The sequence below is a fragment of the Streptomyces sp. BI87 genome (genome assembly GCF_025957665.1).
In the GTDB taxonomy this organism is placed as follows: Bacteria; Actinomycetota; Actinomycetes; order Streptomycetales; family Streptomycetaceae; genus Streptomyces; species Streptomyces albidoflavus.
Genome location: NZ_CP110079.1, coordinates 995,001 through 1,052,214, shown reverse-complemented (window position 1 = coordinate 1,052,214; position 57,214 = coordinate 995,001). Strand labels below are relative to the sequence as shown.

Below are 57,214 nucleotides of genomic sequence, written 5' to 3'. Positions count from 1 at the left end.
TCACCCGCCCTGACGCCTTTCCGGCGGGGCCGCCGGGTGGAGAACCCTCAGGCCGCCCGGCTGGCCCGATCCGGCCGCCGCTTGTTGCGTGGGAGGGGCCGGGGGCGGCACCCTGCTGGCAGCCACGCGCGGGGGAGAGGGCGGCCGATGCACCTGCTGTTCAGCAGCGACGAGGTGGCGCCGGGGGAGGGCCTGGCGGTCCTGGACGAGCTGTACACGACCAGCGAGCACCCGATGCGCATGCTCGCCCCGGCCCCCGAGAAGTTCCGGGCCACCGTGCGCTCCCTGGACCTCGCCGCGGTGAACGTGGTGGAACTGACCGCCTCCCCCTCCGAAGTGGTCCGTACGCCGCGGCTCGTCCGGCAGGCCGACCCCGAACTCTCCAGCGTCCTGGTGCCCCTGCGCGGCCGTGTCGGGCTCGGCCAGGCGGGCCGGGAGGCCGTGCTCGGGCCGCGCGAACTGGCGCTCTACGACAGTTCCCGGCCTTTCGAGCTGCGGCTCGCCCCCGGCGGGGAAGGCGCGGCTCTCCTCCGCGCTCACGTGCCCCGGGCCCTGCTGGACCTGCCCGCCGGCCGCCTCGACAGGCTGCTCGGCACCGCCCTCGACGGGCGGGCCGGGGTCGGCGGGCTGCTGACCCAGTTCCTGACCGGGACGGCCGCCGGCTCCGCCGCGTACTCCACGGCCGACCTGGCGCGCCTCGGTACCGTCGCCCTCGACCTGCTGCGCGCGGTCCTCGCCCACCACCTCGACGCCGAGGACGCCGTACCGGACGACTCGCGCCGGCGCACGCTGCTGCTGCGCATCGAGGCGTTCGTCCAGCGGAACCTGCACGAGCCGCAGTTGTCACCCGCGGCCATCGCCGCCGCCCACCACATCTCCGTCAGCCACCTGCACCGCCTCTTCGAGGGCCGCGACACCACCGTGGCCGCCTGGGTCCGCCGCCAGCGCCTGCAACGGGCCCGCCGCGACCTGGCCGACCCCGCGCTCGGCACGGTCCCCGTGCACCACATCGCGGCCCGCTGGGGCTTCAACGACCACTCCACCTTCACCCGCGCCTTCCGTGGCGCCTACGGGATGCCGCCCAGGGAGTACCGCCGCAGCTCCGCCCTCCGGTGACCCGCGCGCGCCCCCGGCGTGCGAGGGTGGGGGAGAGGGGCCCCGCCGGCCCGGCCCGCAGAGCCGAACGGAGACGCCATGGACGAGACATCCCCCTTCGACGCCCAGTCCCTCCTGGTGGAGAGCGAGACCCTCGACGCCTTCCTCGCCGAACTGGCCGCCGAGGCCAGGCGCCGCATGCCGGGCGCCAACGGCTGCGGCGTCACCCTGGAACGCGACGGGCGCCCCTACACCGTCGCCAGCGCCGGCAGCACCGCCCCGCCGCTCGACGAGATGCAGTACACCATCGACGACGGCCCCTGCCTGGAGGCGCTGCGCCACGACAAGGAGGTGTACGTCACGGACATGGCGAAGGAGACGCGGTGGATGCCCTACCCGCCGTTCGCCGTCGACCGCGGCACCCGCTCCTCCCTCTCCCTCCCGCTGAAGGAGCGGAACGGCATGGCGGGCGCCCTCAACCTCTACGCCGAGCAGCCCGGCGCCTTCGCCCCGGCCGACCAGGAGCGGCTGCGGCTCGTCGCGGCCCAGGCGTCCGGCGCCCTCGTCCTCGCCGTCCGCATCGCCGACGCCCAGCAGTCCGCCGCCGACCTCCAGGCCACGCTGCGCTCCCGGACCGTCATCGACCAGGCGATGGGCGTGATCATGGGGCAGCAGCGGTGCGGCGCCGACGACGCCTTCGCCTTCCTCCGTGCCGCCTCGCAGAACCGCAACATCAAGCTCCGGGACCTGTGCGTGCAGCTCATCCAGAACGTCACCGGCGAGCCGCCGCAGGAGGGCAGCTTCCAGCCGCGGAAGTGAGGAGGGCCACCGGCGCCCGCCCCCACCTGGCACACGCGACCCCGGGTGATCCTCTAGGGTGGAGCCGGGTCCAGCAGCGTGGCCCGTCGCTTCGCGCTGCTCAGGAGATCTTCCGTGGCCCCCACTCCCTTCACGCTGTCCAGTACCACGCGGTCGTGGCCGTCCGCCCAGGTGACGACGGTGCGCCTGACGGGGCACGTGGACGCGGAGACCTGGCCCCGGCTCGCCGCCTGCCTCGAACAGGCCCTCGCCATCTCGGCCGGCCCCTACGTCGCGGTCGAACTCGGCCCCGGCGCCGAACTCTCCGACGCCGCCGCCCGCCGGCTGATCCGCCTCGTCCTCGACGGCGCGGGCAACACGCCGCGCCTCGTCCTCACCGGCGGGTGGAGCTCCGCCGAGGAGGCGGCCCCGGGCCCGGAGCGGACGCCGGCCGGCGGCGGGAGCCAGAGCGAGGCCGAGGTGCACGACCTGCGCGCCAGCCTCCGCACCCGCCCGCTCATCGCCCAGGCCCAGGGCATCCTCCAGGAGCGCTACGGACTGCGCGACGCGGAGGCCGCCTTCGACCTGCTGCGCGACAGCTCCCAGCAGCACAACGTCAAACTCCGCACCCTCGCCTCCGTCTTCCTCAGCGCCCCGCGCCCCGCCGACGGCCCCCAGTGGTTCCCCGGCCGCACCCGCGCCCCCGCCCCCGAGCTGAACTTCGCCCCCTGGCTGAGCCGCAGCCGGGTGCCCCGGAGCGCCTTCGCCGAGGCGGTCCTGAGCACCGCCCTGCGCTGCGTACGAAGTGCGCGCGGGCTGCTGCACGTCGCCGACCCGCTCATCGGCCCGCAGCTGGAGGCCCACCAGGGCATCCCCGACGCCCTCCTCGACCACCTGACCCGCGGCCCGGACGGCGCGGGCCGGGGCCCCGCCACCGACGCCATGCGCGAAGGCAGACGCGGCGCCCTCACCGACGGGCTCGCCGACGCCCGGCTCACCGAGGAGACCCGCCAGGCGCTGCGCGCGGCGGGCATCGGCCACGCCTGGTACGCCCCGCTGCGCTCCGCCTCCGGCGAGAGCTCGGGCGTCATCACCCTGTACGGCCCGCCGCCGGGCCCCGCCCCGACCGAGACCGAGTGGAAGGCCCTGGACCTGGTCGTGGCCCAGGCGGGGGAGTGGCTCGACTGGCACCGCCGTACCGTCATGCTCGACGCCCTGGAGCAACTGCACGCGCAGGGCCGTGCCCTGGCCGGGAAGGGCCGCGGCTGACCGGGCACCAGGCCCGGCACGGAAGACGGCCGTTCCATCCCGCATGGTCCGCGGGGTCCGGGGCAGGTGTCGACCTGAGGTCAGGCAGCGGCCCACCAGGAGACCACCCGTATCCGGAGGGTTCCATGAGGGATTCCGCCATGTCCGCCGAACACACCCCCGTGACGGTCGTCCCGCTCGACGTCATCGTCGACCCCGAGAACGAGGAGACCGTCGAGGCGGAACTCCGCGCGCTCCAGGCCGGCGCCGGAGCCAGCGTCGTGGTGGTGCACGTGCGGGCGCGGGTGGTGACACCCCGGGCGCTGCACCTCCTGCTGCGCGCCAGGGAGCGGGCCGCCGCCGCGGGCGGAATCCTCTGCGTGGCCGCGCCGGGCCCTGCGGCCCGGCGCGTCTTCCACCTCACCGGGCTCAGTCGCGTGCTGCGCGTGGCGGCGACCGTCGCGGGTGCGGTCCGCCGCAACGCCGGCGCCGGCTGCGGCCATCCGGGCAGCGCCTCGCCCCGGAGCCGGGCCATCCCCTCGCCGCGCCGCCCCGGCCCGCCGCGCCCGGCCCGTTCGCTGGGCCGGCTCGCCCGGCCGGACCGTACGCGCCGTCCCTGAGGGCCGGCGCCGGAGGACCACCACCACACACCACCCGGAGGAATGATCGATTCCGGTTGAGTTGGGTAGCCATACCTCACCGCTCAACCTCCGGAACGGGTCATGCCCCCTGCCTTCCTCACCACCCCCACGCCGCGCCGCACCCTCCTGCGTGGACTCGGCGCCGGAGCCGCCGGGTTCACCATTACCGACCAGCGCGGCCGGGAGATCCGGTTCGACGGGCCGGTCGAGCGGATCGCCACCGCGATCATCCCCTCGCCCTGGATGATCGCCGCCGTCGACGGCTCCCACTCCCGCATCGTCGGCGTCAACGAGTCCACGCTCCAGGCCAACGAGGAGGGCGTCTTCGGCACCCTCCTCGGCAAGGAGAAGCGCGCGAGCGGACTGGTCGACTGGATGCACGAGGAGGACGCGGCCGTACGCAAGCTCGTCGCCTCCCAGGACCGCGCCGGCGACCCCGTCTCCGTCCTCTACCTGCGCACCGCCGCCGACGGCTGGACCACCGCCAACAAGACCCGGTGCATGAACCACTGGACCGAGCCGGTCGGCGCGTCAACGTCGCCCGCGACGAGGCCACCGGCACCCCGCAGGTCTCCGTGGAGCAGATACTCGCCTGAAACCCGGAGGTCGTCCTGCTCCCCGGCTTCGACACCGCCACCCCGGCAGCCTTCTACGCCGACAAGCGCCTCGCCGGTCTCCGCGCCGTCCGCGAACGCCGCGTCTACGAGATCCCGCTCGGCGGCTACCGCTGGGACCCGCCCTGCTGCGAGTCGCCTCTGATGTGGCGCCGGCCGCGCAGATCCTCCACCCCGCCCTGGCCCGTCGCATCGGCCCGCGCACCCAGCTCGCCGAGACCTTCCAGAAGCTGTACGGCCACCGCCTCACCCGCGCCGAGGCCGACGCCGTTCTCCACCTCGGTCTCAACGCCGGGAGCAGCGGCTATGACGGCCTCCGCGCCTGAGGCCCCGTCACCCGCGGGCCAGGCCGGACCGGAGGAGCGGCGGGCGGGGCGCCTTCCCGGCCGCCTGCGCCTGCCGCTTCTCGCCGTCCTCACCCTGCTGGTCGCCCTTGCCGCGCGGCGCTGGGCCGCTACGTCGTCCCGCCCAACGAGATCGTCCGTCTCCTCGCCGGACAGTTCCTCCCCGTCGACCGCACCTGGACCGGCAACGAAGAGAGCGTCGCCCTCAACGTCCGCCTGCCCCGCGTCCTGCTCTCCCTGCTGGGCGGCGCCGCCCTCCAGGGCGTCTTCCGCAACCCGCTGGTCAGCCCGGACGTCATCGGGGTCGCCTCCGGTGCCTCCTTCGGCGGGGTCCTCGCCATGCTGCTCGGCGTCGGTTCCCTCGGTGCGGTCACCGACGCCTTCGGCTTCCGACGAGGACCGCGTCTCCACCCCCGGCCGCCTCCTCGTCACCACGATGGACCCCGGTGTACCACCACGGCTCCCGCTTCATGCCGGGCGCGGCCCAGCTCCTGCTGGGCCTGTTGCGCTGGACCGCCGTCAAGAGTTGAAGGAATGACCGGGCTCAACTCCCTCTCTCGCGCGATGTATTGACAACAGATTTCCGAGGTTTTACCTTTCCGTCACCTGAGAGCGCTCTCAGGCTGGGCTCTTGCACCCTCTGTCCGGTTCCGCGGCGCGCCCCCCACCCTGTTCCCCCCGGCTGTCCGCGGCTGCCTCCGCCGAGCCCGTCCCCACGACGACACGAGGTGCCCCATGCCAACCCCCCGATCGCGGCCTGCCGCCGCGGTGGTCCTCGCCGCCGCGCTCGCCGCCGTGAGCCTCGGCCCGGCCGCGACCCCGGCGTCGGCCGCCACGGTGCCCGTGGGCGCCGGGAGTTACTCCGACACCCGGCCGCCCGGCACCACCGGCCCCACGACCAACACCGGCGCGCCGGTCACCCCGAAGGTCACCGAGGCCGCCAAGGACAAGCCGGTGCCCACCAACGACTGGTGGTCCTCGCTCGCCTTCCAGCGGTACGACGACAACCCGTACTCCACCCCCATGTACGGCCACCCCCTCACCTACCAGGCCGTCTCCGGCGGCCTGGAGGTCGGCTACCCGACCAGCCCCACGGTCGTGGGCGAGGGCCGCCAGTACGAGTACGCGCACAAGGCCGACCTGACCCTCGGCCTGAGCGGGCTCAACTCGCCCGACACCAAGGCCGACGACTGGTCCGACTGGACGGTCACCCCCTACTGGTCCGACGGTGACCGCACCCTGCGGACCACCATCGGCCACGGCATGCCCTTCGTCTACGCCGAGGGCGAGGGCGGCGACGCCCGCATCACCACCGCCGGGACCCCCGACGTCTTCGCCGACGACGGCAACGTCCTCGGCATCACGGTCGCCGGCCACCACTACGCCCTCTTCGCCCCGACCGGCAGCGACTGGAACGTCTCCGGCACCGACATCACCGCCGGCCTCGGCGACAAGGACTACTTCTCGCTCGCCGTCCTGCCCTCCACCGACGCCCTGGAGACCTACCGCGCGTACGCCTTCAGCTTCGTCACCGGTTCACAGGTCGACTGGAACTCCTCCGACGGCACGGTCGGCGCCACCTACGAGCTGACCACCGAGGCCAAGGAGGGCACCGAACGCGGCACCCTCCAGGCGCTCTACCGGCACCAGTGGATGCACACCACCGACGCCCTCACGCCGTACACCTACGTCTCCCCCCGCGGCACCATGAAGGTCCGGGAGGGCACCTCCTTCACCACCAGCCAGAAGGCCGCCCCGGTCCTGCCCGGGCTGCCGAAGAACGACGCGGTCGACACCGACCGGCTCCGCGGCTACCTGGCCGAGGTCGCCGACTCCTCCGACCCGTTCTCCGGCGCCTCGGACACCTACTGGACCGGCAAGGCACTCGGCAAGCTCGCCCAACTGGTGCCGCTCGCCGACCAGATCGGCGAGACCGCCACCCGCGACAAGCTCGTCGGCCTCCTCCAGGACCGCCTGGAGGAATGGTTCACCGCGGGCGGGGCGAGCGAGTTCTCCTACGACACGGAGTGGAAGACCCTCACCGGCTACCCGGCCTCCTACGGCAGCGACAGCGAACTCAACGACCACCATTTCCACTACGGCTACTACGTCTACGCCGCCGCGATCGTCGCCCAGTACGACGCCGGCTGGGCCGCCGACTCCGCCTGGGGCGGCATGGTCGAGACCCTGATCCGCGACACGGCCAACCCGAGCCGCACCGACACCGCCTTCCCGTTCCTGCGCGGCTTCGACGTCTACGCCGGGCACAGCTGGGCCTCGGGCCATCAGGGCTTCGCCGCAGGCAACAACCAGGAGTCCTCCTCGGAGTCGACCAACCTCAGCGCCGCCCTGGTGCTCTGGGGCTCGGCCACCGGCGACTCCGAACTGCGCGACCTCGGCAGCTACCTGCTCGCCACCGAGGGCGAGTCGATCGCCCAGTACTGGTTCGACGCCGACGAGGAGGTCTTCCCCGGCGACTTCGGCCACGACACGGTCGGCATGGTGTGGGGCAGCGGCGGCGCGTATTCCACCTGGTGGACCGCCAACCCCGAGGAGATCCACGGCATCAACGTCCTGCCCGTGACCGCGGGCGGCTCCCTGCACCTGGGCGGCCACAAGGACGCGATCCGGCGCAACATCGCCGAGATGGAGCGCGAGAACGGCGGCCCCGCCGAGGAATGGCGCGACATCCTCTGGGAGTTCGAGTCCCTGGCCGACCCCGGCGCCGCAAAGGCCAAGTGGGACGCGGGCAACGCCGGATACACCCCGGAAGCGGGTGAGTCCAAGGCCCACACCTACCACTGGCTCACCACCCTGGACACCCTGGGCGCCCCCGACCCCTCGGTCACCGCCGACCTGCCCACGGCCGCCGTGTTCGCCAAGGGCGACACCCGCACCTACGCCGCCCACAACCACGGCTCCGACCCGGTGACCGTCACCTTCTCGGACGGCCACGAACTCACGGTGCCGGCCCGGTCGACGGCGACCGGGAGGGGCTGAGCCCCCGGCCGACGCATGACGAGACGCCGCCCATGTCCCCCTGGAGGGAGGGACGTGGGCGGCGTCGTCCGTGCGCACGGTGCGGCCACGCGGACCGGAGGCCCGGATGCCGTCGCTTAGATGTCCCGGAACGTCTCGATCTGCGCCCCCACCGAGTTGAGGCGTTCGGCCAGGTCCTCGTAGCCGCGGTTGATGACGTACACGTTGCGCAGGACCGAGGTGCCCTCGGCGGCCATCATGGCGAGGAGGACGACGACGGCGGGGCGCAGGGCGGGCGGGCACATCATCTCGGCGGCGCGCCAGCGGGTCGGGCCCTCCACCAGGACGCGGTGGGGGTCGAGGAGCTGGAGGCGGCCGCCGAGGCGGTTGAGGTCGGTGAGGTAGATGGCGCGGTTGTCGTAGACCCAGTCGTGGATGAGGGTCTGGCCCGAGGCGGCGGCGGTGATGGCCGCGAAGAACGGGACGTTGTCGATGTTCAGGCCGGGGAACGGCATGGGGTGGATCTTGTCGATCGGCGCCTCCAGCTTGGAGGGGCGCACGGTGAGGTCGACCAGCCGGGTGCGGCCGTTGTCGGCGGCGTACTCCGGCGTGCGGTCGTGGTCCAGGCCCATCTCCTCCAGGACCGCCAACTCGATCTCCAGGAACTCGATCGGCACCCGGCGCACCGTCAGCTCCGACTCGGTGACCACGGCGGCGGCCAGCAGGCTCATCGCCTCGACCGGGTCCTCCGAGGGGGAGTAGTCCACATCGACGTCGATGACGGGGACGCCGTGGACGGTGAGCGTGGTGGTGCCGATGCCCTCGACGCGGACGCCCAGCGCCTCCAGGAAGAAGCAGAGGTCCTGGACCATGTAGTTGGAGGAGGCGTTGCGGATGACGGTGACGCCGTCCTTGCGGGCGGCGGCCAGCAGCGCGTTCTCGGTCACCGTGTCGCCGCGCTCGGTCAGCACGATCGGCTTGTCCGAGGGCTCGGGCGTCTCCACCTCGGCGTGGTACAGCCCCTCGGTGGCGGTGATGGCCAGGCCGAAGCGGCGCAGCGCGATCATGTGCGGCTCGATGGTGCGCGTACCGAGGTCGCAGCCGCCGGCGTACGGCAGCTTGAAGCGGTCCATGCGGTGCAGCAGCGGGCCGAGGAACATGATGATGGAGCGGGTGCGGCGGGCCGCCGTCTGGTCCATGCCGGCCATGTCCAGGTCGGCGGGCGGGACGATCTCCAGGTCGTGCCCGTCGTTGATCCAGCGGGCGCGGACGCCGATGGAGTTGAGCACCTCCAGCAGGCGGTAGACCTCCTCGATGCGGGCGACCCGGCGCAGCGTGGTGCGCCCCCGGTTCAGCAGCGAGGCGCAGAGCAGCGCGACACAGGCGTTCTTGCTCGTCTTGACGTCGATCGCGCCGGACAGACGCCGCCCGCCGACCACCCGCAGATGCATCGGCCCGGCGTAGCCCAGAGAGACGATTTCACTGTCCAGGGCTTCACCAATTCGAGCGATCATCTCAAGGCTGATGTTTTGGTTGCCGCGTTCGATGCGGTTGACCGCGCTCTGGCTGGTGCCGAGCGCCTCGGCGAGCTGCGCCTGTGTCCAGCCGCGATGCTGACGGGCGTCACGGATGAGCTTGCCGATGCGTACCAGGTAGTCGTCTGCCATGCCCGCAGGCTATCTCAGATATGAGATGCTAGCCTGTTGGGGGGTCCGTTCGGGGGAGGCGCCCGTACGGGGGCCTGGCGCCAGGGGGTCTGACGGCGAGTCGGACGTTCCGCCGCCCGCGTGGCCGCACCGCTGGCAGACTCCGCCGCATGACCACACAGGGGGAGACGACGGGACGGTTCGACGCGGGGGGCGAGGGGGAAGCGGCGGTGCCGGCCTGGGTGACGCTCGGCCTTCTCGGGGCCTGGGCGCTGCACGACGTGGAGGAACTGCTGGCGATGCGGCACTGGCCGGCGCGGGTGCCCGAGCTACGTGAGCGATTCCCGCAGGTGCCGGACCGGCTCTGGCGGGAGATGGCGGAGGTGGACGTACGCCGCTTCGGCCTCGCCATGGCGGGCGTCGGCCTCGTCGTCGGCGCGGCGGCCGTCGAGGGGCGTCGCACGGGCGGCCGTTCGGCGGCCTACCAGTCCGTCCTCGACGGCTTCGGCCTGCACGGCCTGGTCCATCTGGCCCAGTCCGCCCTTGTACGCGGCTACACCCCCGGCGTCGCCACCACCCCGCTCCTGGTCCTCCCGTTCACCCTGGCGGCCCGCACCCGCCTACGCCGCGCCGGACTCCTGCGCCCCGCCGGCGCCGGGGGCGCGGCGCTCGGCCTGGGGCTCGCCGGGGTGGTGACGGCCGGGGCCCATGTGGTGGCGCGACGGCTGGACGGCGGGCAGCGGAAACGCGCCGGCTGACGGCCGGCCCCTACACCCCCACCCGCGCCCCCACCCCACCGTCCGCCGACGCCATCCCCAGCCACGTGTGCGGGTTGCCCTCCCAGCACCAGCCGAGTTTCGGGGCGCCCTCGCTGATCCAGAGGGCCGGGACGCGGCGGTCGCCGCAGCGGGTGGCGCCGAGGGAGAAGCACTTGTTCTTGGCGAGGGCCGCCGGGTACTGGGTGACCAGGGCGAGGCCCTCCTCCATCGTCAGGGTGGTCCGCCCGCGCCCGGCGATCTCCGCCATGGCGTCGGCGGGGACCGCGCCGCAGAACTCCTCCCCGCGCTCCACGCCGAACAGCAGGTGGGCGGCGGGTTCGCCGGCCGGCCGCAGTTCCTCCAGGGTGGTGAACCGCTCCAACTCGCCCGGCTTGTAGTGCCGGTCGACGATTCCGGGCTTGCTCTTCCCGGCGAGGGTGGTCCGCGCCACCGCCTCCTCGACGGGGACCAGGGCGCGGGAGACCACCAGCAGGAACGGCACCCGGCCGTTCTCCGGCTCCGGTGCGGAGAGTTCCGCCGCCCGGTCCACGACCACCTGGCGCAGCGGCGCCACCCGTGCCGCGAACTCCTCCTCCGGCACCCCGGCCACTGCCGGGTACCCCGCCTCCAGCAGCCTCGCCACCTGCCGGTCGAACTCCCCGCCCGCGTCGAACTCCGCCGTGCCGCCCGCCTGGACCTGGACCACCTGGGACTCCCTCCCCGTACCGGAACCGTGTGCGGCCTGTCCAAGGACACCGCCCGCGTGGATATTCCCGTTCAGGCGCGCGCCTTCCGGTGGGCGGCCACCCGTTCCCGCGTCGCGCACCGGCGTGAGCAGTAGCGGCGGGTGGGGCCGGAGCCCTGGGTGAGGAAGACGTCCTGACAGCTCGCCGAGGCGCAGACGGCGCCCGGTGGCAGCTGGCGGTCCCAGAGCAGCACCGCCAGCACCATGCAGGAGGAGGCCAGCAGCCACTCGCCCCAGGCCGCGTCGTCGTCGCGGTCGAGGTGCGGGTGCCAGGGCGCGGTCCCGGCGTGGGAGGTGAGGCGGAGGGGGCCCGTGCCGGCGGCCAGCAGGCGGTTGAGGGCGCGGGCGGCCGTGTCCGTGTCCGTGGCGGCGAGGACCTCGCGGAGCTGGAGCGCCGCCGATCGCATCGGGGCGACGTCGGCCTCGGTGAGGGTGAGCGGGCCGCGCTCCCCGTGGCGGAGCAGCAGCCCGGCGACGGCAGCCGGGTCGGGGTGCTCGGGGGCCAGCGCGTTGACCAGGGCCACGGTGCGCTCCGCCACCGCCCGCACCGAGTGCCGCGTGGACCAGTCGTCAAAAGTCTTCGAGCGCGCGGAGGGGCCCGAGGGAGGGGAGGGGGCAGCCATCGGGGGAGTGTAACGCTTCTTGTGCGGTTTTCCGTTACCTGGGTAACGTCCGGCGGATGACGAAGCGTTACGCGGTGCGGTGGTTCCTGGCCGGAGGTGCTCTGGCCAGGACCGGGGACGAGCTGGCGGGCCCGGCGCTGCTCCTGGCCGGGTTCGCGGTGACCGGCTCGCCCGCCACCGGCGCCCTGCTGCTCGCCGCCCTCACCGTTCCGGCGGTCCTGGGCGGCCCGCTGGTGGGCGTCCTGCTCGACCGCGCCCCGCGCCCCGGCCGCCTGCTCGCCGCCGCCCTTCTGCTGTACGCGCTCGGCCTCGGGCTGGCGGCCTTCGGTGCGGGCCGGGCGCCGGTAGCGGTGACACTGGCCTGCGCGGCCGCCGCCGGGCTCTTCGCCCCCGCGCTCGCCGGGGGCTGGAGCGCCCAACTGCCGCACGTGGCCGCCCCGGGCGGCCTGCCCGCCGCCACCGCCCGCGACGCCGCCACCTTCCACCTCGCGAGCCTGGCCGGACCCGCCCTCGCCGCGTCCCTCGCCGCCTGGACGCTCCCCTCGGCCCCCGCCACGCTCGCCGTCACTCTGCTCCTGCTCGCCGTCCCGGTTGCCTGGCGGCTGCCGGGTCCGGCCGGGCGGGCCCGCACCAGCGCCCCCCTCGCCCGCACCGGCGCCCCCGCCGCCCGCTCCGGCGTGGCAGCCCTCCGGGCGGGGCTGCGCCTGACGGCCCGTAACCCGGCCCTGCGGGGCGCCACCGTGACCTCGGTGCTCTCCTGCGCCGCCCAGGGGATGCTGGCGGCCTGCGCGGTGCCGCTGGGGGAGCGGGTTCTCGGGGGCGCCGCCCGGGGGGTCGCCCTGCTGGCCGTCGTGGCCGGCGCCGCACTTCTCGCCAACGCCGTACTCGCCCGGTACCCCCTGCGCGCCACGTCGGGCGCGCTCCTGCGGTGGACGGCGTTCCTCCAGGGTGCGGCCCTGCTCCTGGCGGCCACGTGCCACCCGGTCCTCGTCCTCGTCGCCGCCCTGCTCGCCGGCGCCGGGGAAGGCCCGCAGCTCACCGCCCTGTTCGCGGTGCGCCACCGGGAGGCGCCCGCCCGGCTGCGGGCCCAGCTCTTCACCACCGGGGCCAGCCTGAAGACGACCGGGTACGCCGCCGGGGCCGCCCTCGCCGGGCAGCTGTCCGGCGTCGCGCTCCCGGCCGCGCTGCTGGCGGCGGCCGGGCTGCACCTGCTGGCCGGAGCCGTCCCCGGGGAACGGGAGCGGGTCAGCCGTCCTGGGGCAGGAGCGGGGCGAGTGCCGGACGCACCCGGCCGGGGGCGGGGGTGGTGATGACGTACCCCGCCACGCCGTGGGCGGCGAACGGGTCCTCGGCGGCGATCCGCTCGATCCGGCGCGCCACTCATCAACCCCGGGGCATGCCTCGTACGCGGTCATGTACTAGAGTTATCTCGACATCGAGATATCTACCCAGGGCGAGACCGCGACCGCCGCCGGTAAGGCTTACCTAACTTAGCCCTACCTTAGCTGACTGGTGCGAGTGCGGGGCGGCAGAATTGCGGTAGAACGCGCACATTGATGAAGGAGACTGTCGTGTCGGCGAACAGCTTCGACGCCCGCAGCACGCTGCGCGTGGGCGACGAGTCGTACGAGATCTTCCGGCTGGACAAGGTCGAGGGCTCCGCGCGCCTCCCTTACAGCCTGAAGGTGCTGCTGGAGAACCTGCTCCGCACGGAGGACGGCGCGAACATCACCGCCGACCACATCCGCGCGGTGGGCGGCTGGGACTCGCAGGCCCAGCCCAGCCAGGAGATCCAGTTCACCCCCGCCCGCGTGATCATGCAGGACTTCACCGGTGTGCCGTGTGTGGTCGACCTCGCCACCATGCGTGAGGCCGTGAAGGAGCTCGGCGGCGACCCGGCGAAGATCAACCCGCTGGCCCCCGCCGAGCTGGTCATCGACCACTCGGTCATCGCCGACAAGTTCGGCACCGACCAGGCGTTCGCGCAGAACGTCGAGCTGGAGTACGGCCGCAACCGCGAGCGCTACCAGTTCCTGCGCTGGGGCCAGACCGCCTTCGACGAGTTCAAGGTCGTCCCTCCGGGCACCGGCATCGTCCACCAGGTCAACATCGAGCACCTGGCCCGCACGGTCATGGTGCGAGGCGGCCAGGCGTACCCCGACACGCTGGTCGGCACCGACTCGCACACCACCATGGTCAACGGCCTCGGTGTGCTCGGCTGGGGCGTCGGCGGCATCGAGGCCGAGGCCGCCATGCTCGGCCAGCCGGTCTCCATGCTCATCCCGCGCGTCGTCGGCTTCAAGCTGACCGGTGAGCTCAAGCCCGGCACCACCGCCACCGACCTGGTCCTCACGATCACCGAGATGCTGCGCAAGCACGGCGTCGTCGGCAAGTTCGTCGAGTTCTACGGCGAGGGCGTCGCCGCCACCTCGCTCGCCAACCGCGCCACCATCGGCAACATGTCGCCGGAGTTCGGCTCCACCGCCGCGATCTTCCCGATCGACGACGAGACGCTGAACTACCTGCGCCTGACCGGCCGCAGCAAGCAGCAGGTCGACCTGGTCGAGGCGTACGCCAAGGAGCAGGGCCTGTGGCTGGACCCGGCCGCCGAGCCGGACTTCTCCGAGAAGCTGGAGCTCGACCTCTCCACGGTCGTCCCCTCCATCGCCGGCCCCAAGCGCCCGCAGGACCGCATCGTCCTCGCCGAGGCCGCCGCCCAGTTCGGCCAGGACGTGCGCAACTACGTCTCCGAGGCCGACGTGGACGAGGCCGGCAAGGAGTCCTTCCCGGCCTCCGACTCCCCGGCGGTCTCCAACGGCACCCCGTCGAAGCCGGTCACCGTGACCGCCCCCGACGGCTCGACCTACGAGATCGACCACGGCGCCGTCACCGTCGCCGCCATCACCTCCTGCACCAACACGTCCAACCCGTACGTGATGGTCGCCGCCGCCCTCGTCGCCAAGAAGGCCGTGGAGAAGGGCCTGACCCGCAAGCCGTGGGTCAAGACCACCCTCGCCCCGGGCTCGAAGGTCGTCACCGACTACTTCGACAAGGCGGGCCTGACCCCGTACCTCGACAAGGTCGGCTTCAACCTCGTCGGCTACGGCTGCACCACCTGCATCGGCAACTCCGGCCCGCTGCCGGACGAGGTCTCCAAGGCCGTCAACGACAACGACCTGGCCGTCACCTCGGTGCTCTCCGGCAACCGCAACTTCGAGGGCCGGATCAACCCCGACGTCAAGATGAACTACCTGGCCTCCCCGCCGCTGGTCGTCGCGTACGCCATCGCGGGCTCCATGAAGGTGGACATCACCAAGGACGCGCTCGGCGTGGACCAGGACGGCAACGCCGTCCACCTCTCCGACATCTGGCCGACCGAGGCCGAGGTCAACGACGTCGTCGCCAACGCCATCGGCGAGGACATGTTCAACAAGTCCTACCAGGACGTCTTCGCGGGCGACGCCCAGTGGCAGGCGCTGCCGATCCCGACCGGCAACACCTTCGAGTGGGACACCGAGTCCACCTACGTCCGCAAGCCCCCGTACTTCGAGGGCATGGAGATGGAGCCGGCCCCGGTCGAGAACATCACCGGCGCCCGGGTCCTCGCCAAGCTCGGTGACTCGGTCACCACCGACCACATCTCCCCGGCCGGTGCCATCAAGGCCGACACCCCGGCCGGCAAGTACCTCACGGAGCACGGCGTCGAGCGCCGCGACTTCAACTCCTACGGCTCGCGCCGCGGCAACCACGAGGTCATGATCCGCGGCACCTTCGCCAACATCCGCCTGCGCAACCAGATCGCGCCGGGCACCGAGGGCGGCTTCACCCGCGACTTCACCCAGGCCGAGAAGGCCGCCGACGCGCCGGTGTCCTTCATCTACGACGCCTCGCGCAACTACATCGACCAGGGCATCCCGCTGGTCGTCCTGGCGGGCAAGGAGTACGGCTCCGGCTCCTCCCGCGACTGGGCCGCCAAGGGCACCGCGCTCCTGGGCGTCAAGGCCGTCATCGCCGAGTCCTACGAGCGCATCCACCGCTCCAACCTCATCGGCATGGGCGTCCTCCCGCTCCAGTACCCCGAGGGCCACTCCGCCCAGACGCTCGGCCTGACCGGTGAGGAGACCTTCTCCTTCAGCGGCGTCGACGAGCTGAACAACGGCTCCACCCCGTCCACGGTCAAGGTCACCACCGACACCGGTGTGGAGTTCGACGCGGTCGTCCGCATCGACACCCCCGGCGAGGCCGACTACTACCGCAACGGCGGCATCATGCAGTACGTGCTGCGCAACCTGATCCGCAAGTAGCGGCGCCGCGCCCCACCCGGGGCGCGACCCGCGCGGACCAGCCGCACAGCGGCCGAGGGCCGCACCCCCGCTCCGGCGGAGGTGCGGCCCTCGTCGCGTCTGCCGGGCCGCCGGGCCCCGCACCGCCCGCCCCCGCTGACCAGAATGCCCGACTCCGTTACGCCCGGGGCGTGTTGAGCCGACGACCGGCCGGAGGTCTCAACTCGGGAAAGAGTGCCGGTCAATACTGTGTTCGATCTTGCCGCCCGCGCGAAGAGTGGACTATACCTGTCGGCGTCCGCCCGGAGTCTTCGCCCCGGGCCGGACGGGTCAGGGGGAGCCCCGGGGGACCCGGGGAGCACAGTGTCTCCCCCGGCCCCCCTTCGCGTCCCGTGAACCCAGCACCGTCGCACATCCAGCACGACCCCAGCTTCACATCACCAGCGGTGCCGGGGAGGTTCCGGTTCACCGCCTGAGTCCTGGAGAAAGCGAGGACTTGAGCATGGGTTCCACCTCAGGAATCGACCGGCGCTCTCTGATCAAGCGGTCGGCCGCCATCGGGCTGATCTCCGTCCCCACGATGAGCTTCCTCTCGGCCTGCGCCAGCGGCGACTCGGCCGACAACAAGGTCGAGAAGGGCGAGAAGAGCACCGACAACCCGCTCGGCGTCAACGCCTCGGCCCCGCTCGACTTCGTCCTGTTCGACGGCGGCTTCGGCGTCGAGTACGCCGAGGACGCGGTCAAGGTGTACGAGAAGACGTACCCGAAGGCCAAGGTCAAGTTCGGCTCGACGCAGAAGATCCAGTCGGAGCTGCAGCCGCGCTTCAACGGCGGCACCCCTCCGGACCTCATCGACAACTCCGGTGCCGAGCAGATGGACATGGGCGTCCTGGTCGGCAAGGACCAGCTGACCGACCTCACCCCGCTGCTCGACGCCCCCTCGATCGACGACCCCTCGAAGAAGGTCCGCGACATCCTGCGGCCCGGCATCATCGAGATGGGCCAGTACGACGGCGACGCCTGCTACATCCTCAACTACGCCTACACGGTCTACGGCGTCTGGTACTCGCAGACCGCGCTCGACAAGCTCGACGCGGAGTACCCCGAGGACTGGGACGCCATGCTGGCGCTCTGCGCCAAGGCGAAGAAGAAGGGCATCGCGGGCTGGACGTACGCGGGCAAGTACCCGTACTACATCCCCTTCTCGCTCTACCCGTTCATCGGGAAGATCGGCGGCCGCGAGGTCCTGGACGCCATCGACAACCTGGAGCCGAACGCCTGGAAGCACCCGGCGGTCAAGGCCGGTTTCGAGGCGTACTACGAGCTGTTCAAGAAGGGGTACGTCCTCAAGGGCACCCCCGGCATCGACCACGTCGAGTCGCAGACCGCCTGGACGCAGGGCAAGGCGCTGTTCCTGCCCAACGGCTCCTGGGTGGAGAACGAGGCGGCCGGCACCACGCCGGACGACTTCGAGATGAAGGTCGCCGCCCCCTCCAGCCTGGACAGCTCCGACAAGCTGCCCTTCGGCACCCTGTGGGCCTCGGGCGGTGAGCCGTTCATCGTCCCGAAGAAGGCGAAGAACCCCGACGGCGGCATGGAGCAGCTGCGCATCATGCTCAGCGAGAACTCCTCGAAGAACTTCACCGGCAAGGTGAAGTCGCTGACCGCCCTCGACGGCGGCACCGACGGCCTGGAGCTGACCTCCGCCCTCAAGTCGGCCGTCGCCGCCCTGGAGAAGGCCGGGGAGAACATCCTCAACCCGCGTCTCCAGGACTGGTACGTCGAGCTCCAGAAGCAGAAGATCGGCGTCGGCGCGATCGGCGAGATGATGGCGGGCCGCATGACCCCCGCCGAGGCGATGAAGAAGTGCCAGGAGTTCGCCGACGCGGCGGCCAAGGACGACTCCATCAAGCACTACCGGCACAAGTGAGACAGGCGGTCGCGGGCCCGCCGAGTGCGGGCCCGCGACCGCGGCAGCGCGGCGGCACCCGCCGGGGATTCGGGGTCGACACCACATGCAGCACGGCAAATACCGCTTCATCGCGGGCTTTCTGATCGTCCCTCTGACGATCTACGCACTCTTCGTCATCTGGCCGTTCGTCCAGTCCATCTTCTACTCGTTCACGGACTGGACCGGGCTCAGCCCGGAGTTCTCACTGGTCGGGTTCGACAACTACGCGCGGATGTTCGGCGACGGCACCTTCTGGAAGGCGCTCCAGCACAGCGTGACCTTCGTGCTGCTGCTGCCCGTGGTGACGCTCGGGCTCGCCCTCTTCTTCGCCTTCATGATCAATGTCGGCGGGCGGCGCCGGAAGGGCGCGGCCATCGCGGGCGTCCGCGGCTCGTCCTTCTACAAGATCGTCTACTTCTTCCCGCAGGTGCTGTCGATCGCCATCGTCGCCCTGCTCTTCCGCTTCGCCTACAACCCCAACAGCGGCGCCCTCAACTCGGCGCTCGGCATCCTGGGGCTGGACGGACTCCAGAGCAACTGGCTCGGTGACCCGAACCTCGCCCTCTGGTGCGTCATGGCGGTCATCGTCTGGTCCACCACCGGCTTCTTCGTGGTCCTCTTCTCCGCCGGGATGGCCTCCATCCCCAAGGACTACTACGAGGCCGCGCTGCTCGACGGGGCCGGGCGCTTCACCACCTTCTTCCGCATCACCCTGCCGCTGCTCTGGGACACCGTGCAGTCCGGCTGGATCTACATGGGCATCCTCGCCCTCGGCGCGGAGTCCTTCGCCATCGTCCACATCATGACCGTCGGCCCGGGCGGGCCGGCCGATTCCACCACCGTCCTGCCGCTGCTCGTCTACCAGAAGGCGTTCGTGGGCGGCCAGGCGGCCTACGCGACCACCATCGGCGTCGCCCTGCTGATCGTCACCCTGGCCTTCGCGGCCCTGGTGTCGCGGGTCGGCCGGCGCGAACGGCTGGAGTTCTGAGATGAAGACCACCGATTCCGACCTCGTGCGGAAGAGCGACGGGCCGGGCGGCCCCGGTCTCCCGGCCCAGCGCACGGCGCCCGGCACCCCGCCCCCGTCCTCCGACGGGCCGTCCAAGACCGGCGGCACGCTCAACGTCTTCTCCCACGGTGTGCTGGTCATCTGGGCGTTCCTGGTGGCGATGCCGCTGCTGTGGGCCGTCATGACCTCGTTCAAGGACGACAAGTCGATCTTCGACTCGCCCTGGTCGCTGCCGGACCGGCTGCACTTCGAGAACTGGTCGCGCGCCTGGACCCAGGCGCACATGAGCGAGTACTTCCTCACCACCATCGTCGTGGTGGCGGGCTCGCTGATCGGCACCCTGCTGCTCGGCTCGATGGCCGCCTACGTGCTGGCGCGGTTCGACTTCCCCGGCAACCGGTTCCTCTACTTCCTGTTCATCGGCGGTCTGAGCTTCCCGGTGATCCTGGCGCTGGTCCCGCTCTTCTTCGTGATGAACAACCTGGGGCTGCTCAACACCACGCACGGCCTGATCCTGGTGTACATCGCCTACTCGCTGCCGTTCACGGTGTTCTTCCTGACCGCCTTCTTCCGCACCCTGCCGACCTCGGTGGCGGAGGCGGCGCTCATCGACGGGGCCTCGCACAGCCGGACCTTCTTCCAGGTCATGCTGCCGATGGCCAAGCCCGGCCTGATCAGTGTCGGCATCTTCAACTTCCTCGGCCAGTGGAACCAGTACCTGCTGCCGACCGTGCTCAACACCGACCCCGACCGCAAGGTCCTCTCCCAGGGCCTGGTCCAGCTCGCCGTCAGCCAGGGGTACAAGGGCGACTGGTCCGGCCTCTTCGCCGGGCTGGTGATGGCGATGCTGCCGGTGCTCGGCGCGTACATCATCTTCCAGCGGCAGGTGGTCGCCGGGCTCACCGCCGGGGCGCTGAAGTAACGGCGCGCCACCTCCTGCGGCCTCGCGGGCCCGCCTCCGGGAACTCCCGGAGGCGGGCCCGCGCCCGTGCGCCAGTCCCTTCTCCCCGTCCGTGTCGAGCCCTTGACGGATTCCGCGCCGCAAGCTGTGCTTGAGTTTCAGAACTTGTACACAGTGCGGACCGCTCCGCCGGGGCTGGTCGGCCGGCGGGTGGCCGCGGGGCCGCCCGGCACCGGGCAGGAGTGGATAGGCCGATGGAGACACCGGGGTCGCAGTCGTCGCTGCACAGGGCCAATCTGGAGCGGGTGGTGCGGGCCGTACGGCTCTCCGGGTCGCTGACCCAGGCGGAGATCGCCCGGACCACCGGCCTCTCCGCGGCCACCGTCTCCAACATCGTCCGGGAGCTGAAGGAGAGCGGCACCGTCGAGGTGACCCCCACCTCGGCCGGCGGCCGGCGCGCCCGCAGCGTCTCGCTGAGCGGGGACGCCGGCATCGTCATCGGCGTCGACTTCGGCCACACCCACCTGCGCGTCGCCGTCGGCAACCTCGCCCACCAGATCCTCGCCGAGGAGGCCGAGCCGCTCGACGTGGACGCCTCCGCCGAGCAGGGCTTCGACCGCGCCGAACTGCTGGTCGGCCGCCTCCTCGACGCCACCGGCGTGGACCGCGCCAAAGTCGCCGGGGTCGGCCTCGGCGTGCCGGGCCCCATCGACGTCGCCTCCGGCATGCTCGGCTCCACCTCGATACTGCCGGGCTGGTCCGGCACCCAGCCCGCCCTCGCCCTCGGCGAGCGGATCGGCGTGCCCGTCGCCGTCGACAACGACGCCAATCTCGGCGCCCTCGGCGAGCTGGTCTGGGGGAGCGGGCGCGGCGTGCGCGACCTGGCGTACATCAAGGTGGCCGGGGGAGTGGGCGCCGGGCTCGTCATCGACGGGCAGATCTACCGCGGCCCCGGCGGCACGGCCGGCGAGATCGGCCACATCACCCTCGACGAGTCCGGCCCGGTCTGCCGCTGCGGCAACCGCGGCTGCCTGGAGACCTTCACCGCCGCCCGGTACGTGCTGCCGCTGCTGGAGCCGACCCACGGTACCGGGCTGACCATGGAGAAGGTCGTCGCCCTGGCGAAGGAGGGCGACCCGGGGTGCCGCCGGGTCGTCGCCGACGTCGGCCGGTACATCGGCAGCGGCGTGGCGAGCCTGTGCAACCTGCTCAACCCGAGCCGGGTGGTGCTCGGCGGCGACCTGGCCGAGGCCGGCGAACTGGTGCTGGGCCCCATCCGCACCTCGGTGGGCCGCTACGCCATCCCGAGCGCCGCCCGCCAGCTGGAACTGGTGCCGGGCTCGCTGGGCGGCAGGGCCGAGGTGCTGGGCGCGCTCGCCCTGGCGCTGCGCGAGATGGGCGATTCGACCCTTCTGGACGGGGCGGCTCCGCAGCCCACTCCTGCCTTCATTTAGATAACGCATGGCACCGTTGTCATCTCGTTAAGGATTTACTCCTTGACGCCGCTGTGCGGGCCGAGTTGACTTCCAGCCACCTCGGTCGCATCGGCGCGGCCATGTCAGGGAGGTTGGAAGATGAACACCCAGCTGCGCAGGGCCGCGACCGCCGCCACCGCTCTCACCATGGCGGTGTCCCTCGCCGCGTGCGGTGAGGCAGGAAGCGGCAAGGAAGACAAGGCCGACAACAAGACCATCGGCCTGCTCCTGCCCGAGAGCCGCACCACCCGCTACGAGGCCTTCGACTACCCGCTGATCAAGGCGAAGGTCCAGGAACTCTGCGACGACTGCAAGATCAACTACAAGAACGCCGCCGAGAACGTCTCGACGCAGAAGCAGCAGTTCGACGACCTGGTCTCGTCCGGCGTCAAGGTGATCATCCTGGACGCCGTCGACTCCGGCGCCACCAAGTCCTGGGTCGACGGCGCCGAGAAGAAGGGCGTGAAGGTCGTCGCGTACGACCGCCTCGCCGAGGGCAACGTCGCCGCCTACGTCTCGTTCGACAACGAGAAGATCGGCAAGCTCCAGGGCGAGGGCATCGTCCAGGCGCTGGGCGACAAGGCCGCCGACGCCCGCGTCGTGATGATCAACGGCAAGGAGTCGGACCCCAACGCCGCCATGTTCAAGAAGGGCGCCCACTCCGTCCTGGACAAGCAGGTCAAGGAGATCGTCTACGAGCAGACCGGTGAGTGGAGCGCCGAGATCGCGGGCCAGAAGATGGGCGCCGCCATCACCTCGCTCGGCAAGGACGGCTTCGACGCGGTCTACTCCGCCAACGACGGCATGGCCGGCGGCATCATCGCCGCCCTGGACTCCGCCAAGGTCAAGGACATCCCGGTGGGTGGCCAGGACGCCGAACTCGCGGGCATCCAGCGCATCCTGAAGGGCACCCAGAGCTTCACCATCTACAAGCCGTACAAGCCGGAGGCCGAGCCCACCGCCGAGATAGCCGTCCGGCTGCTCCAGGGCAAGTCCATCGACGACATCGCCACCACCAAGATCGACAGCCCCTCGACCAAGGGCGTCCCCGCGGCCCTGGTCGACGCCTTCGTGGTGACCGAGGACAACATCAAGGACACGGTCATCAAGGACGAGCTCTACAAGGTGAGCGAGATCTGCAAGGGCGAGTTCGAGAAGGCCTGCGCGGACGCCGGCATCGAGTAGCAGCCCTCCGCCCCGGAACGCCGGGGCGACGGCCCACCCTCCTCGGGCCGCCGCCCCGGTCCGAAGACCCGTACGGCGCCCCGCCGCTCCCATGTCCAGGCCCCGCAGCCCGGAGCACGGGGCGCCGTACGCACCACCCCGCCGGACGGCCCGGCCGCCCGGCCGCCCGGCGCTCTCCCCGAGTCGCCCGGGCCCTTGATCCGACCTGCCCGCCGGGCCCCGAGCCCGGCCCACCCCCCGCCCGTCCCCGCCCTGCCCGCGCCCCGGCGCGCCGAGGGGCCCGGGGCGGCGAAGGAGATGGTTCTCATGTCCGCTGCGCCCGTGCTGGCGCTGCGCGGAATCTCCAAGCGCTTCGGTGCCGTTCAGGCGCTCACCGAGGTCGACCTGGAAGTCCGCGCGGGCTCCGTCCTCGCCCTCGTCGGCGACAACGGCGCCGGCAAGTCCACCCTCGTCAAGACGATCGCCGGGGTCCACCCCATCGACGACGGCACCCTGGAGTGGGAGGGCCGCCCCGTCACCGTGGCCCGCCCCCAGGACGCCCAGCACCTCGGTGTCGCCACCGTCTACCAGGACCTCGCGCTCTGCGACAACCTCGACGTCGTCGCCAACCTCTTCCTCGGCCGCGAGGCGACCCGTGGCAAGGTCCTGGACGAGGTCGCGATGGAGAAGCGCGCCCAGGAGCTCCTGGACTCCCTCTCCATCCGCATCCCCAGCGTCCGCATCCCGATCGCCTCGCTCTCCGGCGGCCAGCGCCAGGTGGTGGCCATCGCCCGCGCGCTGGTCGGCGACCCGAAGCTGGTCATCCTCGACGAGCCGACCGCCGCCCTCGGCGTGGAGCAGACCGCGCAGGTCCTCGACCTGGTCGAGCGGCTGCGCGAGCGCGGCCTCGCCGTCATCCTCATCAGCCACAACATGGCCGACGTCCTCGCCGTCGCCGACCAGGTGGCCGTCCTGCGGCTCGGCCGCAACAACGGCGTCTTCGACGTGGCCGACACCAGCCACGAGGAGATCATCTCCGCGATCACCGGCGCCACCGAGAACGCGGTGACCCGGCGCAAGGCCCGCACCACGGAGGCAGCACAGTGAGCGACACCCAGCCGGGCAAGCAGCCCGGGCAGAGCCCCGAGGCCGCGGCCCAGGCCCCCGCCGAGGCCGAGGGCACCACGAAGACCACCGTGCCCGCCCCCGCCGAGCCGGTCGACGCGGGCGCGCCCGCCGCCGACGCGCTGACCCCGGTCGACCCGCGGCTGCTCGTCCGCGAGCAGGGCTTCGCCGGATACCTCACCGACTTCAAGCGGCGGATCAAGGGCGGCGAACTGGGCTCGATCCCGGTCCTCGTCGGCCTCGTCGTCATCTGGGCGATCTTCGAGACCACCACCGGCCGGTTCCTCGACCCGTCCAACCTCACCAACATCGCGCAGTACATCGTCGGCCCCGGCCTCATCGCCACCGGCATCGTCTTCGTCCTGCTGCTCGGCGAGATCGACCTCTCGGTCGGCTCGGTGGCGGGGCTGACGGCCGCGCTGACCTCGGTCCTCGCGGTCAAGCAGGACCTGAACGAAGGGCTCGCGGTCCTCCTGGGCCTGCTGGCGGCCGGCGCGATCGGCGCCCTGCACGGCTTCTTCTTCGCCCGGATCGGCGTCCCGGCCTTCGTGGTCACCCTCGCCGGATTCCTCGGCTGGAGCGGCCTCCAGCTCTACGTCATGGGCAACACGCTCAGCATCAACAACATCTCCGGCGGCGTCGTCCAGGGGCTGAACAACACCTACTTCAGCGACATCGCCGCCGCCTACGGCCTCGCCCTGGTCGCGGTCGCCGCCCACCTCGGCAGCCAGCTCCTGGACCGCAAGCGGCGCCGCGCGGTCGACCTGCCGCACCGCCCGCTCAGCGAGGTGCTGCTGCGCTCCGGCGTGGTCGCGGTCCTCGCCTTCGCCACCGCCTGGATGCTCAACCAGGAGAGCGGCCTGCCGCTCGGCCTGACCGTCTTCGTCGGCGTCGTCGTGCTGGCCGCCTTCGTCCTGAAGCGGACCAGCTACGGCCGCCAGGTCTTCGCGGTCGGCGGCGGCGTCGAGGCGGCCCGACGGGCCGGCATCAACGTCGTCTGGGTCCGGATCTCCGTCTTCACCATCTCCGGGTTCCTCGGCGGCCTCGGCGGCCTCTTCATCGCCTCCCAGGCCGGCGTCGCCGACTCCAACCTCGGCGGCGGCGACACCCTGATGCTCGCCATCGCGGCGGCCGTGATCGGCGGCACCAGCCTCTTCGGCGGCCGGGGCACCCCCTGGTCGGCGCTGATCGGCATCCTGGTCATCCAGTCGATCATGACCGGCCTCTACATGTCCGGCAGCTCCAGCGACGCCGTCCAGTCCATGATCACCGGTGTGGTCCTGCTGGCCGCCGTCGTCATCGACTCGGTCTCCCGCCGCACCCAGAAGACCGCGGGCCGCGCCTGACCAGGTCCTGACCCGCTGCCGCCGCCGGACCGGGGCCACCCCCAGAGGCCCCGTCCCGGCCGCCGCGCACCGCACCGCCGACGCGCCCGGCCCCTCCCGGGGAGGCCGGGCGCCGTCGCGCGCCCCCCAGCCGGCTCAGGGGCGCCCGCAGAGGCCCGCACACCCGTCCGGCCCCCCGGGCATACCCGTCCGCCCCCGGACAGGACTAGCATCGCGGCGAGTCGCGTGACGCAGATCCCGGCCGCCCGGTGCGGGGCGCGGGGAGCGGAACATTAGACTCGACAGACCCGGCAAAGCTCGAAAACGCTCTACTGCAAGGAGGCACGGGTGCCGCTGCTGACCCGCATCACGGGACCGCGCGATCTGGACCGTCTCAGCCCGGAGCAGCTTGACGAGCTGGCCGCAGAGATCCGGACCTTCCTCGTCGACGCCGTCTCCAAGACCGGCGGCCACCTCGGCCCGAACCTCGGCGTCGTGGAGCTGACGATCGCCCTGCACCGGGTGTTCGACTCGCCGAAGGACAAGGTCCTCTTCGACACCGGCCACCAGGCCTACGTCCACAAGCTGCTCACCGGCCGGCAGGACTTCACCGGCCTGCGCACCAAGGGCGGCCTCTCCGGCTACCCCTCGCGCGCCGAGTCCGAGCACGACGTCATCGAGAACAGCCACGCCTCCACGGTGCTCGGCTGGGCCGACGGCTTCGCCAAGGCCAACGAGGTCCGCGGCAAGGACGACCACGTCGTCGCCGTCATCGGCGACGGCGCCCTCACCGGCGGCATGGCCTGGGAGGCGCTCAACAACATCGCCGCCGCCAAGGACCGCCCGCTGGTCATCGTCGTCAACGACAACGAGCGCTCCTACGCGCCCACCATCGGCGGCCTCGCCAACCACCTGGCGACCCTGCGCACCACAGACGGCTACGAGCGCTTCCTCGCCCGCGGCAAGGACTTCCTGGAGCGCACCCCGGTCGTCGGCCGCCCGCTCTACGAGACGCTGCACGGCGCCAAGAAGGGCCTCAAGGACTTCATCGCCCCGCAGGGCATGTTCGAGGACCTCGGCCTGAAGTACGTCGGCCCGATCGACGGCCACGACATCGAGGCGCTGGAGTCGGCGCTGGCCCGCGCCAAGCGGTTCGGCGGCCCGGTCATCGTGCACTGCCTCACCGAGAAGGGCCGCGGCTACCAGCCGGCCGTCCAGGACGAGGCCGACCGCTTCCACGCGGTGGGCGTCATCCACCCCGACACCGGCCTGCCCGTCTCCGCCTCCGGCGCCGACTGGACCTCGGTCTTCGGCGAGGAGATGGTCCGGCTCGGCAAGGAGCGCGAGGACATCGTGGCGATCACCGCCGCCATGCTCCAGCCCGTCGGCCTCCAGAAGTTCGCCGACGCCTTCCCCGAGCGGGTCTACGACGTCGGCATCGCCGAGCAGCACGGCGCGGTCTCCGCGGCGGGCCTGGCCAGCGGCGGCGTCCACCCCGTCTTCGCCGTCTACGCGACCTTCCTCAACCGCGCCTTCGACCAGCTCCTGATGGACGTGGCCCTGCACCGCTGCGGCGTCACCTTCGTCCTGGACCGGGCCGGGGTCACCGGCACCGACGGCGCCTCGCACAACGGCATGTGGGACATGTCCATCCTCCAGGTCGTCCCGGGCCTCAGGATCGCCGCCCCGCGCGACGCCGACCAGCTCCGCGCCCAGCTGCGCGAGGCCGTCGCCGTCGAGGACGCCCCGACCGTCGTCCGCTACTCCAAGGGCGCCGTCGGCCCCGCCGTCCCCGCCCTCGGCACCGTCGGCGGCATGGACGTACTGCGCGAGCCGGGCACCTCCCGCCCCGACGTGCTGCTGGTCTCGGTCGGCGCGCTCGCCCCGATGTGCCTGGAGATCGCCGGTCTCCTCGACAAGCAGGGCATCTCCACCACCGTGGTCGACCCGCGCTGGGTCAAGCCGGTCGACGAGGCGCTCGCCCCGCTGGCCGAGCAGCACCGGGTGGTCGTCACCGTCGAGGACAACAGCCGCGTCGGCGGCGTCGGCTCGGCCGTCGCCCAGGCGCTGCGCGACGCCGGTGTGGACGTACCGCTCCGCGACTTCGGCATCCCGCCGCGCTTCCTCGACCACGCCACCCGCAAGGAGGTGCTGGCCGAGATCGGCCTGACCGCCCCGGACATCGCCCGGCAGGTCACCGGCCTCGTCGCCAAGCTCGACGGACGGTACGAGCACGGCACCCCGGCCCAGGCCGTCGAGCCGGCCCGCGACTGACCCCTCTGCCCCCGGGCAGGCCACGGGCCGGGCCCACCACCCCGCACGGGTGGTGGGCCCGGCCCATTCGCGTGAAGCGGGCCGCGTCGGGGCATGCGCCGCGCACCGCCCTCCGATCATGGCGGGGACCACCAGCGCGGGAGGTACACCCTTGAGCAGCCTCTTCAGGACGAAGAGTGTCGAGCAGTCGATCCGGGACACCGAGGAACCGGAGACGGCTCTCAAGAAGTCGCTGTCCGCCCTCGACCTCACCGTCTTCGGCGTCGGCGTCATCATCGGTACCGGCATCTTCGTCCTCACCGGCAAGATCGCCAAGGAGACCGCGGGCCCCAGCGTCGCCATCGCCTTCGTGGTGGCCGGCCTGGTCTGCGCCCTCGCGGCCCTCTGTTACGCCGAGTTCGCCTCCACGGTGCCGGTGGCCGGCTCGGCCTACACCTTCTCCTACGCCTCGCTGGGCGAGTTCCCCGCCTGGATCATCGGCTGGGACCTCATCCTGGAGCTGGCGCTCGGCTGCGCCGTGGTCGCCGTCGGCTGGTCGGGGTACATGCGCTCGCTGCTGGACACCGCCGGGCTCCACCTGCCGCAGTGGCTCTCCGGCACCCACAACGGCGACTTCGGCTTCGACCTGCTCGCCGCCCTGCTGGTGGTGGCGCTCACCCTGGTCCTGGTGGCCGGGATGAAGCTCTCCTCCCGGGTCACCGGGATCGTCGTCGCCGTGAAGGTGACCGTCGTCCTGATCGTCGTCATCGTCGGCGCCTTCTTCATCACCGGCTCCCACTACGACCCGTTCGTGCCGCCCAGCCAGGAGGTCGAGGGCGGCGGCGGCATCCACGCCCCTCTCATCCAGCTCATGACCGGCTTCACCCCGGCCAACTTCGGTGTGATGGGCATCTTCACCGCGGCCGCCGTGGTCTTCTTCGCCTTCATCGGCTTCGACATCGTCGCCACCGCCGCCGAGGAGACCCACAACCCGCAGCGGGACGTGCCGCGCGGCATCCTCGGCTCGCTCTTCATCTGCACCCTGCTGTACGTCGCCGTCTCCATCGTCGTCACCGGCATGCAGAAGTACACCGAGCTGTCCACGGACGCGCCACTCGCCGACGCGTTCAAGTCGGTCGGCCACCCCTTCTGGGCCGGCCTGATCAGCTTCGGCGCCGCCGTCGGCCTCACCTCGGTCTCGATGATCCTGCTGCTCGGCCAGACCCGGGTCTTCTTCGCCATGAGCCGCGACGGCCTGCTGCCCCGCGCCTTCTCCCGGGTCCATCCGCGCTTCGGCACGCCCTACCGCTCCACCCTGCTCCTGGGCGGCGTGGTCGCGCTGCTCGCCGGGTTCACCTCCATCGACGAACTCGCCGAACTGGTCAACATCGGCACCCTCTTCGCCTTCGTCGTGGTCGCCCTCGGCGTGATCCTGCTCCGCCGCAGCCGCCCCGACCTGCCGCGCGCCTTCCGCACCCCGCTGGTCCCGCTGGTCCCGATCGTCTCGGTGCTGGCCTCCTTCTGGCTGATGCTCAACCTGCCCGCCGAGACCTGGCTGCGGTTCGCCGTCTGGATGCTCCTCGGCGTCCTCGTCTACTTCGTCTACGGCCGCACCCACAGCCGCCTCGGCCGCGGCACCCAGGCCGGCGAGAACTGACAGCCTTCCCCCTTCCCCCCTGGCCCCGTATGTCCTGCCACATCCGGACATACGGGGCCACTAGGGTGCCGCCACGGGGGCGGACGCTCCCCGCGACCACCCGGGCCCGAAGGCAGGCATGCGCGACCAGCACCCCCCGGCGGCCGACGCCCCGGCCGCCCCCACGCTCACCCCCGAACGCCCGGCCCGCACCGGACCGCCCGCCGCCCCGCCGGCCCTGCTGCCCCCACCGCGCACCGCCCCCTCCCCGGCGCCCCACCGGCCCGCTCCGGCCGCCCCAGCGCCCCGCGCCCGCCCCCTCGCCCCCTGGCTGCGCCTCCTCCCCGGCCTCGCCCTCGTCGCCTGCGCCACCCGGTTGCCCTCCTTCCGGCTGCCGCTCTGGAACCCGGACGAAGGCTTTCTCGCGACCCAGGCCCGGCTGCTCGCCCACGGCGGCACGCTCTACCTCGACGTCGTCGACCGCAAACCCCCGCTCATGCCCTGGCTCTACGAAGGGGCGTTCACTCTTTGGGGCGACACCTCGCTCACCCCGGTCCGCCTCGCCGCCGTCCTCGCCCAGCTCGTCACCGCCCTGCTGATCGCCTCCCTGGCCCGCCGCCGCTGGGGGAGCGCGGCCGGGCGCACCGCGGGCCTGCTGCACCTGCTGCTCTCCGTCGGCCTCAACCCGGAGGACACCCAGGCCGCCGCCTTCGCCGTCTTCCTGCTCCCGGCCACCGTCGCCGCCCTCTGGTGCGCCGACCGCCGCCACTGGGGCACGGCGGGCGCCGCCGTCGCCGCCGCCTTCCTCGTCAAGCAGACCGGCGCCGTCGTCCTGCTGCCCGTCCTGCTCCTCTGGTGGCGCGCGGGCGGCGGCGGCCGCGACCTGGCCCGCCTCGCCCTCGGCGGAGCCCTGCCGGTCCTGGCCACCGCCCTCGCCACCGACCCGGCCGGCTTCCTCTTCTGGACCGTGACCGGCTCCGGCGCGTACGCCTCGTTCTCCGGCTCCGTCCCGCACGTGCTGGCCCGCGCCCTGGTCAACGCCGCCCTGCTGGCCGCCGCCTCGGCCGCCCTGCTGCTGCCGCTGGCCCGGGCCGGCCGTGCCCCCGCCGAACTGCGGCTCTGGCTCGGCGCCTCCGCCCTCGCCGTCGTCACCGGGCTGCACTTCTTCGGCCACTACTACCTGCAACTGGTGCCGCCGCTGGCCCTGCTGGCCGCCCGCGCCCTGCACCGCCGCCCCGCCGCCACACGGACCCGCGCGCTGCGCGCCACCGCGGGACTCGCCGCCCTCTTCGTCCTGTGGGGCCTGCTGGCGCCCCGCCCCGACACGGACCACGCCGTGCGGCTGGCCCACGCGGTACGCGCTCGCACCGCCCCCGGTGAACGGGTCCTGGTGTGGAGCATGCACCCCGAGACGTACTGGCTCGCCGGGCGCCCGCCCGCCAGCCGCTACCTGACGGCCGGTCTGCTCACCAACCACAGCGGCGGCCGCTCCGGTGCCCGCACCGGCGAGCCGTACGCCGTCCCGGGCGCCTGGCACGTCTTCCGCGCGGAGACCGCCGCCGACCCGCCGCACCTGCTCGTCGACGACTCACGCGGCGGCCACTGGGCCCCGCGCCACCTGCCCACCCTGCGCACCCTGCTCGCCGAGCGCTACCGCCCGGCGGGCACCGTCGACGGGGCCCGGCTGTACGTCCTGCGGGACCGCTGACGGCGTAAATCCCGTGCCGCGCCCGCGGGCACCGGGCAGACTTCCCGGCATGGCGGAGACGAGCGCGTTCCGGAAAGCCGTCGGCGGCTGGGCGAACGGCGGTCCGGGTGAGCGGGCACGGGAACTGGCAGGACGGCACGGCGTGCGCACGGCGGTGCTGCTGGAGGGGCTGAGCGACCTCGCGGCCGTCGAGGCGCTGGCCGCACGGCAGGGCCGCGACCTGGCCGCCGAGGGCGTCTGCGTGGTGCAGATGGCCGGGGCGACGAACGTCGGCCGGTACGCGGTCACCCTCGGCCCTCCCGGCCTCGGCCTGCGCCTGGCGGGCCTCTGCGACATCCGCGAACGCCCCTTCTACGACCGGGGGTTCGCCCGCGCCGGCGCCCCGGCCGACGCGGTCTTCGCCTGCTCCGCCGACCTGGAGGACGAACTGATCCGCGCGCTGGGCACCGCCCGCGTCGAGGAGATCGTCCGCGCCGAGGGCGACCTCCGCGCCTGGCAGACCTTCCTCCGCCAGCCCGCCCAGCTCGGCCGCCCCCGCCCGCAGCAACTCCGCCGCTTCCTCGGCACGAAGAAGGGCCGCAAGATCCGTTACGGCCACCTCCTGGTCGAGGCCCTCGGCCCCGGCCAGGTCCCGGCACCCCTGGCGGACCTCTTCGCGAGCCTGTAGCCCCCGCCCTCCGGGCCGAGCCGTCATGCGGCGGGGCCGCTCACCCCGTCCCGCGCACCGCCCTCGGCCCCACCGACCGCGCCCCGTGCGCCGCGACCCGCTCGCGCAGCTCGCGGTCGGCGGTCACCACCACGCACTCCTGGCCCGGGGCGGCCGAGGCGGCCACCGCCACGATGTGGTCGTCCCCGCTGCCCGGCGCCGACTCCACCCGCACCCCCGGCACCGGCTCCACCCCGCGCGCCGCCCCCTCCACCACCAGCACCACCTCGACCGGCCCGGCCACCTCGGCCATCCCCTCCTCGGCCACCCGCACCAGCCGGTCCCGCAACCGCTCGGCCGCACCCCGCCGGTCCCGCCACCACCCGTCGGGCACCGACCCGACGACATTGGCCCCGTCGACGACGAGGAGGGGGCGGGGGGCCTGGGCGGGGTGGGTGTCCATGTCCATGGCCCCATCCTCCCTCCCCGGCCCACCACACACCGAAGGGGCCGTGCCCGGGAATCCCTCCCCGGCCACGGCCCCTTCCGCTCACCCCGTCACCGGGGCGCGCGGCGCTGCCCGTGCCTTACGCGGGCACGCTCGCCACGCCCGGCGCCAGGAACGGCTTGCCGTTGACGCGCTCGGCGACGCCGGCCCGGTCCAGGTACGGTGTGATGCCGCCCAGGTGGAAGGGCCAGCCGGCGCCGGTGATCAGGCACAGGTCGATGTCCTGCGCCTCGGCGACGACACCCTCGTCCAGCATGAGGCCGATCTCCTCGGCGACCGCGCCGGTGACCCGCTCCAGGACCTGCTCCTCGGTGAGGACGGTGTCGCCCTGCTTCAGCAGCGCGGCGACCTCGGGGTCCAGCTCGGGCTTGCCCGAGTCGTAGACGTAGAAGCCGCGCTTGCCGGCCTCGACGACCGCCTTGAGGTTCGGCGAGACGGTGAAGCGGTCCGGGAAGGCGCCGTGCAGCGTCTCGGAGACGTGCAGCCCGATCGCGGGGCCCACCAGCTCCAGCAGGACCAGCGGGGACATCGGCAGGCCGAGGGGCTCGACGGCCTTCTCGGCGGTGGCCACCGGGGTGCCCTCGTCGATGATGTTCTGAATCTCGCCCATGAAGCGGGTGAGGATGCGGTTGACCACGAACGCCGGGGCGTCCTTGACCAGCACCGCGGTCTTCTTCAGCTTCTTCGCCACGCCGAAGGCGGTGGCGAGCGAGGCGTCGTCGGTCTGCTCGCCGCGGACGATCTCCAGCAGCGGCAGCACGGCGACCGGGTTGAAGAAGTGGAAGCCGACGACCCGCTCGGGGTGCTTCAGCTTCGACGCCATCTCGCTCACCGAGAGCGAGGAGGTGTTGGTCGCGAGGATCGCGTGGGCCGGGGCGACCGCCTCGACCTCGGCGAAGACCTGCTGCTTGACGCCCATCTCCTCGAAGACGGCCTCGATGACGAAGTCGGCGTCCGCGAAGCCCTCGGCCTTGTCGAGCACACCGGAGACCAGGCCCTTGAGGCGGTTGGCCTTGTCCTGGTTGATGCGGCCCTTGCCGAGCAGCTTGTCGATCTCGGCGTGGACGTAGCCCACGCCCTTGTCGATCCGCGCCTGGTCGATGTCGGTGAGGACCACCGGCACCTCCAGACGGCGCAGGAAGAGGAGCGCCAGCTGCGAGGCCATCAGGCCCGCGCCGACCACGCCGACCTTGGAGACCGGGCGGGCCAGGCTCTTGTCGGGGGCACCGGCGGGACGCTTGGCGCGCTTGTTCACCAGGTTGAAGGCGTACAGGCCCGAGCGCAGCTCACCGCTCATGATGAGGTCGGCGAGCGCGGTGTCCTCGGCGTCGTAACCGGCCTGGAGGTCACCGTCCTTGGCGGCGGCGATGATGTCCAGCGCGCGGTAGGCGGCCGGGGCCGCGCCGTGCACCTTGGAGTCGGCGATCGCGCGTCCGCGGGCCACGGCCTCGTCCCAGGCGGCACCCCGGTCGACCTCGGGGCGGGAGACCTCGGTGTCGCCGTTGAGGACGGAGGCCGTCCAGGCCAGCGACTGCTCCAGGAAGTCGGCGCCCTCGAACAGGGCGTCGGCGATGCCCAGTTCGAGGACCTGCTTGGCCTTGAGCTGACGGTTCTGGTTGAGCGAGTTCTCGATGATGACCGAGACCGCACGGTCGGCGCCGATCAGGTTCGGCAGCAGCGTGCAGCCGCCCCAGCCGGGCACCAGGCCGAGGAAGACCTCGGGCAGCGAGAAGGCCGGGACAGCCTTGGAGACGGTGCGGTACGAGCAGTGCAGACCGACCTCGACGCCGCCGCCCATGGCCGCGCCGTTGTAGTACGCGAAGGTCGGCACGGCCAGCGCGGAGAGACGCTTGAAGACGTCGTGGCCGCCCTTGCCGATGGCGACGGCGTCCGCGTGCTGCTTCAGCAGCTCGACGCCCTTGAGGTCGGCGCCGACGGCGAAGATGAAGGGCTTGCCGGTGACACCGACACCCACGATGGAGCCCTCGGCGGCCTCCTTCTCGACCTGGTCGATCGCCTTGTCGAGGTTGGCGAGCGACTGCGGGCCGAAGGTGGTCGGCTTGGTGTGGTCCAGCCCGTTGTCGAGCGTGATGAGCGCGAAGCGCCCGGCGCCGGCCGGCAGGTCCAGGTGGCGTACGTGCGCCTGGGTGACGACCTCGTCCGGGAACAGCTCGGCCGCGCCCTTCAGGAGTTCGGCGGTAGAGGTGCTCACTTGTTGCCTCCGGTGAAGTGCGGGTTCTCCCAGATGACCGTGGCGCCCATGCCGAAGCCGACGCACATGGTGGTCAGGCCGTAGCGGACCTCCGGCTGCTCCTCGAACTGCCGGGCCAGCTGCGTCATCAGGCGGACGCCCGAGGAGGCCAGCGGGTGGCCGTACGCGATGGCGCCGCCGTACTGGTTGACGCGGGCGTCGTCGTCGGCGATGCCGTAGTGCTCCAGGAAGGCGAGCACCTGCACGGCGAACGCCTCGTTGATCTCGAAGAGACCGATGTCGTCGATGGTCAGACCGGCCTGCTTCAGCGCCTTCTCGGTGGCCGGGATCGGGCCGTAGCCCATGACCTCCGGCTCGACACCCGCGAAGGAGTACGAGACGAGACGCATCTTGACCGGCAGGCCCAGCTCGTTCGCCACGTCCTCGGCGGCGAGCAGCGAGGCGGTGGCACCGTCGTTGAGACCGGCGGCGTTGCCCGCGGTGACCCGGCCGTGGGTACGGAACGGGGTCTTCAGCCCGGCCAGCGACTCCAGGGTGGTACCCGGGCGCATCGGCTCGTCGGCGGTGGCCAGGCCCCAGCCGGTCTCGCCGGCCTCGGCGTTGGTACGGCGGACCGACACCGGCACCAGGTCCTGCTGGATCTTGCCGTTGGCGTACGCCTTGGCGGCCTTCTCCTGCGAGCGGACGGCGTACTCGTCGGCGCGCTGCTTGGTGATGGTGGGGTAGCGGTCGTGGAGGTTCTCCGCGGTCATGCCCATGAACAGGGCCGACTCGTCGACGAGCTTCTCGGAGACGAACCGCGGGTTGGGGTCGACGCCCTCACCCATCGGGTGGCGGCCCATGTGCTCGACACCGCCGGCCACGACCACGTCGTAGGCACCGAAGGCGATGGAGCCGGCCGTCGTGGTGACGGCCGTCATGGCACCGGCGCACATCCGGTCGATGGAGTAGCCCGGTACCGACTGCGGCAGCCCGGCGAGGATGCCCGCCGTGCGGCCCAGCGTGAGGCCCTGGTCGCCGATCTGCGTGGTGGCGGCGATGGCCACCTCGTCGATCTTCTTGGGGTCCAGGTCCGGGTTGCGGCGCAGCAGCTCCCGGATCGCCTTCACGATCAGATCGTCGGCACGGGTCTCGTGGTAGATGCCCTTGGGGCCCGCCTTGCCGAACGGGGTGCGGACGCCGTCGACGAAGACGACGTCCCGGATGGTACGAGGCACGATGGCTCTCCTCCAGGGTGCGGGGTGGCACTGCTGCGCGGCGCGCCGGAACGCGCCTGCGATACCGCCATGCTACTTGCGGGTAACCAAGCTGCCCAGTCCCCCCGGCCACAGCGGCGAAGCTCACACGCGAACGGCCCCCCGGCGCGGGACGCCAAGGGGCCGTACGACGGTCACGCGGGGCTACGCCGCGGGCGCGTCCAGCGCCTCGACCAGCAGGGGGGTCACCTGCTCGATCTGCCAGGGCCGCGCCCCGTACCCGGCGAGCGCGGCCGAGACCGCCTCGGGCCCGTGGTCCGCCGGGGGCTCCCAGCACAGCCGCCGCACCGTGTCGGGGGTGATCAGGTTCTCCTGCGGCAGCCGCAGCTCCTCGGCGCGCGCCGAGATGTCCGCGCGGGCCTTCGACAGCCGGGCGGCGGCGGCCGGGTCCCGGTCGGCCCAGGCGCGCGGCGGCGGCGGGCCCGACGGGGCGGCGCCGGGCTGCGGCAGCTCCGCCTCGGTCAGTGCCCGCGCCCGGTCCACGGCGCTCTGCCACTGGTCGAGCTGGCGCCGGCCGGCCCGCCCGCTGAAGCCGCGCAGCCGCCCGAGCGCCTGCACGTCCACCGGCAGCGCGAGCGCGGCCTCCACGATCGCGGCGTCGGGGAGCACCTTGCCCGGCGAGATGTCGCGCCGCTGGGCGATCTTGTCCCGGGCGTTCCACAGCTCCCGCACCACCGCGAGCTGCCGGCGGCGGCGCACCTTGTGCATGCCGGAGGTCCGCCGCCAGGGGTCCTTGCGGGGCGGCGCCGGGGGAGCGGAGGCGATGGCGTCGAACTCCTGGTGCGCCCAGTCGAGCTTGCCCTGCCCGGCCAGCTCCTCCTCCAGCGCGTCGCGCAGGTCGGCGAGGAGCTCCACGTCGAGCGCGGCGTACCGCAGCCACGGCTCGGGCAGCGGGCGGGTCGACCAGTCGACGGCGGAGTGGCCCTTCTCCAGCGAGTAGCCGAGGACGTTCTCCACCATCGCGCCGAGTCCCACCCGGGCGAAGCCGGCGAGCCGCCCGGCCAGCTCGGTGTCGAAGAGGCGCTGCGGGACCATGCCTATGTCGCGCAGGCACGGCAGGTCCTGGGTGGCGGCGTGCAGCAGCCACTCGGTGTCCTCGACGACCTGCCCGAGGCCGGAGAGGTCGGGGCAGGCCACCGGGTCGATCAAGGCCGTACCGGCGCCCTCACGGCGCAGCTGCACGAGGTACGCGCGCTGCCCGTAGCGGTAGCCCGAGGCCCGCTCGGCGTCGACCGCCAGCGGACCGCTGCCGGCCGCGTACCGCGCCACCGTCTCCGCGAGGGCCTCCTCGGAGGCGACCACCTCGGGCACCCCCTCGCGCGGGGCCAGCAGCGGGACCGGAGCCGGGAGGGCGGCCGGTGGGCCGTCCGCGTCGGACGGGCTCGGCGGCTGGGACGGGGCGAGCGGCGAAGGGTCGGCTGCGGTCTCTTGGGCGTCGGTCACCGGTCAAGGGTATCGGTGTACACGCCACGTCCGCCGACGGAACGTTCCCTCGGCGGACGGGTGCGCACGGCGCGGGTCAGTGGATGATGCCGGTACGCAGGGCCACCGCGACCATCCCGGCGCGGTCCCCGGTGCCCAGCTTGCGGGCGATCCGGGCGAGGTGGCTCTTGACGGTGAGCGCGGACAGGCCCATCGAGACGCCGATGGCCTTGTTGGACTGGCCCTCCGCCACCAGCCGCAGCACCTCGACCTCACGGCCGGAGAGTTCGCGGTAGCCGCCCGGGTGGCTCGGGGCACCCGGGGGGCGGCGGTGCATACGGGCGGCGGCGGAGCCGATCGGGGCGGCGCCGGGCCGGGTGGGGAGCCCGATGTTGGTACGCGTACCGGTGACGACGTACCCCTTTACGCCCCCGGCGAGGGCGTTGCGCACCGCGCCGATGTCGTCGGCGGCGGAGAGGGCGAGGCCGTTGGGCCAGCCCGCCGCGCGGGTTTCGGAGAGCAGGGTCAGTCCCGAACCGTCGGGAAGGTGGACGTCGGCGACGCAGATGTCGCGCGGGTTGCCGACGCGGGGGCGGGCCTCCGCAATGGACGATGCCTCGATGACATCGCGAACGCCGAGCGCCCACAGGTGGCGGGTGACCGTGGAACGGACACGCTGGTCGGCGACGACGACCATGGCCGTCGGCTTGTTCGGGCGGTAGGCGACCAGGCTTGCGGGCTGCTCGAGAAGAACGGACACCAGGCCTCCTGAAGGGGATGGCGGGACGGGGCCGGCTCGGGGAAGAAGCCGGGGCGATCCGTGCTGACTAGGTCAATAGGGTCTTCGGCAGCATTGGACGCGTCCTTTAGGGAATGATCACGATTTGGTGACCCGCGAGCGCCCGTAGGCGAACATCCGTACGGCCTTCCGACGGACGACCCTGGACGCCCGGCCACGCGTACGAGTCCTCTTCGGCCCCGCCCGCGCCCCTCATTCCTGCGGCCGCGGCCCCCGGCGCTGGGGGAGCGAGACCACCGAGGCGTCCGTGGCCGTCACCGGCGGCAGCCCGGCGATGCGGGCCAGCAGGTCGGACCAGGCCGTGAGGTGGCCGGCGGTGTCCGGGGCGCCGCCCGGGCCCTCCTGGGGCGTCCAGGAGGCGCGGATCTCGATCTGGGAGGCCGGGCGACGGGCGGAGAGGCCGCCGAAGTGGTGCGAGGAGGCGCGGGTCACCGTGCCGCTCGCCTCCCCGTGCACCAGACCGCGGGCCTGGAAGGCGCCGGTCAGCCAGGACCAGCAGACCTCCGGCAGCAGCGGGTCGGCCGCCATCTCCGGCTCCAGCTCCGCCCGCACCAGCGTGACCAGACGGAACGCGCCCTTCCAGGCGTCGTGCCCCGCCGGGTCGTGGAGCAGCACGAGACGGCCGTCGGAGAGATCCTCGCCGTCCTGGACCACCGCGGCCTCCAGGGCGTACGCGAACGGCGCCAGCCGCCGGGGCGCGGGCGTCGCCTCGACCTCGATCTCCGGCCGGAGCCTGGCCTCCTCCAGGGCCCGTACCGCCGCGCGGAAACCCGGTGGCGCGTCGTCCGCGCCGGGTCCGCGCCCGCCCTCCGTGCCGTCCGTACCGCCAGTGCCGTCCGATAGGTGTCCCTGAGCCGCAGCCATGCCGGGAAGGTTAAGGGGAACGGGGCCCGTGCGCAGGGAGGACACCCGGCCGGGTGGTCTCGCGCGCCGTGGTGTCCGCAACGCGCGCGCCGTGGTGTCCACAACCTGTCGGTAAGCGCGTTCCGGGCTCGTGCGAGACTTCAAGGGTGAGCGCCAACGACCGCCCGACGGGCCAGCCGACCGCACCCCACGACTCCGCCTTCCTCAAGGCGTGCCGGCGTGAGCCGGTGCCGCACACTCCGGTGTGGTTCATGCGCCAGGCGGGCCGCTCACTGCCCGAGTACCGCAAGGTCCGCGAGGGCATCGCGATGCTCGACTCCTGCATGCGCCCCGAGCTGGTCACCGAGATCACGATGCAGCCCGTCCGCCGCCACGGCGTCGACGCCGCCATCTACTTCAGCGACATCGTGGTCCCGCTCAAGGCCATCGGCATCGACCTCGACATCAAGCCGGGCGTCGGACCCGTCGTCGAGCAGCCCATCCGCACCCGCGCCGACCTGGCCCGGCTGCGCGACCTGACCCCCGAGGACGTCTGGTACGTCACCGAGGCCATCGGGCTGCTCACCGCCGAACTCGGCGCCACCCCGCTCATCGGCTTCGCCGGCGCCCCGTTCACCCTCGCGAGCTACCTCGTCGAGGGCGGCCCCAGCCGCAACCACGAGCACACCAAGGCGCTCATGTACGGCGACCCGGAGCTCTGGGCCGACCTGCTCGACCGCCTCGCCGACATCACCGCCGGCTTCCTCAAGGTGCAGATCGAGGCCGGCGCCTCCGCCGTCCAGCTCTTCGACTCCTGGGTCGGCGCGCTGGCCCCCGCCGACTACCGCCGCTCCGTCATGCCCGCCTCCCGCAAGGTCTTCGAGGCCGTCGCCGGGTACGGCGTGCCGCGCATCCACTTCGGCGTCGGCACCGGCGAACTCCTCGGCCTGATGGGCGAGGCCGGGGCCGACGTGGTCGGCGCCGACTGGCGGATTCCGCTGGACGAGGCGTCCCGCCGGATCGGACCGGGCAAGGCCGTCCAGGGCAACCTCGACCCGGCCGTCCTCTTCGCGCCCACCGAGGCCGTCCGCGCCAAGACCGGCGAGGTGCTCCAGGCCGCCGAAGGGCTGGAGGGCCACATCTTCAACCTCGGCCACGGCGTCCTGCCCGACACCGACCCCGACGCCCTGACCCGCCTGGTCGAGGACGTCCACACCCGCACCGCGCGCTGAGCCGCGCCCAGGTGCCGGCCGCCCCGCTGCGGGACCGGCCGGCACCTGAGACTCAGCCCGCGCCGTGGGCCCGTACCGCCTGGGTCGCCTTGCGGGCCGCGACCAGGACCGGGTCCCACACCGGGGAGAACGGCGGGGCGTAACCGAGGTCGAGGGCGGTCATCTGCTCGACCGTCATGCCGGCCGTCAGCGCCACCGCCGCCACGTCCACCCGCTTGCCCGCGCCCTCGCGGCCCACGATCTGGGTGCCCAGCAGCCGCCCGGTGCGCCGCTCGGCCAGCATCTTCACCGTCATCGAGGCGGCCCCGGGGAAGTACCCGGCGCGGCTGGTCGCCTCCACGGTCGCCGTGACGAGCTGGAAGCCCGCCTCGCGCGCCTCCGCCTCCAGGAGTCCGGTCCGGGCGATCTCCAGGTCGCAGACCTTGCTGACGGCCGTGCCGACGATGCCGGGGAAGGTCGCGTAACCGCCGCCCACGTTGGTGCCGATGACCTGGCCCTGCTTGTTGGCGTGGGTGCCGAGCGGGATGTGCCGCTGGCGGCCGGCGACCAGGTCCAGCACCTCCACGCAGTCGCCGCCGGCCCAGATGGCGCTCTGGCCGCGCACCCGCATCGCCTGGTCGGTGAGGATGCCGCCGAAGTCGCCCACCGGCAGCCCGGCCGCCTCGGCCAGCTCCGCCTCCGGGCGGACGCCGATCCCCAGCACCACCACGTCCGCCGGGTACTCGGCCTCCGAGGTGACCACGGCGCGGGCCCGGCCCTGCCCGTCGGTACGGATCTCGGTCACCTCGGCCTCGTTGACCAGCTCGATGCCGAGGCCGGTGACCGCCTCGTGCACCAGCTTCCCCATGTCGGGGTCGAGGGTGGTCATCGGTTCCGGGGCCCGGTTGAGCAGCGTCACCTCGTAGTCGCGCCGCAGCAGCGCCTCCGCCATCTCCACGCCGATGTACCCGGCGCCGACCACCACCGCGTGCCGCCCCTTCGTCCCCCGCAGGGTGTCGAGCAGGGCCTGCCCGTCGTCGAGGGTCTGCACGCCGTGCACGCCGGGCGCGTCGATGCCGGGCAGCGGCGGCCGGACCGGGCGGGCCCCGGTGGCGATGACCAGCTTGTCGAAGCCGGTCCACACCTCCTGCCCGTCGGGGAGCCGCCGCGACCTGACCCGGCCGCCCGCCACGTCGATCTCGGTGACCTCGGTCCGCATCCGCAGATCGATGTGGCGGGCCCGGTGCTCCTCCGGCGTCCGCGCCACCAGCTGCTCCGGGTCGTCGACATCGCCCGCCACCCAGTACGGGATGCCGCACGCCGAGTACGAGGCGTGGTGCCCGCGTTCGAAGGCGACGATCTCCAGCGCGTCCGGGTCCTTGAGCCTGCGTGCCTGTGACGCGGCGGACATCCCGGCCGCGTCCCCACCGATGACCACCAGTCGCTCTCTCATGCCGCCACGCTACGCGGGCGGCCGCCGTCCCGGCCGGGGCCGCCGGCCGGGACGGCGCGCCAGGGGGTGTCTCAGTCCCGCTCCTCGCGGGCCGCCGGCACGGCCGGCTCCGCAGCGGAGCCCTTGGTCTCCTCCTCGCCGTCCGCCCCGCCGATCGCGGGCGTGGCCGCGTCCGGACGCCGCAGGCGGCGCGTGAACCGCCAGGCCAGCAGGGCCAGCCCGAGGGCGAGGACGAAGGGCAGCGCCGCCCCTACCACCACGGTCAGCCAGCGCAGCGTCGCCACGAACGCCGACCAGCCGCCGGAGAGCGCGTCGGTGAAGGTCGGGCCGTCGTCCTCCTTCGACTCCGTCTTCGCCGACCGCTCGGTCAGCTGGAGGGTGACCGTCGCCATCGAGGTGCGGTCCTTCAGCGAGGACTGCTGGGCCAGCAGCGCCTCCAGTTCCATCTGGCGGCTGCTCAGCTCGCCCTCCAGCGAGACGATGTCGCTCAGCTTCTCCGCCCGGTCCATCAGTTCCCGGACCCGCGCCACACTGGCCCGCTGCGACTTCAGGCGGCTCTCGACGTCCACCACCTCCTCGGTGACGTCCTCCGCGCTGGTCCGCCGGGACACCACCTCGCCCCCCTCACCGAGCGAGTCCAGCACCGCGTCGTACCGCTCCTGCGGGACGCGGACCACCACGGTCGACCGCTCGTGGCCCTGGGAGTCGCGCCGGGTCGACTCGTTGCCGACGTAGCCTCCCGCCCCCTCGACCACCGACCGGGCCGAGGCCAGCGCGGAGGGCACGTCCTTCACCCGCAGGTGGAGTTCGGCCGTACGGATCAGGTGGACGCCCTTCAGCTCAGGGCGCGCCTTCCCGTCCGCGGCCTCGTCCGCCGGCTCCCGCTTCGCGTTGTCGGCCTGACCGCCGCCCGCGCCGTCGGCCGCCGACGGCGCGGCCGCGCGGTCCCCCGCCGACGACGCCCCGGAGTCCGACCCGGCCGAACACCCCGCGAGACCCAGTACCGCCGCCGCCAGCACCACCGCCGCCTGCCGCCCCACGATCCGGCCGCCGCTCGTTCCCCGCATCCGGCTCATCCGCCGCCCCCTTGTGTCTTTCGGGCGCCCCGACCGGGGCGCCTGTGCCGCTACGACGGAGCAGCGCACCGGTGGGTTTCGCCTCCCGGGTCGCGAACGGATAACGGAACCGCGCCGCCCCGGCGGCCGCCCGCCCCGTCCGGTTTGAGACAGTGGCTCCATGCGTGCGGACACAGAGGGAAACCCGGCGGGAGCGGGTGGCGCGAGCCCCCGTGTGGTGGTCGTCGGAGGCGGCGTCGCGGGGCTCACGGCCGCGCTGCGCCTGCTCGACTCCGGGGCCGGCGTCACCCTCCTGGAAGCCTCCGAGCGGCTCGGCGGCAAGCTCCGCACCGGCGAGATCGGCGGCGTCCGCGTCGACCTGGGCGCCGAGTCGATGCTGGCCCGCCGCCCCGAGGCGGTCGGCCTCGCCCGTGAGGCGGGACTGGCGGACGCCCTCCAGCCCCCCGCCACCGCCAGCGCCTCCCTGTGGACCCGCGACGCCCTGCGCCCCATGCCCAAGGGCCACGTCATGGGCGTCCCCGCCGACCCGGCCAGCCTCGCCGGGGTCCTCTCCGAGGAAGGCGTCGCGCGCATCGCCGAGGACCGCACCCTGCCCCGCACCGAGGTCGGCGAGGACATCGCCGTCGGCGAGTACGTCGCCGCCCGGGTCGGCCGCGAGGTCGTCGACCGGCTCGTCGAACCCCTCCTCGGCGGCGTCTACGCGGGCAACGCCTACCGCATCTCGCTGCGCGCCGCCGTCCCCCAGCTCTTCGCCGCCGCCCGCGACCACACCGCCCTGACCGAGGGGGTCCGCGCGATCCAGGCCCGCACCGCCGCCGACCCGCGCACCGACCCGGTCTTCATGGGCATCGACGGCGGGGTCGGCCGCCTCCCGCTCGCCGTCGCCGACACCGTCCGCGCCCGCGGCGGCCGCATCCGCACCGGTACGCCCGTCACCGGCCTCGCCCGCACCCCGGGCGGCTGGCGGCTGACCACCGGCACCCCCGACGTGCCCGAGGTCCTGGAGGCCGACGCCGTCGTCCTCGCCGTCCCCGCGCCCCAGGCCGCCCGGCTGCTCGCCGCCGAACTCCCGGCCGCCTCCGCCGACCTCGCCGAGATCGAGTACGCCTCGATGGCCCTGATGACCTTCGCCTTCCGTGCGGACGAGGCCGAGCTGCCGCAGGGCAGCGGCTTCCTCGTCCCGCCGGTCGAGGGACGCGCCGTCAAGGCCGCCACCTTCGCGGGACGCAAGTGGCGGTGGATCGCCGAGCAGGAGCCGGGGCTGCACGTCGTGCGCACCTCGGTCGGCCGCCACCGCGAGGAGGGGATCCTCGGCCGCGACGACGCCGAACTCCTCGCCCTCGCCCGCCGCGACCTCAAGGCCGCCACCGGTGTCGACGCCGAGCCGGTCGACGCCCACGTCACCCGCTGGGACCAGGGCCTGCCCCAGTACCCGGTCGGCCACCTCGCCCGCGTCGCCCGCGTCCGCGACCAGGTCGCCAAGGCCCCCGGCCTCGCCCTGTGCGGCGCCGCCTACGACGGCGTCGGCATCCCCGCCTGCGTCGCCTCCGCCACCGAAGCGGCGCGCCAGGTCATGGCGGCCCGCCCACAGGGCGACCCGGCGTCGGGCTCGTCCGGGCACGCGGGAGAATGACCCCATGAGTGCTGCTCCCGAGAAGATCCCCAACGCGGGCAAGAAGGCCAAGGACCTCAACGAGGTCATCCGCTACACCCTGTGGTCCGTCTTCAAGCTCCGCGACGTGCTCCCCGAGGACCGGTCCGGCTACGCCGACGAGGTCCAGGACCTGTTCGACAAGCTCGCCGCCAAGGACGTCACCGTCCGCGGCACCTACGACGTCTCCGGTCTGCGCGCCGACGCCGACGTGATGATCTGGTGGCACGCCGAGACCGCCGACGCCCTCCAGGAGGCGTACAACCTCTTCCGCCGCACCCGCCTCGGGCGCGCGCTGGAGCCGGTCTGGTCGAACATGGCGCTGCACCGCCCCGCCGAGTTCAACAAGTCGCACATCCCGGCGTTCCTCGCCGACGAGACCCCCCGCGACTACATCAGCGTCTACCCCTTCGTCCGCTCCTACGAGTGGTACCTCCTCCCCGACGAGGAGCGCCGGGCGATGCTCGCCGACCACGGCAAGATGGCGCGCGGCTACCCGGACGTCCGCGCCAACACGGTCGCCTCGTTCTCCCTCGGCGACTACGAGTGGATTCTCGCCTTCGAGGCCGACGAGCTGTACCGCATCGTCGACCTCATGCGCCACCTGCGCGCCTCCGAGGCCCGCCGCCACGTCCGCGAGGAGGTGCCCTTCTACACCGGGCGCCGCAAGTCCGTCGCCGACCTGGTCGCCCAGCTCGCCTGAGCGCCGCACCGCCTCACCGGGCCGCCGGGGTCCACCCGGCGGCCCGGGGGCGCGCCGGTCCGCTCCCGCCCGCCCGTGTCCCGGCCTCCTGCGCCTCCGGCTCGGGGGCCGGGCGGGCCGCGCAGTCGGTGGAGCGCGCGGGGACCTTCCCGTCGATCAGGTACGCCTCCACGTGCCGGTTGACGCAGGCGTTCGGCCCGCCCGCCAGCCCGTGCGTGCCCGCGCCCCGCTCGGTCACCAGCGCGGCGTCCGGCAGCCGCCGCCGCAGCTCCAGCGCGCCCGCGTACGGGGTCGCCGCGTCCCGTTCCCCGGCGAGGATCAGCGTCGGCGGCAGCTCACCGGGGGCCACCCGCACGTCCATCGGCGTCTGCCGGGGCTCCTTCCAGTAGGCGCACGGCAGGTTCATCCAGGCGTTCTCCCAGGTCTCGAACGGCGCCGTGCGGGCGAGCCGGGTGTGGTCGCGGTCCCAGGTCTCCCAGCCGGTGGGCCACGGCGCGTCGTTGCACTCCACCGCCGTGTAGACGGCCCGCGCGTTCTCCGCCTCCACCCGGCCCTCCTCCAGCGGGGTCGCCAGATTGACCAGCGGCTGCGGATCACCCTTCAGGTACGCCGCGAGCGCCTCCGCGTGCGAGGGCCAGTAGTCCTCGTAGTACTGGGCCCGCAACATCACCGCCTGGAGCTGCGCCGGGCCGACCGCGCCCCCGGCGGGCTCGGCCGCCAGCTTCTCGCGCGCCCGCCGGTACCCCGCCAGCACCTGGGCCTCGTCGGTACCCATCTCGTAGGCCGCGTCGTGCCGGGCGATCCACCGCCGGAAGTCCGCCCACCGCTTCTCGAACGCCGCCGACTGCGCCATGTTGTTCCGGTACCAGACGCGCGAGGGCGAGGGGTCGACCGCCGAGTCGAAGACCATCCTGCGTACGTGCGAGGGGAAGAGCTTCGCGTACAGCGCCCCGAAGTACGAGCCGTACGAGGCGCCCATGAACGTCAGCTTCCGCTCACCGAGGCCGGCCCGCACCACGTCCAGGTCGCGGGCGTTGTTCAGCGAGTGGATGTGCTTCAGCCGCTTCCCGCCGCGCTCGGCGCACCCCCGCGCGTACGCCTCGGCCTTGGTCCTCCGCTCGGCCTTCTGCTTCTCGGTCGGGTGCTCGGGGGCCTGCCAGCTCCCGTCCGGCTTCTCGCGCGGGTCCCGGCAGGAGAGCGGCGCCGACCGGCCGACCCCGCGCGGGGCGTACCCGACCAGGTCGTAGACGGAGGCCAGCCGCTTCCACTCGGGGAAGATCCCCACCAGCGGGAAGAGCATCCCCGAGGAGCCGGGACCACCCGGGTTGAAGACCAGCGCGCCCTGCCGCTCGCCCTGCGGACCCGCGGCCTCGGCCCGGCTCACCGTCAGGTCGATCTGCTCGCCGTCCGGCCGCGCGTAGTCCAGCGGGACCCGTACCGTGCCGCACTCCAGCGACCGGGGCAGCCCCTCCTCGTCGGGACAGGGCCCGAAGGCGATCGGGGTCCGCGCCGCCCGCTCGGCCGCGAGCGCCACCCCGCGCGCCTCGGGGCCACCGGGCGGAGCCGGAGCACCGGCCGCCGGAGCCTGTGGGGGAGCCGCGAGCGGCGTGAGGAGCAGGGCTCCGACGGCGGTGAGGATGAGCGGTGCTCGCATCGCGTCCCTTTCGTCCGGCCGATGAACGGCACAAGGGATGATTCGCAGGCCGATCGGCAAGGGCAAGCACCGGGCCGCGTGTTGTACGGACCCGCTCGGATCGGCCCAGAACAGCCCGCGGTCTCAGCGTCCCAGCAGCGCGAAGCGCGCCACCCGCGCCCACCGGGCCCATGGCCTGCCCACCAGGGAGGCGCGGCCCGAGCGTTCGATCCACCAGTCGCGCAGCGCGCGCCGGGCCGCCCGCTCGGCCGGCGGTTCCTCCCGCAAGGTGTGCAGCGCGAAGGCGAGCGCGTCCGCGCGGTACCCGCCGGTCAGCGGCCGGGCCGCCGCGTACCGCAGGAAGCGCGGCCGGTACGTGTCGCCGAGGATCTGCTCCAGCTCCGGCGCGAGGGAGGCCACGACGGACCCCCGCTTGGCCGTCAGCATCCGGCTCTGCACCCGCAGCCGCCTCCGGTCGAACCCCTCCGGCGCCGGAGTCCCCGCGACCAGCGCCGACAACAGCGCCGTCTGCCCGAGGGCCAGCCGCGTCCGCGCCGCCTCGTCCGCCACCGGCCCGGCCGCCACCCCAGCCCCCGGCGCGGGTACGGACCCGGGCCGCGCCCCCGCCCCCACCGAAACCCGGTCCCGGCCGGCCGCCGCCACCGTCCGCCGGATCTTCTCGACCTCCGCCTCCAGCTCGGCCGCCGACGGGAACCGCTCGTCCCGCTCCAGCAGCACCCCCGGCGGCCGCACTTGCGAGGCCAGCTCGGCCAGGACCGCCAGCACCGGCTCCGGCACCGGGTGGGCGTGGCTGTCGTGCCACACCCCGTCCCGCTCGAACCCGCCCGCCACGTGGACGTAGGCCAGCGCCTCCAGCGGCAGCGCGTCGAGGGCGGCGGCGGGGTCCTCGCCCTGGTTGACGTGGTTGGTGTGCAGGTTGGCGACGTCGATCAGCAGCCGTACCCCGGTCCGGTCGGCCAGCTCGTAGAGGAACTGCCCCTCCGTCAGCTCCTCGCCCGGCCAGGAGAGGAGCGCCGCGATGTTCTCCACGGCGAGCGGCACGGGCAGCTGGTCCTGGGCGATCCGCACGTTCTCGCAGAGGACCGCGAGCCCTTCCCGCGTCCGGGGGACCGGCAGCAGGTGCCCGGCCTCCAGCCCGCGAGACGCGGTCCGCTCCCCGCCCGCCCGGACGAACGCGATGTGCTCGGTGACCAGTGGCGACCCCAGCGCCTCGGCCCGCTCGGCCAGCGCCGCCAGCCGTACCGGATCGGGCCGCTCCGCGCCGCCCAGTCCCAGCCCCACCCCGTGCGGCACCACGGCCACCCCACGCTCCCGTAGCCTCCGCAGGGAGTCGGGAAGGTGACCGGGACAGACGTTCTCCGCCACCACCTCCACCCACTCGATCCCCGCCATCGCCTCGACGGCCTCCGCGATCGCGGGCCGCCAGCCGATCCCCGTACCCAGCCGTTCCATACCGCCACCCCCTCCAGGAACCCCCCGGCCCCTGCGGCCACCCTGCCCGCCACCGTCCACCCCGGAACCGTCACCCGCCCTCTTCAGAGCAGGATCTGAGCTTCGCCGCCCCTCACCCCACCAACGCGGGATGCTCCGCCACCACCGTGTACGACCCGGGCTCGATCTCCGTGAACCCCGCGTCCCGCACCACCGGCAGCCCGCTCTCCACCAGTTCCTTCCAGCGCCCGGCGTCGGCGGTCCGCACCGCCAGCGGGAAACCCCGTTCGCGCCAGGCGTTCCGTTCCGCCCCCGACAGCTGCCACCAGGCCAGCTGCGCGCCGTGCCCTGCCTGGGCCATCGCCTTCCCCGCCGACATGCGCACGTCCGGGTTGAGCCAGAGCACCGGGACGCCGGGCGCGGGCTCGCCCGGCTCCTCGGGGTCTTCCAGCTCGGTGCCGGAGACCTGGAGCCTGGCCAGTTCCTTCGGCCAGCCGTCCAGGGATACCGGCGGGTAGACCCGCACCTCGGCGCCGCCGTCGTCCACCGTGATCCCCGGCAGGGCGGCGGCCTTGCGCCACTCGCCGCCGCGGGCCCGCCGTACCACTTTGCGGATGCGTGCGTCCTGCCAGTCCCGTACCGCCTCCGCCCATGCGCCGTCCCCCTCGGAGCGGGGGTCGCTGAGCAGCGTCAGGACGGCCCGGGCGGCCGTCTGGAGCGCGTCGGTGAGGGCGGGCGGCTCGGCACGCTCCAGCCGGACGACGAGCGGCAGCACGAACTGCGGTGCCTCGTCGCGGGCGGCGCTTTCGTCACGGAAGGGGCTGTCGGAAAGAGGTTCGCTGGTCACGGAGCCAGTCTGCCAAAGGGGCAGACCTTGCTCACCCCTTTCGCGAGGCCGCCCCGATCAGCTCGGACACCTTGACGAAGCGGTATCCCCGCTCGCGCAGGGCGGGCACGATGCGGCGCAGCGCGCGCTCGGTGGTGGGGGCGGCGCTGCGGGTGCAGTGCATGACCACGACCGAGCCGGGGCGGACCCCGTCCAGCACCTGCTGCGCCACCGCGTCGGCGTCGCTGGCGAATGCGTCCCCGCTCACCACGTCCCACTGCACGGCCGTCACTCCGGCCGCCGAGACCTCCCGCAGCGCCGCGTCGTCGTAACACCCGCCGGGGAAGCGGAAGTACGGCATCGCCTTCTTCACCCCGGCCGTGCGGAACGCGGTGTACGCCCGTTCCACGTCGGCCCGCATCTCGCTCTCGGCGACGCGCGGCAGGCCGTAGCAGTCGCCGGTGAAGGCGTGGTGGCTGTAGGAGTGGTTGGCGATCTCGAAGAGCGGGTCGGCGCCGATGGCCCGCGCCTGGTCCGGGTACTCCTCGGCCCACCGCCCGGTCATGAAGACGGTGGCGGGCACCTTCAGGCGGCGCAGCGAGGCGATCAGCTCCGGGTGGTCGAAGCGCTCGCCGCCGGCCGCGCGCTCGCCCTGGTCGGCCGTCATGTCGGCGTCGAAGGTGAGCGCGACGGTCCTGTCCTCGTTCCGGGGCCCGTTGGCGAAGACGGGGGCGAGTCCGCCGGGGCCGGGCGCCAGTGTGGGCGGCGCCGGCGGGGCGGCGGGGGAGGCGGAGTGCGAGGCGCGGGGCCCCGGCGCCGTGTCGTGGGGGCCCGGGGAGGACTGCCCGCACCCGGCCACCGCGCCCAGCGCCATCAGGGCGCCCAGCGCCGTACCGGTCCGGAGCTTCGCCTTGCGCACCATGCTGATCACGCCGTGACCCTAGGATGCGAAAAGCTGAATATCGGGCAAAACGCCGCCCGGGAGCTGCGGCCTCACCCGTCTCGCCCCGTCGCCCCCCGCCGTACGGGGCCTTACCGGGCCCGCGGGGTGGGGGCGGGACCGACAACCCGCCCCCGCCCCCGGTCACCTCACCGGTGCCAGGGCCCCGTCACCGCGAAGGTCGTCCCCGGCGTGTAGCAGTTGACGAACATCGTGTCGTAGTCCGGGGAGAAGCAGACGCCCGCGAACTCGCCCCACTCCGGCTCCTCGGGGGTGCCGATGTTCTGGCGGCCCCGCGCCATCGGGTAGACCTCGCCGCGGGTGGTCACGCCGTAGACGTGCTGGGCGCCCTCGCCGTCCTCGGCGACCATGAGGCCGCCGCTCGGGGCGAGGCAGATGTTGTCCGGCTCCTCGCCCGGGAGCTGCACGTCGGTGTCGGGGCCGAAGACGATGACCAGGGTGAGGCGCCGCCGGTCCGGGTCGTAGCGCCAGATCTGCCCGTAGTGGTCGGCGGCCGAGCCCTCGCTGCTCCGGGCGAAGCTGGAGACGAAGTAGACCGAGCGGCCGCCCCAGTAGCAGCCCTCCAGTTTCTGGGCGTGGGTGATGCCCTTCGGGCCGAAGTCCTGGAAGCGGATCGGCGTCTCCTCGGCGAGCGGGTCGGGCACGTCCACCCACTCCACCCGGTCGAACGAGGCGCCCGTCTCCTGGATCGCCGAGAGGTCGGGCACCCCGGGCACCCGCATCGCCTGGAGCGCGCCCCCTGCCCGCAGCGAGCCGAGGCCGCCGCGCGGCTTCTCGGGCAGGAAGCGGTAGAAGAGCCCGAACGGCCGCTCGAAGGCGTCCTCGGTCTCGTAGACGATCCCGTGGCGCGGGTCGATCGCGATGGCCTCGTGCTGGAAGCGGCCCATCGCCTTCAGGGGCACCGCGCCGGTCCTGTGCGGGTCGACCGGGTCGACCTCGAAGATGAAGCCGTGGTCCTTGGTGTAGCCGTTGGTCCCGGCCTTGTCCTCGGTCTCCTCGCAGGTCAGCCAGGTGCCCCAGGGGGTCGGCCCGCCGGCGCAGTTGGTCGAGGTCCCGGCGATGGCGACCCGCTCGCCGAGGACGCGGTGCGCGGGGTCGAGGGTGAGCGCGGTACAGCCGCCCATCCCCTCCGGGTCGTACGTCAGCCCGCGTACGGGCGGGACGCGGATCGGGGCGGTGGGCCGGTTCTCGTGGTTGCGGACGAGGTGGACCTGGCCCCGGCGTCCACCGAAGGCGGCCATCCCGTCGTGGTTGCTCGGCACCTGGCCCTCGCCGGAGAGCATCCGGTCGCCCTCCCGGGACAACACCCGGTAGCGGAAACCTTTCGGCAGGTCCAGCAGACCCTTCGGGTCGGGCACCAGCGGACCGTACCCGGCCTTCCCCATCCCCTTTGCGGCGGCCGTGCCCGCGAAGAGTTCGGAGAGACTGCCGGTGAAGGCGATACCGGCGACGGCACCGGTACGGGCGAGGACTTGACGGCGTGTCGCGGACATGGGCAACTCCCTGCTGCGGCTCTGCGGACAGGAATGTGACCCGCACGTGTGTACCACGCACCCAGCCCCACCGGAACCAGGCGTGGCCCTGGACACGGCCGTCACAGCCCACCTGGCCTGCCGGGAACGGCCCTGACACCGGGTACGGCCGAACGGCCCCGGCCCTCACCGCCGGGCCAGCGCCAGCAGGCTCGCCCCGAACATCAGCACCCCCAGCGGCACATGGAGCGAGGGCAGGTGCGCGATCCCCGACACCACCTGGAGGGAGGCCAGCACGAGGAAGCCGGAGGCGTACCCGACCGCCTTCGGCGAGCCGCCGCCCGGCTTCCAGGCGAGTACCGCCGCGAGCAGGCACAGCATCGACGCCCCGTACATCACCCGCGCCCCGACGCTGTGCAGGATCTCTCCGTACTCCGTGCTGAGCAGCAGCCCCGCCGAGACCGCCTGGAGGAAGATCGTCAGGGTCTGGAGGGCGAGCGCGATCCGCAGGAACGAGAAGCGGGCCTGAACGGCCGTACGGGGTGTCGCCTGAGTCGTCGTCATGCCGGGTCCCTCTCTTCCGCGCCCGAGGGCAGCGGCCGATGTCGAATAAGGTCTCACCAGCCCGACGACACGGGCCTCGTAGAGGTAAGGCGAGGGGGCGGGGCGTGAGCGGGCGGACGACTGAGGCGGGGGCCGCCGAGGCCAGCGGCGAACGGCGTCAACTGCTCAACGTGGCCTACCGGTTGCTCGGTTCACTCGCCGAGGCCGAGGACGCCGTCCAGGAGGCGTACGCCCGCTGGTACGCGCTGCCGGACCCGCGCCGGGACGAGATGGCCAGCCCCGGCGCCTGGCTCACCACGGTGACCGGCCGTGTCTGCCTCGACGTGCTCGGCTCGGCCCGCGCCCGCCGCGAACGCTACGTCGGCGCGTGGATGCCGGACCCGCTCCCCGGCCATCCCGGCCGGCCGCACGGCACGAGCGGCGACCCCGCCGACCAGCTGGTCCTGGACGAGTCCGTCACCATGGCCTTCCTCGTCGTGCTGGAGACGATGACTCCGCCGAACGCGTCGCCTTCGTCCTCCACGACGTCTTCCGCTACCCCTTCGCCGAGATCGCCGGTGTCCTCGACCGGACCCCCGCCGCCTGCAAGCAGCTCGCCGCCTCCGCCCGGCGCCGGGTACGGGACGGCGCCCCCGCACCGGCCGGCGGACAGTCCGGGACCGTGCGGCGCGTCAAGGAGGCGTGGGAGGCCAAGGACATCGCGGCCCTCGTCGACCTCCTCGACCCGTCCGCCGTGATGACCGCCGACGGCGGCGGCCTGGCCGGCGCCGCCCTGCGCCCCGTGGAGGGCGGCCCCCAGATCGCCCGGTACATGGCCGGCATCGCGGACCGGGCCCCCGGCCTCGAACTCCTGGAACACCCGGTCAACGGCACCCCGGGCCTGGTCGCCCGCCGCGCGGGGACCGTCCTGACCGTGGCCGCCTTCGACCTCGCCGCCGACGGCCGGGTCGCCCGCATCCGGGTGGTCCGCAACCCGGAGAAACTGCGGGTCTGGGCGGGGGACGACGCGCCGTCACCCCGTTGATCGCGGCGATCCGGGGGTAGCTTCCCCGTCATGGACTTCCGAACCACCGTCGAGCGCGCTCAGCGCCTCCAGCAGTTGCACGCCGACCACCAGCCGCTCGTGCTGCCGACCGTCTGGGACGTCTGGTCCGCGCGGACGGCGGCCGACGCCGGGTTCCCCGCGCTGACCGTCGGCAGCCACCCCCTCGCCGACTCCCGGGGCGCCTCCGACCAGGAGGGCCAGAGCTTCGAGGAGGTGCTCGCCGCCGTCCGGCCGATCATCGCCGCCGTCGACGTCCCGGTCTCCGTCGACCTGGAGTCCGGATACGGCCAGGACCCCGCCGACCTCGTCGCCGGCCTCACCGAGGCGGGCGGCGTCGGCCTCAACGTCGAGGACACCGTCCACTCGGAGGGCGGCCGCGTCCGCACCACCGAGGAGCACGCCCGCTACATCGCGGGCCTGCGCGACGCCGCCGACGCCGCGGGCGTCCCGGTCTGGGTCAACGGCCGCACCGACCTCTTCCTGCACGCCGAGAACGCCGCGGCCGTCCTCGACGAGGCGGTCGCACGCCTGCGCGCCATGGAGGAGGCGGGCGCCGACAGCGTCTACCCGGTGCGCGTCCAGGACGACGACGAGCTGCTCCAGGCGGTCGTCGCCGCCGTCACCGTGCCCGTCAACTCCACCGCCCACCCCGTCAAGCACGACCTGGACCGCTTCCGCCGCCTCGGCGTCGGCCGCATCACCTACGGCCCGCTCCTTCAGATGGCGGCGACCGAGGCCATGAAGGACATGCTCCGGCCCTGGGCCCCCTGACCGGACGCCCGGCCGGCCACGCCTCCCGGCTACGCCGCGCCGGGCTCGACCAGTCCCTTACCGTCCCGTGCCAGCGCCGTGAGCCGGGATATCGCCCGGAAGTACTTCTTCCGGTAGCCGCCGTTCAGCATCTCCTCGCTGAACAGCTGGTCGAACGGCACGCCCGAGGTCAGCACGGGCACCTCACGGTCGTACAGCCGGTCCGCCAGAACCACCAGGCGCAGGGCCGTCGACTGGTCGGGCACCGGGCGTACGCCGGTGAGGCAGACGGCGCGCAGGTCGTCGGTGAGCGCCCCGTACCGGCTGGGGTGGACCCGCGACAGGTGGTCGAGCAGCTGCCCGAACCCGTCCAGGCTCGCCCCCGGCGTCGCGTACGCCGCCCGGGTCACCTGCTCCTCGCTGTACGGCTCGGGCGCGGCGGGCAGGCCGCGGTGGCGGTAGTCCTCGCCGTCGATCCTCAGCGGGCGGAAGTGCGCCGAGAGGCCCTGGATCTCGCGGAGGAAGTCCGCGGCCGCGAACCGGCCCTCGCCGAGCTTGCCCGGCAGGGTGTTCGAGGTGGCGGCCAGGGCCACGCCGGCCTCGACCAGCTTGGCCAGCAGCGAGGAGACCAGCACGGTGTCGCCCGGGTCGTCCAGTTCGAACTCGTCGATGCAGAGCAGCCGGTGGCCGCTGAGGGTGCGTACCGTCTCCTGGAAACCGAGCGCGCCCACCAGGTTGGTCAGCTCCACGAAGGTGCCGAACGCCTTGTGCTCCGGCGCCGCCGGAGTGGCGTGCCAGAGCGAGGCGAGCAGGTGGGTCTTGCCGACGCCGTAGCCGCCGTCCAGGTAGACCCCGCGCGGCCCGGCGGGCGCCGCCGCCGGCTTGCGCGCGAACCAGCGGCGCCTGCCCGCCCCGGTCGCGCTCGCCCCGCCGAGCCCGGTCGCGAACCCCTCCAGCACGGTGACCGCCTCCGCCTGACTCGGCTGGTTCGGGTCCGGGATGTACGTGGAGAAGCGCACCTGGTCGAAGCGGGGCGGCGGCACCATCTCGGCCACCAGCCGTTCGGCGGGCACCTGCGGCTCACGGGCGCACAGGGAGAGCGGTGCGGACTCGTCGGCGCGCCGCGCGGACGAGGAGGCCGATGACGGGGGAGTGGAGGAGGACGACACAACTCACCAGCTTAGAGGGGCACAGGGAACGCCCCCCTCCCCGGGCGCCCGCCACCCGCCGCACGGCCGTGCGAAACTGCACGTCATGCGACGCCTGCTCCCCGTGACCGACGACGTGGCCGACCGCGAGTGGACCCTGGCGGAACTCGCCGACGCCTACGCCTACCCCGAGACCGACGGCCCCTGGCTGCGCGCGAACATGGTCAGCACCCTCGACGGCGCGGCCCAGCACGAGGGCCGCTCCCAGCCCATCTCCGGCAGCGCCGACATGCGGATCTTCGGCACCCTGCGCGGCCTGGCCGACGCCGTGGTCGTCGGCGCCGAGACGGTACGCCAGGAGGGGTACCGCCCCGCCCGGGCCCGCGAGGCCTTCGCCCGCCGCCGCGCGGCCGCCGGGCAGGCCCCCGCCCCCGCCGTCGCCGTGGTCAGCGCGAGCCTCGCACTCGATTTCGACCTGCCCCTCTTCAGCGCCCCGCTCACCCCCACCCTGGTCCTCACCGGAGCCGCCGCACCGGCCGACCGGGTACGCGCCGCCGAGGCCGCCGGCGTCCACGTGCTGATCGCCGGGACCGGCGCCGCCGTCGATCCCGCGCGTGCCGTCGCCGCGCTCGCCGAACACGGCCTGACCAGGCTTCTCACCGAGGGCGGCCCCCGGCTGCTGGGCCAGTTCGTGGCCGCCGGAGTCCTGGACGAGCTGTGTCTGACCGTCTCCCCGATGCTCACCGCCGGGGACGCCCAGCGCATCGCCTGCGGACCCTCCGTGGCCCTGCCGAAACGTTTCTCGCCCGCCTCGGTCCTGGAGGAGGCCGGGTTCCTCTTCACCCGCTACCGTCGGACTGACATCAGCGGAATGACCCGTTCCGCTTAGCGTTCCGTGGGAAGACTAGGGACACCGCGTCCCGTGTGATCACGGGGCAGGATGGTTTCCGCACGGGCCCCTCGGGGCCCGCGATCCGAAAGGGCGCCTGACGTGTTCACGAGCGTTTTGATGATCGAGCAGCCGCTGTCGGCACCCGACGTGGAGTTCGTCACCACGCTCCACGGGGACGAGCCCGTCTCCTTCGTCCTCCTCATGCAGCCCCGCGGCGACCAGGACCGCCTGCTGCGCGCCGTCGACGACGTCGCCCTCGGCGAGCTGGGCGAGGCCGTCCGCGAGGTCGAGGAGCCCGAGGGCGAGGTCGACGGCACCCCCGCCGCCCGCGCGCTGGACCACTCCCTGCGCGCCCTGCGCGCCGCCGGCAGCGAGGCTGTCGGCCGCCTCGTAGAGGACGAACCCCTCGACGCCCTCACCGCCCTGGTCGCCGAGACCGGCGCCGACGAGGTCATCGTGCTGACAGAGCCCCACTACGTGGAGGAGTTCTTCCACCGCGACTGGGCCACCCGCGCCCGCCACAAGGTCGGCGTCCCGGTCCTCAGGCTCTACTCGCACGCTCCCGCCGACGGCGACGGCGCCCCCACCCACACCTCCTCGGGTTCCGGCGCCACCGCGGCCGGAGCCGTCAAGGACCGGGACACGGCGACGGACCCGGCCACCCGCGCCGACTGAGCGGCACCCGCTCCGCCACCGCCTCGGGCGGTCCGCCCGGACCCGGCCCACGGCATAGGCTGATCCCGCCCCCGCACGACCCGTGCCCCTCGACCCCGGGAGAACCACAGATGGCATCCGGCCTTCCCCCCGCCATGGACCGACCGCACTTCATCGGCATCGGCGGCGCCGGAATGTCGGGGATCGCCAAGATCCTCGCCCAGCGCGGCGCCCGCGTCGCCGGCAGCGACGCCAAGGACTCCGCGACCGCCGAGGCACTGCGCGCCCTCGGCGCCACCGTCCACCTCGGCCACGCCGCCGGCCACCTCGCGGACGACACCACCGCCGTCGTCGTCTCCTCCGCGATCCGCCCGGACAACCCGGAGCTGATCCGCGCCGCCGAACTCGGCATCCCCGTCGTGCACCGCTCGGACGCGCTGGCCGCGCTGATGGACGGCACCCGCCCCATCGCCGTCGCCGGCACCCACGGCAAGACCACCACCACCTCGATGCTGGCCGTCTCCCTGGCCGCACTGGGCCGCGACCCCTCGTACGCCATCGGCGGCGACCTGGACGCCCCGGGCTCCAACGCCCTGCACGGCACCGGCGAGATCTTCGTCGCCGAGGCCGACGAGAGCGACCGCAGCTTCCACAAGTACGCCCCCGAGGTCGCCATCGTCCTCAACGTCGAGCTGGACCACCACGCCAACTACGCCTCGATCGAAGAGATCCACGAATCCTTCGAGTCCTTCGCGGCCCGGATCGTGCCCGGCGGCACCCTCGTCATCTCCGCCGACCACGAGGGCGCCCGCGAACTCACCCGCCGGCTCACCGCCAAGGGCCTCCCGGACGTCACCGTCCGCACCTACGGCGAGGCCGCCGACGCCGACGTGCGCGTCGTGTCGATCGTCCCGCAGGGCCTGCGCAGCGAGGTCACGGTCCGCATCGACGGCGCCGAGCTGACCTTCGGCGTCTCCGTCCCCGGCCGCCACTACGCGCTCAACGCCGTCGCCGCCCTCACCTCTGCCGTCGCCCTCGGCATCCCGGCCGCCGAGATGGCCCCCGCCATCGCCGCCTACACCGGGGTGAAGCGCCGCCTCCAGCTCAAGGGCGAGGCCGCGGGCGTCCAGGTGATCGACTCCTACGCCCACCACCCCAGCGAGATGACGGCCGACCTGGAGGCCATCCGGGGCGCCGTCGCCGCCGACGCCCGCCTCCTGGTCCTCTTCCAGCCGCACCTCTTCAGCCGCACCCAGGAGCTGGGCAAGGAGATGGGCCAGGCCCTCGGCCTCGCCGACGCCTCGGTCGTCCTCGACATCTACCCGGCCCGCGAGGACCCGGTCCCCGGCGTCACCAGCGCCCTGATCATCGACGCCGCCCGCGCCGCCGGCGCCGACGTGACCGCCCTCACCGACCGCTCCGCCGCCCCTTCGGTCCTCGCGGGAATGGCCAAGCCCGGCGACCTTGTTCTCACCATGGGCGCCGGCGACGTGACGGAGCTCGGGCCCGACATCCTCGACCACCTGTCGAAGTGAGGAAGTGACCGACATGGCGTACGACGTCGAGAAGCCGGACGAGCAGTGGCGCGCGGAGCTGACCCCCGCCGAGTACCAGGTACTCCGCCAGGCGGGCACCGAGCCGGCCTTCGTCGGTGAGTACACCGACACGAAGACCGAGGGCGTGTACTCCTGCCGGGCCTGCGGCGCGGAGATCTTC

Annotated in this window: 48 protein-coding genes and 1 pseudogene (1 of these 49 running past the window's edge); 31 read left to right on the top strand and 18 right to left on the bottom strand. The window is 73.2% G+C overall.

The annotated features are described in order from the left end of the window. Window positions 1–147: 147 nt before the first annotated feature. The 8 genes from OIM89_RS04480 (at window position 148) to OIM89_RS04445 (ending at window position 7,740) form a co-directional block, all read left to right on the top strand. Window positions 148–1,116, top strand: coding sequence for a helix-turn-helix domain-containing protein (locus tag OIM89_RS04480; protein ID WP_217466104.1), 969 nt, complete (start codon window positions 148–150; stop codon window positions 1,114–1,116). Between the two features lie 78 nt (window positions 1,117–1,194). Continuing rightward, entirely contained in the window at window positions 1,195–1,914 is a 720-nt protein-coding gene (locus OIM89_RS04475; protein WP_030699222.1) for a GAF and ANTAR domain-containing protein, read from the top strand. A 114-nt stretch (window positions 1,915–2,028) separates the two neighbouring features. Beyond that, window positions 2,029–3,162 carry an ANTAR domain-containing protein gene (locus OIM89_RS04470; protein ID WP_030699221.1) on the top strand — a complete coding sequence of 378 codons (1,134 nt, stop codon included), beginning with the start codon at window positions 2,029–2,031 and terminating at the stop codon, window positions 3,160–3,162. A 140-nt stretch (window positions 3,163–3,302) separates the two neighbouring features. After that, the gene (locus OIM89_RS04465) at window positions 3,303–3,761 is read left to right on the top strand and encodes an STAS domain-containing protein (protein WP_030699220.1); all 459 of its coding nucleotides are present in this window, start codon (window positions 3,303–3,305) and stop codon (window positions 3,759–3,761) included. A 102-nt stretch (window positions 3,762–3,863) separates the two neighbouring features. After that, window positions 3,864–4,541, top strand: coding sequence for a hypothetical protein (locus OIM89_RS04460; RefSeq protein WP_052231089.1), 678 nt, complete (start codon window positions 3,864–3,866; stop codon window positions 4,539–4,541). A 1-nt stretch (window position 4,542) separates the two neighbouring features. Further along, a complete protein-coding gene (locus OIM89_RS04455; protein ID WP_257204516.1) occupies window positions 4,543–4,722 on the top strand; it encodes a hypothetical protein in 180 nt (59 codons plus the stop codon). A 120-nt stretch (window positions 4,723–4,842) separates the two neighbouring features. Further along, window positions 4,843–5,313: an iron chelate uptake ABC transporter family permease subunit gene (locus tag OIM89_RS04450; RefSeq protein ID WP_319802335.1), complete on the top strand. Its 471-nt coding sequence runs from the start codon at window positions 4,843–4,845 to the stop codon at window positions 5,311–5,313. A gap of 162 nt (window positions 5,314–5,475) precedes the next feature. Next, window positions 5,476–7,740, top strand: coding sequence for a glycosyl hydrolase (locus OIM89_RS04445; RefSeq protein WP_264491013.1), 2,265 nt, complete (start codon window positions 5,476–5,478; stop codon window positions 7,738–7,740). Window positions 7,741–7,856: 116 nt separating this feature from the next. Here OIM89_RS04445 and OIM89_RS04440 read toward each other — a convergent pair whose 3' ends face one another. After that, window positions 7,857–9,386 (bottom strand): helix-turn-helix domain-containing protein, encoded by a 1,530-nt coding sequence (locus tag OIM89_RS04440; RefSeq protein WP_018469489.1) that lies wholly within the window; start codon window positions 9,384–9,386, stop codon window positions 7,857–7,859. 149 nt (window positions 9,387–9,535) lie between these two features. Here OIM89_RS04440 and OIM89_RS04435 point away from each other — a divergent pair, with 149 nt between their 5' ends. Continuing rightward, entirely contained in the window at window positions 9,536–10,123 is a 588-nt protein-coding gene (locus OIM89_RS04435; protein ID WP_037665584.1) for an HXXEE domain-containing protein, read from the top strand. Between the two features lie 10 nt (window positions 10,124–10,133). On the opposite strand, the gene OIM89_RS04430 is transcribed toward OIM89_RS04435, so the two are convergent. Then, the gene (locus OIM89_RS04430) at window positions 10,134–10,829 is read right to left on the bottom strand and encodes a DUF5701 family protein (RefSeq protein WP_030699216.1); all 696 of its coding nucleotides are present in this window, start codon (window positions 10,827–10,829) and stop codon (window positions 10,134–10,136) included. Window positions 10,830–10,900: 71 nt separating this feature from the next. Further along, window positions 10,901–11,407, bottom strand: a complete 507-nt coding sequence (locus OIM89_RS04425; protein ID WP_037665583.1) for a CGNR zinc finger domain-containing protein — start codon at window positions 11,405–11,407, stop codon at window positions 10,901–10,903. A 140-nt stretch (window positions 11,408–11,547) separates the two neighbouring features. On the opposite strand from OIM89_RS04425, the gene OIM89_RS04420 reads away from it, so the two are divergent. From OIM89_RS04420 to OIM89_RS04360, 13 genes are all read left to right on the top strand, one after another. Beyond that, window positions 11,548–12,801 carry an MFS transporter gene (locus tag OIM89_RS04420; RefSeq protein WP_264491012.1) on the top strand — a complete coding sequence of 418 codons (1,254 nt, stop codon included), beginning with the start codon at window positions 11,548–11,550 and terminating at the stop codon, window positions 12,799–12,801. A gap of 261 nt (window positions 12,802–13,062) precedes the next feature. After that, window positions 13,063–15,795, top strand: coding sequence for an aconitate hydratase AcnA (gene acnA / locus OIM89_RS04415; protein ID WP_030699213.1), 2,733 nt, complete (start codon window positions 13,063–13,065; stop codon window positions 15,793–15,795). A 481-nt stretch (window positions 15,796–16,276) separates the two neighbouring features. Continuing rightward, window positions 16,277–17,704: an N-acetylglucosamine/diacetylchitobiose ABC transporter substrate-binding protein gene (gene ngcE / locus OIM89_RS04410; RefSeq protein ID WP_030699212.1), complete on the top strand. Its 1,428-nt coding sequence runs from the start codon at window positions 16,277–16,279 to the stop codon at window positions 17,702–17,704. Window positions 17,705–17,789: 85 nt separating this feature from the next. Further along, window positions 17,790–18,713 carry a carbohydrate ABC transporter permease gene (locus OIM89_RS04405; RefSeq protein ID WP_030699211.1) on the top strand — a complete coding sequence of 308 codons (924 nt, stop codon included), beginning with the start codon at window positions 17,790–17,792 and terminating at the stop codon, window positions 18,711–18,713. A gap of 1 nt (window position 18,714) precedes the next feature. Continuing rightward, window positions 18,715–19,656: a carbohydrate ABC transporter permease gene (locus OIM89_RS04400; protein WP_030699210.1), complete on the top strand. Its 942-nt coding sequence runs from the start codon at window positions 18,715–18,717 to the stop codon at window positions 19,654–19,656. A 233-nt stretch (window positions 19,657–19,889) separates the two neighbouring features. Then, window positions 19,890–21,089, top strand: coding sequence for an ROK family transcriptional regulator (locus OIM89_RS04395; protein WP_010641289.1), 1,200 nt, complete (start codon window positions 19,890–19,892; stop codon window positions 21,087–21,089). A gap of 120 nt (window positions 21,090–21,209) precedes the next feature. Continuing rightward, window positions 21,210–22,295: a substrate-binding domain-containing protein gene (locus OIM89_RS04390; RefSeq protein WP_030699209.1), complete on the top strand. Its 1,086-nt coding sequence runs from the start codon at window positions 21,210–21,212 to the stop codon at window positions 22,293–22,295. Window positions 22,296–22,601: 306 nt separating this feature from the next. Continuing rightward, entirely contained in the window at window positions 22,602–23,381 is a 780-nt protein-coding gene (locus OIM89_RS04385; protein ID WP_008406829.1) for an ATP-binding cassette domain-containing protein, read from the top strand. Beyond that, window positions 23,378–24,745, top strand: a complete 1,368-nt coding sequence (locus tag OIM89_RS04380) for a sugar ABC transporter permease (RefSeq protein ID WP_030699208.1) — start codon at window positions 23,378–23,380, stop codon at window positions 24,743–24,745. The genes OIM89_RS04385 and OIM89_RS04380 overlap by 4 nt, the downstream gene beginning before the upstream one ends. A gap of 327 nt (window positions 24,746–25,072) precedes the next feature. Beyond that, window positions 25,073–26,998 carry a 1-deoxy-D-xylulose-5-phosphate synthase gene (gene dxs, locus OIM89_RS04375; RefSeq protein ID WP_030699207.1) on the top strand — a complete coding sequence of 642 codons (1,926 nt, stop codon included), beginning with the start codon at window positions 25,073–25,075 and terminating at the stop codon, window positions 26,996–26,998. Between the two features lie 118 nt (window positions 26,999–27,116). Continuing rightward, window positions 27,117–28,634, top strand: a complete 1,518-nt coding sequence (locus OIM89_RS04370) for an amino acid permease (RefSeq protein ID WP_175457683.1) — start codon at window positions 27,117–27,119, stop codon at window positions 28,632–28,634. 118 nt (window positions 28,635–28,752) lie between these two features. Continuing rightward, window positions 28,753–30,321, top strand: a complete 1,569-nt coding sequence (locus OIM89_RS04365) for a glycosyltransferase family 39 protein (RefSeq protein WP_151167762.1) — start codon at window positions 28,753–28,755, stop codon at window positions 30,319–30,321. A 49-nt stretch (window positions 30,322–30,370) separates the two neighbouring features. After that, on the top strand, window positions 30,371–30,988 hold the full coding sequence (locus tag OIM89_RS04360) for a TOPRIM nucleotidyl transferase/hydrolase domain-containing protein (RefSeq protein WP_151167760.1): 618 nt from the start codon (window positions 30,371–30,373) through the stop codon (window positions 30,986–30,988). Window positions 30,989–31,028: 40 nt separating this feature from the next. Here OIM89_RS04360 and OIM89_RS04355 read toward each other — a convergent pair whose 3' ends face one another. From OIM89_RS04355 to OIM89_RS04330, 6 genes are all read right to left on the bottom strand, one after another. Next, entirely contained in the window at window positions 31,029–31,430 is a 402-nt protein-coding gene (locus OIM89_RS04355) for an NYN domain-containing protein (protein WP_175457691.1), read from the bottom strand. A 124-nt stretch (window positions 31,431–31,554) separates the two neighbouring features. Beyond that, window positions 31,555–33,687 (bottom strand): 3-hydroxyacyl-CoA dehydrogenase NAD-binding domain-containing protein, encoded by a 2,133-nt coding sequence (locus tag OIM89_RS04350; RefSeq protein ID WP_030699558.1) that lies wholly within the window; start codon window positions 33,685–33,687, stop codon window positions 31,555–31,557. Further along, complete coding sequence (locus tag OIM89_RS04345) at window positions 33,684–34,904, bottom strand: thiolase family protein (protein ID WP_047141811.1); 1,221 nt, start codon at window positions 34,902–34,904, stop codon at window positions 33,684–33,686. Before OIM89_RS04345 ends, OIM89_RS04350 begins: the two co-directional genes overlap by 4 nt. A 183-nt stretch (window positions 34,905–35,087) precedes the next feature. Beyond that, window positions 35,088–36,386, bottom strand: coding sequence for a ribonuclease D (locus OIM89_RS04340; RefSeq protein WP_030699556.1), 1,299 nt, complete (start codon window positions 36,384–36,386; stop codon window positions 35,088–35,090). A 76-nt stretch (window positions 36,387–36,462) separates the two neighbouring features. Continuing rightward, entirely contained in the window at window positions 36,463–37,125 is a 663-nt protein-coding gene (locus OIM89_RS04335; protein WP_003951582.1) for a response regulator transcription factor, read from the bottom strand. A 231-nt stretch (window positions 37,126–37,356) separates the two neighbouring features. Next, window positions 37,357–38,028: a DUF3000 domain-containing protein gene (locus tag OIM89_RS04330; protein WP_030699555.1), complete on the bottom strand. Its 672-nt coding sequence runs from the start codon at window positions 38,026–38,028 to the stop codon at window positions 37,357–37,359. Between the two features lie 146 nt (window positions 38,029–38,174). Here OIM89_RS04330 and hemE point away from each other — a divergent pair, with 146 nt between their 5' ends. Continuing rightward, window positions 38,175–39,239, top strand: coding sequence for a uroporphyrinogen decarboxylase (gene hemE, locus OIM89_RS04325; protein WP_003951584.1), 1,065 nt, complete (start codon window positions 38,175–38,177; stop codon window positions 39,237–39,239). A gap of 52 nt (window positions 39,240–39,291) precedes the next feature. Here hemE and OIM89_RS04320 read toward each other — a convergent pair whose 3' ends face one another. Next, a complete protein-coding gene (locus OIM89_RS04320) occupies window positions 39,292–40,671 on the bottom strand; it encodes an FAD-dependent oxidoreductase (RefSeq protein ID WP_226964635.1) in 1,380 nt (459 codons plus the stop codon). 71 nt (window positions 40,672–40,742) lie between these two features. Then, window positions 40,743–41,747: a DUF4349 domain-containing protein gene (locus tag OIM89_RS04315; protein WP_151167756.1), complete on the bottom strand. Its 1,005-nt coding sequence runs from the start codon at window positions 41,745–41,747 to the stop codon at window positions 40,743–40,745. A gap of 160 nt (window positions 41,748–41,907) precedes the next feature. Here OIM89_RS04315 and hemG point away from each other — a divergent pair, with 160 nt between their 5' ends. Then, entirely contained in the window at window positions 41,908–43,380 is a 1,473-nt protein-coding gene (gene hemG / locus OIM89_RS04310; protein WP_151167754.1) for a protoporphyrinogen oxidase, read from the top strand. Between the two features lie 4 nt (window positions 43,381–43,384). Next, window positions 43,385–44,101 (top strand): hydrogen peroxide-dependent heme synthase, encoded by a 717-nt coding sequence (gene hemQ, locus OIM89_RS04305; protein WP_003951588.1) that lies wholly within the window; start codon window positions 43,385–43,387, stop codon window positions 44,099–44,101. Between the two features lie 13 nt (window positions 44,102–44,114). On the opposite strand, the gene OIM89_RS04300 is transcribed toward hemQ, so the two are convergent. The 6 genes from OIM89_RS04300 to OIM89_RS04275 form a co-directional block, all read right to left on the bottom strand. Then, a complete protein-coding gene (locus OIM89_RS04300; protein WP_264491011.1) occupies window positions 44,115–45,755 on the bottom strand; it encodes an alpha/beta hydrolase in 1,641 nt (546 codons plus the stop codon). Window positions 45,756–45,878: 123 nt separating this feature from the next. Then, entirely contained in the window at window positions 45,879–47,207 is a 1,329-nt protein-coding gene (locus OIM89_RS04295; protein WP_264491010.1) for a DUF692 domain-containing protein, read from the bottom strand. A gap of 112 nt (window positions 47,208–47,319) precedes the next feature. Further along, window positions 47,320–48,033: a peptidyl-tRNA hydrolase gene (locus OIM89_RS04290; RefSeq protein ID WP_030699549.1), complete on the bottom strand. Its 714-nt coding sequence runs from the start codon at window positions 48,031–48,033 to the stop codon at window positions 47,320–47,322. A 31-nt stretch (window positions 48,034–48,064) separates the two neighbouring features. Continuing rightward, entirely contained in the window at window positions 48,065–48,934 is an 870-nt protein-coding gene (locus OIM89_RS04285) for a polysaccharide deacetylase family protein (RefSeq protein ID WP_226965578.1), read from the bottom strand. A gap of 167 nt (window positions 48,935–49,101) precedes the next feature. Further along, the gene (locus tag OIM89_RS04280) at window positions 49,102–50,466 is read right to left on the bottom strand and encodes a PhoX family protein (protein ID WP_030699547.1); all 1,365 of its coding nucleotides are present in this window, start codon (window positions 50,464–50,466) and stop codon (window positions 49,102–49,104) included. A 165-nt stretch (window positions 50,467–50,631) separates the two neighbouring features. Beyond that, a complete protein-coding gene (locus tag OIM89_RS04275) occupies window positions 50,632–51,009 on the bottom strand; it encodes a hypothetical protein (RefSeq protein WP_030699546.1) in 378 nt (125 codons plus the stop codon). 182 nt (window positions 51,010–51,191) lie between these two features. On the opposite strand from OIM89_RS04275, the pseudogene OIM89_RS04270 reads away from it, so the two are divergent. After that, window positions 51,192–52,033: pseudogene (locus tag OIM89_RS04270) on the top strand (sigma factor-like helix-turn-helix DNA-binding protein). A 30-nt stretch (window positions 52,034–52,063) separates the two neighbouring features. Continuing rightward, window positions 52,064–52,825: an isocitrate lyase/PEP mutase family protein gene (locus OIM89_RS04265; RefSeq protein WP_264491009.1), complete on the top strand. Its 762-nt coding sequence runs from the start codon at window positions 52,064–52,066 to the stop codon at window positions 52,823–52,825. Window positions 52,826–52,854: 29 nt separating this feature from the next. Here OIM89_RS04265 and zapE read toward each other — a convergent pair whose 3' ends face one another. After that, complete coding sequence (gene zapE, locus OIM89_RS04260; RefSeq protein WP_030699543.1) at window positions 52,855–53,973, bottom strand: cell division protein ZapE; 1,119 nt, start codon at window positions 53,971–53,973, stop codon at window positions 52,855–52,857. A gap of 85 nt (window positions 53,974–54,058) precedes the next feature. Between zapE and OIM89_RS04255 the strand changes: the two genes are divergently transcribed. The 4 genes from OIM89_RS04255 to msrB form a co-directional block, all read left to right on the top strand. Next, window positions 54,059–54,841: a pyrimidine reductase family protein gene (locus OIM89_RS04255; protein ID WP_030699542.1), complete on the top strand. Its 783-nt coding sequence runs from the start codon at window positions 54,059–54,061 to the stop codon at window positions 54,839–54,841. Window positions 54,842–54,961: 120 nt separating this feature from the next. Beyond that, on the top strand, window positions 54,962–55,519 hold the full coding sequence (locus tag OIM89_RS04250) for a hypothetical protein (protein ID WP_047471090.1): 558 nt from the start codon (window positions 54,962–54,964) through the stop codon (window positions 55,517–55,519). A gap of 110 nt (window positions 55,520–55,629) precedes the next feature. Then, the gene (gene murC, locus OIM89_RS04245) at window positions 55,630–57,033 is read left to right on the top strand and encodes a UDP-N-acetylmuramate--L-alanine ligase (RefSeq protein WP_030699540.1); all 1,404 of its coding nucleotides are present in this window, start codon (window positions 55,630–55,632) and stop codon (window positions 57,031–57,033) included. Window positions 57,034–57,046: 13 nt separating this feature from the next. After that, on the top strand, window positions 57,047–57,214 hold the 5' end (the start) of the coding sequence (gene msrB, locus OIM89_RS04240; RefSeq protein WP_030699539.1) for a peptide-methionine (R)-S-oxide reductase MsrB. The gene runs 240 nt beyond the window's last position; only the first 168 of its 408 coding nucleotides appear in the window; the start codon lies at window positions 57,047–57,049; the stop codon falls past the right edge of the window.

What these genes read in the sequence shown, in the direction of transcription:
- OIM89_RS04390 (WP_030699209.1), top strand. Translation starts at nt 21,210, where the DNA reads ATGAACACCCAGCTGCGCAGGGCCGCGACCGCCGCCACCGCTCTCACC.
- OIM89_RS04330 (WP_030699555.1), bottom strand. Translation starts at nt 38,028, where the DNA reads ATGGCTGCGGCTCAGGGACACCTATCGGACGGCACTGGCGGTACGGAC.
- OIM89_RS04360 (WP_151167760.1), top strand. Translation starts at nt 30,371, where the DNA reads ATGGCGGAGACGAGCGCGTTCCGGAAAGCCGTCGGCGGCTGGGCGAAC.
- OIM89_RS04475 (WP_030699222.1), top strand. Translation starts at nt 1,195, where the DNA reads ATGGACGAGACATCCCCCTTCGACGCCCAGTCCCTCCTGGTGGAGAGC.
- OIM89_RS04275 (WP_030699546.1), bottom strand. Translation starts at nt 51,009, where the DNA reads ATGACGACGACTCAGGCGACACCCCGTACGGCCGTTCAGGCCCGCTTC.
- OIM89_RS04255 (WP_030699542.1), top strand. Translation starts at nt 54,059, where the DNA reads ATGCGACGCCTGCTCCCCGTGACCGACGACGTGGCCGACCGCGAGTGG.
- OIM89_RS04300 (WP_264491011.1), bottom strand. Translation starts at nt 45,755, where the DNA reads ATGCGAGCACCGCTCATCCTCACCGCCGTCGGAGCCCTGCTCCTCACG.
- OIM89_RS04285 (WP_226965578.1), bottom strand. Translation starts at nt 48,934, where the DNA reads ATGGTGCGCAAGGCGAAGCTCCGGACCGGTACGGCGCTGGGCGCCCTG.
- murC (WP_030699540.1), top strand. Translation starts at nt 55,630, where the DNA reads ATGGCATCCGGCCTTCCCCCCGCCATGGACCGACCGCACTTCATCGGC.
- OIM89_RS04480 (WP_217466104.1), top strand. Translation starts at nt 148, where the DNA reads ATGCACCTGCTGTTCAGCAGCGACGAGGTGGCGCCGGGGGAGGGCCTG.
- OIM89_RS04315 (WP_151167756.1), bottom strand. Translation starts at nt 41,747, where the DNA reads ATGAGCCGGATGCGGGGAACGAGCGGCGGCCGGATCGTGGGGCGGCAG.
- OIM89_RS04265 (WP_264491009.1), top strand. Translation starts at nt 52,064, where the DNA reads ATGGACTTCCGAACCACCGTCGAGCGCGCTCAGCGCCTCCAGCAGTTG.
- OIM89_RS04365 (WP_151167762.1), top strand. Translation starts at nt 28,753, where the DNA reads ATGCGCGACCAGCACCCCCCGGCGGCCGACGCCCCGGCCGCCCCCACG.
- ngcE (WP_030699212.1), top strand. Translation starts at nt 16,277, where the DNA reads ATGGGTTCCACCTCAGGAATCGACCGGCGCTCTCTGATCAAGCGGTCG.
- OIM89_RS04370 (WP_175457683.1), top strand. Translation starts at nt 27,117, where the DNA reads ATGGCGGGGACCACCAGCGCGGGAGGTACACCCTTGAGCAGCCTCTTC.
- OIM89_RS04405 (WP_030699211.1), top strand. Translation starts at nt 17,790, where the DNA reads ATGCAGCACGGCAAATACCGCTTCATCGCGGGCTTTCTGATCGTCCCT.
- OIM89_RS04320 (WP_226964635.1), bottom strand. Translation starts at nt 40,671, where the DNA reads ATGAGAGAGCGACTGGTGGTCATCGGTGGGGACGCGGCCGGGATGTCC.
- OIM89_RS04420 (WP_264491012.1), top strand. Translation starts at nt 11,548, where the DNA reads ATGACGAAGCGTTACGCGGTGCGGTGGTTCCTGGCCGGAGGTGCTCTG.
- OIM89_RS04355 (WP_175457691.1), bottom strand. Translation starts at nt 31,430, where the DNA reads ATGGACACCCACCCCGCCCAGGCCCCCCGCCCCCTCCTCGTCGTCGAC.
- OIM89_RS04295 (WP_264491010.1), bottom strand. Translation starts at nt 47,207, where the DNA reads ATGGAACGGCTGGGTACGGGGATCGGCTGGCGGCCCGCGATCGCGGAG.
- OIM89_RS04465 (WP_030699220.1), top strand. Translation starts at nt 3,303, where the DNA reads ATGTCCGCCGAACACACCCCCGTGACGGTCGTCCCGCTCGACGTCATC.
- OIM89_RS04385 (WP_008406829.1), top strand. Translation starts at nt 22,602, where the DNA reads ATGTCCGCTGCGCCCGTGCTGGCGCTGCGCGGAATCTCCAAGCGCTTC.
- OIM89_RS04250 (WP_047471090.1), top strand. Translation starts at nt 54,962, where the DNA reads ATGATCGAGCAGCCGCTGTCGGCACCCGACGTGGAGTTCGTCACCACG.
- hemQ (WP_003951588.1), top strand. Translation starts at nt 43,385, where the DNA reads ATGAGTGCTGCTCCCGAGAAGATCCCCAACGCGGGCAAGAAGGCCAAG.
- OIM89_RS04460 (WP_052231089.1), top strand. Translation starts at nt 3,864, where the DNA reads ATGCCCCCTGCCTTCCTCACCACCCCCACGCCGCGCCGCACCCTCCTG.
- OIM89_RS04400 (WP_030699210.1), top strand. Translation starts at nt 18,715, where the DNA reads ATGAAGACCACCGATTCCGACCTCGTGCGGAAGAGCGACGGGCCGGGC.
- OIM89_RS04440 (WP_018469489.1), bottom strand. Translation starts at nt 9,386, where the DNA reads ATGGCAGACGACTACCTGGTACGCATCGGCAAGCTCATCCGTGACGCC.
- hemG (WP_151167754.1), top strand. Translation starts at nt 41,908, where the DNA reads ATGCGTGCGGACACAGAGGGAAACCCGGCGGGAGCGGGTGGCGCGAGC.
- OIM89_RS04395 (WP_010641289.1), top strand. Translation starts at nt 19,890, where the DNA reads ATGGAGACACCGGGGTCGCAGTCGTCGCTGCACAGGGCCAATCTGGAG.
- OIM89_RS04280 (WP_030699547.1), bottom strand. Translation starts at nt 50,466, where the DNA reads ATGTCCGCGACACGCCGTCAAGTCCTCGCCCGTACCGGTGCCGTCGCC.
- OIM89_RS04435 (WP_037665584.1), top strand. Translation starts at nt 9,536, where the DNA reads ATGACCACACAGGGGGAGACGACGGGACGGTTCGACGCGGGGGGCGAG.
- OIM89_RS04445 (WP_264491013.1), top strand. Translation starts at nt 5,476, where the DNA reads ATGCCAACCCCCCGATCGCGGCCTGCCGCCGCGGTGGTCCTCGCCGCC.